We start from the raw sequence: 54,198 nt of genomic DNA, 5'->3' as shown, positions 1-54,198 counted from the left end.
GATGAAGCTCAGCCGGGCGGGAATCGGCGCGCCGCAACCGTCGCAGGCCAGGCTGACCGGCTGGCCGAGCGCCAGGCCGCCAAGCGCCGCCTCGGGCACGAAGAAGCGCGCCTTGATGTTGCCGGGCGGCAGCAGCGTCAGCACCGGGCCGCCGAGCGGCACGTACTCGCCTTCGCGGTACAGCACGTCGACCACGTCGGCCGCCGCCGGCACGCGCTGCGTCTTCTGCGCGACGCGCCATTCGGCCTGCGCGAGCTGCGCCTGCGCGGCCTTCGCCTCCTGCTCGGCGGCGGCGATCTCGGCGCTGCGCGCGCCGAGGTTCGCGACGCGCAGCTGCGCCGCCAGTTCGTTGACGTGCGCCTGGTCGCTCGCCACCTTGCTGCGCGCCTGGTCCAGCGCGGCCGGCGAATTGAACTGCTCGGCCACCAGCTTCGTGGTGCGCGCGAGCTCGGCATTCGACAACGCGAGTGCCGCCTGCGCCTGCGCGAGCTGGGCGCGCACCGCGGCGAGCTCGTCCGGGCGCTTGCCGGTGCGCAGGTTGGCGAGCTGCTGCTGCGCGGCACGCAGGCGGGACTCGGCCTCCTCGCGCGCGGCACGCTCGCTCTCCTGTTCCAGCACGAAGGCGGGCGCCGACGCCGCGGCACGGTCGCCGCGCTGCAGGTGCAGCCGCGCCAGCGTGCCGGCGACCGGTGCGGACAGCCGCACATAGTCGCCTTCCGCATAGCCGGCGTAGCCCTCGGGCGCGGGCTGGCTGCAGGCCGACAACAGCGCAGCGAGCAGGATCGGCAGGGCGGTTCGCTTCATGGGGCGTCTCCAGGCGAGGGCTGCCAGGCGCGCAGCGCGGCATCGATGCGCGTCTCGATCGCGGCATCGGACAGCAGGTGTTCGTCGATCAGCGCGCCGGCCTCGGGCGGGCCGCCGGCACCCTGCATCGCGGCGCCGATCAGGATCGGCGACGCGACACCCGCCGCGATGAAGGCCAGCACCTGCGGCGGCGGTGCGGCGCGGAACTCGCCGCGTTGCTGGGCCTGGGCGATCAGCGCGCCGACGATGCCGATGTGGCGCGGCAGGTTGGCCTGCAGGAACTCGCGCGCAGCCGCCTCGCCGGCCATCGCGTCGGCCAGGATGCGCACCAGCAGGTGCCGGTGCGCCCGGCCGAAATGCGCCAGCACGCGCAGCGCGCCGCGCAGGTTGTGCAGCGGCGTGGCGGTGGCATCGACCTCGAGCGTCAGCGCGGAGAACATCGCCTCGTAGGTGCGTTGCAGCACCGCGCGGATGAAGTTGTCCTTGCTCTTGAAGTGGTAGTGAAACATGCCCAGGTTGACGCCCGCATGCTCGGTGAGCCGGCGCACCGACAGCCCGGCGCAACCGGTCAGCGGCAGCAGTTCGAGGCCGGCATCGAGCAGGCGCTGGTCGACGTTCTGTGAGGGGCGTGGCATGGCATAACTATACGAACGTGTAGTTATCAACGTCAAGGCTGCTGCTTGAAAAACCCCGATGGCTAAATTGTCCATTTTGATAAAAAATGGACAATCAAAATTGGTGGAGCGTCATGCAGCAGTTCTCCTCGACACAGGCCAAGCAGAACTTCGGCGATCTGATGAAGGCCGCGGGAGAAGCGCCGGTGGCCATTGAACGACATGGCCGGGTCGAGGCCATCATCGCGGCGCCACGCTTCTTCTCGCCAGCCGGTGACCAGGACCTCACGGCCCGAAAGCAGGCCAGACTTCAACAAACATTGGTCGAGAAAGATCGCCTGATTCGCCACCAGCGCATTGCGCTCGACCTGGTGACGGCGACGCCCAAGGAACGTGCTGCGATGATCGCGCAGGCCCTGAAGGTGGTCGAACGCTGGCGGCAGGAGCGCCTGTGCAGCGGGGACTACATCGACCGCTGGTCCGCGATCCTTCACCAACCCGTGCGGCAGATGGCCCTGACGATGATCTCGGATGCCGAAGGTTGGGGCACGGCGCTGCGCCAGAACTCGCCCTGGGTGGGCTTGCACGCATGAACCTCAACGCGTTGTTCGCACTGCTCGACGAGGCCCGGCGGCTGTCGGGTCACCCCGACTTCGTCGTGATCGGCAGCCTGTCGATCCTCGGGCTCGAAGGGCATTTCGAGGTCCCGGCCGGCATGACGATGTCCAACGACCTCGATTGCTACACCAGGGACGACCCGCAACGGATCTTCGACTTGCTCGATGCGCTGGGCGAGAACTCCGCGTATCACCAGCAGTCCGGCTACTACCTGGATGCCGTCAGTCCGCAGCTGGCGAGCCTGCCGTCCGGTTGGGAGCAGCGCCTGATCAAGGTGGAGCGCGGTGGGCTGCGCGCCTGGTTTCTCGATCCGAACGATGCCGCCCTGTCCAAGTACGCACGTGGCGAACCGCGCGATCGGCGCTGGATCCGCGCGGGTATCGAAGCCGGCGTCGTATCTCTTCCGATGGTCAGGTCGCGCTTCGGCAGCACGAATTTCCTGGACGATGACGAGCGGAACCAGGCCCGGCAGCGGGTGGCCGCCGATCAGGCCTGGGTGGATGGCGTCGGCCAGGAGCCCGAAAGCCCTTGACCCGAAGACGTCAACCGGCCAACGACAGCGTGATCTCGTCGATCTTCGCCAGCACCTCCGGCGTCAGCTTCGGCGTCAACGCCAGCGCGCCCAGGTTGTCCTGCAGCTGCGACAGCTTCGACGCGCCGAGGATCACCGTGCTGACCCGCGGGTTGCGGTTGACCCAGGCCACCGCCAGCTGCGCGAGGTTGCCGCCCAGGTCGCGGGCGATCGGCTCCAGCTTCGCGACGGCGGCGTTCTTGTCCGCATCGGTCAGCCCCTTCAGCAGGAAGCCCATCCCCTCCAGCGCGCCGCGGCTGCCCTGCGGCACGCCGCTGCGGTACTTGCCGGTCAGCAGGCCGCTGGCCAGCGGGCTCCAGGTCGTCAGGCCCAGGCCGATGTCGTCATACAACCGCGCGTACTCCTGCTCGACGCGTTGGCGGTGGAACAGGTGGTACTGCGGCTGCTCCATCACCGGCTTGTGCAGGTGGTGGCGCTCGGCGATGTCATAGGCCGCGCGGATCTCGGCGGCGCTCCACTCGCTGGTGCCCCAGTACAGGGCCTTGCCGCGGGTGATCATGTCGCTCATCGCCCACACCGTCTCCTCGATCGGCGTGTGCGGGTCGGGGCGGTGGCAGTACACCAGGTCGATGTGCTCCAGCTGCATGCGCTTGAGCGAGCCGTCGATCGCCTGCGTCAGGTACTTGCGGTTCAGCGTGTCGCGCCGGTTGACGGTGTTGCCCTCGCGGTCCAGCCCCCAGAAGAACTTGGTCGACACGACGAAGTTCAGGCGCGGCCACTTCAGCTGCCGGAACGCCTCGCCCATCACCACCTCGCTCTGGCCGGCGGCGTACGCCTCGGCGTTGTCGAAGAAATTGACGCCGGCGTCGAAGGCCGCGGCGAGCATTTCCTTGGCCGAACCGGTGTCCACCTGGTTGTGGTAGGTGACCCAGGAGCCCAGCGACAGCTCGCTGACCTGCAGGCCGCTGCGGCCCAATCGACGGTATTTCATCGCTACACCTCGTTAAGAAGTGCGGCATCTTAGCCACAGCCCCGCGGTCGATTCGCACGCCGTCCACGAGCCCCCACGGCCGAGTGCGGGTACTCTCGTGGGCCCTCTTTGCGGGCGGTGCGCTTCGCGTTACCGTCGCGACCGTGACCAAGATGATCAGACCCTGCTCCCTCCTGCTGCCGCTGGCGCTGTGCGCGCTCGGCAGCCCGTCCGCGGCCCAGGCGGCCACCCGCAGCGCCGGCGGCTTCGCGTCGTTCAGCACCTGGCTGATGCTGCCCTTCCTCGTCGCGTTCGCGGTCGCCGGCCACATCTTCATCGGCCGCGGCGCGAAGGCGCTGGCCGCCTCATTCCAGCCGCTGGCCAGCGGCGAACTCGAACTCGCCGGCTACGAGCGCAACGTCTACGGCACCTCCGACCGCGCGATGCTCGAGGTGGTGGCGGTGCCGATCGTCGCGGGCCTCGTGATCTGGCTCGGCGCGGCGCTGTCGTTCGGCTGGCTGATCACGCTGGGCATCTTCGGCGTGCTCGGCGCGGTCGTGTTCGACATGGCGCGCTGGGAGCGCGTCAGCGTCAGCGCGAACTACGTCTGGTTCCAGCGCGGTTTCACCGGCAAGGTGCACCAGGTGGCGATCGAGAACATCCGCGACGTGAGCGTCGTCGAGGAAGACGGCACGCTGCCGACGCTGCGCCACCTGAACCGCAACAACCGGGTCTGCCGCCTGCTGATGCGCATGACCGACAAGCGGGCGGTGGCGCTGCCCAAGACCGATGCCGAGACGCAGCTCGACGCGGTGGAAAACGCCGCCAACCAGGTGCGCTGGCGCCTGCAGGCGCTGCAGGACAAGCAGAAGGGCGGCGCGACGACCCGGCCGGGCCCGCTGGCCGCAACGGCCCCGCCTGCTGCCTCCCGCCCGCCCCCCGACCCCGACGGCGGCCGCATCCCGACGGCCGGCGACAAGGAAATGCTGCGCGAGCTGCGCCGCCTGCGCAAGCAGCGCGCCGAGGCGGCGGCGGCCGCCGGCGACCCGCCGAAAGCGCGCGCGGACAGCGAGTTCTGACGCAGCGGCGCAGCGCCCTCCTCCCGATGCGCACCCACTCCTTCCGCCAGCGCCGCGCCGAACTGGCCCGTCGCCTCGCGGCGGCCGGCGGCGGCATCGCGATCGTGCCGACCGCGGCCATGCAGCTGCGCAACGGCGACAACGAGCACCCGTTCCGCCACGGCAGCCACTTCCACTACCTGAGCGGCTTCGACGAGCCGCACAGCTGCCTGGTGCTGCATGCCGACGGCCGCAGCGAGCTGTTCTGCCACGGCGCCAGTGCCGAGCGCTCGGTGTGGGAAGGGCCGATGCTCGGCCCCGAAGCCGCACCGCAGGCGCTCGGCGTCGACCAGGCCTGGCCGATCGAGCGGCTCGACGAGCTGCTGCCCGAGCTGATGGGCCGTGTGCGCAATGTCTGGACGCTGTTCACCGTGCCGAGCGCGATCGACCAGCGCCTGCCCGGCTGGCTGGCGCGCGCACGCACCCGCGCCGGCCTCGGCGCCGAGGGCCCGGTGCACCGCGACCTGGGCCCGCTGGTCGACGAGATGCGGCTGATCAAGGACAGCGACGAGATCGACACGATGCGCCGTGCCGCGGCGATCTCGGCCGGCGCCCATGCGCGCGCGATGCGCTGGTGCGGGCAGCGCTTTCGCGCCGACCCGGCGGCCGCCGTACGCGAGTACGAGATCGAGGCCGAGCTGCTGCATGAGTTCCGCCGCCATGGCGCGAGCGGGCCGGCCTACGGCACCATCGTCGCGGCCGGCGGCAATGCCTGCGTGCTGCACCACGCGGCCGGCCCCGCCGAGCTGCGCGCCGGCCAGCTGTGCCTGGTGGACGCGGGCTGCGAGCTCGACGGGTATGCGAGCGACATCAGCCGCACCTTTCCCGCCGATGGCCGCTTCACCGCGCCGCAGCGCGCGCTGTACGACGTGGTGCTGGCGGCGCAGCAGGTGGCGGTGGCCGCGACGCGGCCCGGCTGCCGCCAGCGCGACGCCCACGAAGCCGCGGTGCGCGTGCTGTCGCAGGGCCTGCTCGACCACGGGCTGCTGTCGCACGACCGGCACGGCGATGTCGATGCGGTGATGGCGAGCGGCGCCTACCGGCGCTTCTACATGCACGACACCGGCCACTGGCTGGGGCGCGACGTGCACGATGTCGGCGAGTACCTGTCGCTGCAGGAGCCGGCCGTCGACCAGCCGGATTTCCGCGGCGGGCGGGTCGTGCGCGCGCCGTCGCGCCGGCTCGAATGCGGCATGGTCGTCACGCTGGAGCCCGGCCTGTACGTGCAGCCGGCGCCCGACGTGCCCGAGGCCTACTGGAACATCGGCATCCGCATCGAGGATGATGCGGTCGTGACGCCGGGCGGATGCGAGCTGATCAGCCACGCGGCACCGGTGGAGCCGGATGCCATCGAAGCCTGGATGAATGCGCACTGAGGTCGCCGCTGCCATGAACGTCAAGCCATGAACGTTACTGAGGCCCTGCCCCCCGCCGAGCTGGCCAGCCTGTTCGAGCTCGCGCCGGTGTCGCTGTGGCTGGAGGACTACAGCGCGCTGCATGCGTTGTTCTCGCGCTGGCGCGCTGCCGGCGTGACCGACCTGCGCGCGCACCTGCGGGCCGACCCACGCCGCGTCGCCGAATGCTCGGCCTGCCTGCGCGTGCTGCAGGTGAACCGGCGCACGCTGGAGCTGTACGGCGCGCGCGACCTGGCACACCTGGTCGAGAACCTGGCGCGCGTGTTTCGCGACAACATGTTCGAGCAGCTCGTCGAGGAGCTGGCCGCGCTGTGGGACGGCCGCACCCGCTTCACGAGCCAGACGGTCCACTACGCGCTGGACGGCCGGCGCCTCGACATCGTGCTGAACGCCACCGTGCTGCCGGGCCACGAGGCCGGCTGGGATCGCGTGCTGCTCGCGATCGAGGACGTGACCGAGCGCAGCGCCGCGGCCGAGGCGCTGCGGCTGAGCGAGCTGTATGCGCGCGGGCTGTTCGAGCATTCGCCGGTGTCGCTGTGGGTGGAGGATTTCAGCAGCGTGAAGCGGCTGCTCGACGAGGCCCGCGCGCAGGGCATCAGCGACTTCCGGGTGTTCACCGACGTGCACCCGGAGTTCGTCAGCCGCTGCCTGCAGGAGATCCGCGTGATCGACGTGAACCAGCAGACGCTGCGCATGTTCGGCGCGCCCGACCGCGGCACGCTGCTGCGGCGGCTGGACGACGTGTTCCGCGACGACATGGCCTCGCATTTCGCCGACCAGCTGCACGACCTGTGGAACGGCAAGACCACGCACCAGCGCGAGGTCGTCAACTACAACCTGGCCGGCGACAAGCTGCATGTGTACCTGCAGTTCTCGGTGCTGCCCGGCCACGAGGCCGACTGGGACCTGGTGCTGATCTCGCTGACCGACATCACGGCACGCAAGCAGGCCGAGGCGTACCTCGAGTTCCTCGGCAAGCACGACCCGTTGACCAAGCTGCGCAACCGGGCCTTCTTCGTCGACGAGATCAACCGGCTGGAGCGCAAGGGGCCGTGGCCGGTGACGGTGGTGGTGGCCGACCTGAACGGGCTGAAGACGATCAACGACACGCAGGGCCACGCGGCCGGCGACGCGCTGCTGCGGCGCGCCGGCGAGGTGCTGACGAAGGCGATCGACAAGCCGATGTGCGCCGCGCGCATCGGCGGCGACGAATTCGCGCTGCTGCTGCCGGGGATGGATGCACGCGCCGCGCAGCTGCTGCTGGAACGGCTGGCCTCGCTGGCGGAGCTGAACAACCAGTTCCACGGCACGACGACGCTGAGCTTCGCGCTCGGCATCGCCACCTGCGAGGCCGGCGGGCGCATCGAAGCCGCGGTCAACGAGGCGGACCACGCGATGTATGCGTCGAAGAAGGCGTTCTATGAGAGCGCGGAGATGAATCGGCGCAAGGCGGGGTGAGCGGGTTGCGCTCAGTCGACACGCGAAGCCCAGTAGTGCGGGCGCTTCCTATGAGGGGCGATGGCCACGACAAGCAGCCTGTCTTGCCAAGCCCGGTAGACGATGCTGAACGGAAACCCTTTGACCAGGACGCTGCGGGTCTCCTTGAAGCTCGGTGCACCGCCCAACGGATGCGTCCTGACGCGGGAAACTGCCGCTTCGACAGCGGCCTGGAAGCGCAGGCCAGCTCCCGTGGCGCCCTTGGAGTAGTAGGTGACTTCCTTGAGCAGCTCGATCTCTGCGGCGGGAAGGAAGGAGACCTTGATCACCGCGCTATTCGGTGAGCCTTGGCGAACACATCTTCTGCGTCAATCGGCAGGACTTCACCCCGCTCGAACTCGGCCAACCTGCGTTGGATCTCGTTTTCCCACGCCGTGTCGAGCTCAGCGGCGGCTGGCTCGTTGAGCGATTCCATCAGTTGCTCGACGAGCCGTTCACGGTCTTCCGGCGGCAATGCCCGACCGAGGCTGAGGATGTGGGACACGGGATCGGACATGGTCGGCTCCTGATGGCTGGATCGGAGTCTAACGCTCGGGGTTGCGCCTCGTAACGAGGCTTGCGCATTCGACCCACACAATCCCGCATGTCCCAAATCCTGATCCTTGCCGGCGCAGCGATCTACGGCCTGCTCGGTCTGCTGCACCTGGCCTTCACGTTCTCCGGCACGAACTTCGATCCGCGCGATGCCAACGTCGCGCGCGCGATGCGGTCGAGTTCGCCGCGCCTGACCCGCGACACGACGATGTGGAAGGCCTGGATCGGCTTCAACGCGAGCCACAGCCTGGGCGCCATCCTGTTCTCGCTGGTCTACCTGATGCTCGCCGCGATGCACATGGACGTGCTGCGCCGCTCGCCCACCTTCGTGTGGCTGGCCGGCATCGCGAGCGCCGCCTACGTCGTGCTCGCGCTGCGCTACTGGTTCCGGATTCCGCTGGCGGCGACGGCGATCGCGACCAGCTGCTTCGTCGCCGGGGCCGTCACGATGTCGCTGGGGTACTGAGCCGGTCGGCGCGACGGGGGCACCATGCCCCGTGCTATAACCGCCGCCGCGGGGAACCAGCAGCGGCCGCGTCGAGCGCTGCATCGATTGATGACCGGGCCCACCCGGCATGCGACAGGCAGCACGCTCTCAGCGAATGAAAAAAGGTTTCTACACCATCATGTCGGCGCAGTTCTTCAGCTCGCTGGCTGACAACGCGTTGCTGGTGAGCGCCATCGAACTGTTGAAGACCTCTCACGCGCCCACCTGGCAGGTGCCGGCGCTGAGTCCGATCTTCGCGCTGTTCTATGTGATCCTCGCGCCCTTCCTCGGCGCGTTCGCCGACGCCGTGCCGAAGGGGCGGGTGATGTTCGCGTCGAACGCGATCAAGGTGATCGGCTGCCTGATGATGCTGTTCGGCAGCCATCCGCTGATCTCCTACGCGATCGTCGGCCTGGGCGCCGCCGCCTACTCGCCGGCCAAGTACGGCATCCTGACCGAGCTGCTGCCGAACTCGCAGCTGGTCAAGGCCAACGGCTGGATCGAGGGGCTGACCATCCTGTCGATCATCCTGGGCCTGCTGCTCGGCGGCCAGCTGGTCGGCCATGCGATCGCGGCGCACCTGCTCGCCTTCGACCTGCCGCTGGTCGACACCGGCATCAACACCCCCCCCGAAGCGGCGATCTCGATCATCGTCTTCCTGTACGTCGTCGCCGCGCTCTTCAACCTGCGCATCCCGCGCACCGAGGCGCCGCTGCAGCCGCTCTCGCACAGCGTCGTCGAGCTGGTGCGCGATTTCTCCAGCTGCAATGCCCGCCTGTGGAGCGACAAGCTGGGCCAGATCTCGCTGTCGACGACCACGCTGTTCTGGGGCGTCTCGGGCAACCTGCGCGTGATCGTGTTCGCCTGGGCCGCCGCGGCGCTCGGCTACACGACCACGCAGGCCTCGACGCTGGCCGGCGTGGTGGCGCTGGGCACCGCGGTCGGTGCGATCGCGGCATCGGTGCGGGTGCGGCTCGACCAGGCGACCAACGTGATCCCGCTCGGCATCATGATGGGCGTGCTGGTGATCGGCCTGAACTTCATCCACAACGTCTGGATGGCCGCTCCCTTCCTGGTGATCCTCGGCGCGATCGGCGGCTACCTGGTGGTGCCGATGAACGCGCTGCTGCAGCACCGCGGGCACAACCTGATGGGCGCCGGCCGCTCGATCGCGGTGCAGAACTTCAACGAGCAGGCCTGCATCCTCGGGCTCGGCGCGTTCTACACTGGCATGACGAAGTTCGGCATGTCGGCCTTCGCGTCGATCACGGTGTTCGGCCTGGTCGTCGCCGGCACCATGTGGCTGATCCGCCGCTGGCATGCGCGCAACCTGGTCGTCTACCGCGACGAGGTCGATCACCTGCTCGCCCTCGCCCGCAGCGACAAGCATTGAACCTGACGCCCGCAGCCGCCGGCCGCGACGCACGAACCGCCCCCGGCTTTCTCCCCGCGCTCGCCCTCGGCTTCAACGCGCTGGTGTGGGGCGTCTCGTGGTGGCCGTTCCGCGAGCTGCAGGCGCTCGGCCTGCACCCGCTGTGGGCCACCGTGCTGGTCTACGCGGTCGCGGTGCTGCTGATCGTCGCGACGCGCCGCCGCGCCCTCGGCACGCTGCTGCGCACGCCGAGCCTGTGGCTGCTGATGCTGGCGTCGGGCACCACCAATGCGGCCTTCAACTGGGCGATGGTGATCGGCGACGTGGTGCGCGTCGTGCTGCTGTTCTACCTGATGCCGCTGTGGACGGTGCTGCTGTCGCGGCTGGTGCTGAAGGAGGCCTTCACGCCGACCACCGCGCTGCGCATCGCGCTGGCCCTGGCCGGCGCCTTCATCGTGCTGAAACCGGCCGGCGCAGGCGTCGCGTTGCCGTTGCCGCAATCGCTGCCGGACTGGCTCGCCCTGCTCGGCGGCTTCTCGTTCGCGCTCAACAACGTGATGCTGCGCCACCAGGCGCACCGGCCGGAAGAGGCGCGCGCGCTCGCGATGTTCACCGGCGGCGTGCTGGTGGCCGGCACGCTGGCAACCACGCTCGCGTCGCAGGCGCTGATGCCCTGGTTGCCGGCGCCGCACACCGGCTGGCTGCTTGCCGTCGGCGCGCTGAGCCTCGCGTTCCTCGCCAGCAACCTCGCGCTGCAGTACGGCGCCTCGCGGCTGCCGGCCAACGTCACGTCGGTCGTGATGCTGTGCGAGGTGGTGTTCGCGACGCTGTCGGCCGTCGCGCTCGGCGCCGGCACGCTGACGCCGACCGTGCTGGCGGGCGGCGCGCTGATCCTCGCGGCCGCGCTGCTGTCGGCCTTCGAAAACTCGCGCTGATCACTGCAGCGTGCGCGTCCCCGGCAGGCTGAAGACTTCCACCGGCGACTGCGGCGCATGGCAGGCCGCGCCGGCGTCGCGCGTGCAGCCGGCCATCACGGCCCAGCGTTCGTGCAGGTGCCACAGCACGCAGCGGCAATCGCCCGACAGCTGCGGGTGCCCGGCCAGCAGCGCGAGGTTGTGCGCGATCTTCTCGCCCATCCCCGCCCGGTGCGCCGGGTCGCTGGCGGCCTGCAGGTACTGGCTGTAGCCGGTCATCAACGCGAGTGTTCCCGCCAGCATCGCCTCGACGCCGGGCATGTGGTGTTCTTCGACGAGCAGGTCCATGCGACGCTATCCTCGACAGTGGCAATGGACAGATGCTACTCCAAATGCGAATCATTCTCAAATGGAGTGTATCGAATCACCCTGCGGCAGGGGCGACGAAGTCGGGATCGAGCTGGCGCAGCGTCTGCAGGAATTCGGGGTCCATCAGCGGCTTGGCCAGGTAGGCATCGCTGCCGGCCAGCGAGGTGCGCACCCGTTCAGACGCGGCGGCCTGCCCGGTGATCAGCACGATGCGCGGCCCGCCGGCCGACTGGCGGGCGGTCTGCTTCATGAACTGGCACAGCTGCAGGCCGTCCATCGGGCTGTCCGGGCCGAGCGCGATGTCGATGAAGGCGAGCGCGAAGCTGTGCGTCGTCATGCGATCGAGCGCCTGCGTGCTGTTGCGTGCCAGGTGCACCCGGTAGCCCAGGCGCATCAGCCGCACCTGCAGGAACTTGAGCGCGATGCGGCTGTCGTCGACGACCAGCACGTCCTTCGCGACACGTCCGCCGGCAACCGCGGCGACATCGAACGCGGCGACGTCGGAGGCGACCCAGTCGGCCTGCGGCGGCTCGTCGAGCAACGCAAGGCGCTGTTCGAGCAGCAGGTCGAGTTCGCGCACGATGCGGGTCGGCTCGATCGGGCGAGGCAGGTGCGCCGCCGCGCCGGCGGGCGCCCGGGCACCGACGAAGACCGTGTCGGCCAGCCGCCCGGCTGCACTCACGGCGGCGACCGCGGCCGGCTGGTCGGCATCGGCGATCACGAAATCGGCCTCGGCCAGGTCGGCGGCAGGCTCGTAGGCCGGTGCGCGCTGCTCGGCCAGGCGCAGGAACGACTGCACGCCCTCGCGCTCGAAATCGCTGAATCCCTGCAACGCCACCGAATAACGCATGCGGATGCGCTCGGCCATCGTGTGCTCCCTGGTGTTGGTATGACGGGGATGTTGGGCGCGGCCGCCTGACGCGTCAAGGTGCGCGTCAGGCGCGCCCGGAATGGAATGCCGTGCTGCTGCGTACACTGCCCTGCCCCCCTCCACGACATCCCCAGCCCCAGCCAGGAGATCCCGCATGAATCGATCGATCCTCGTCCTCGCCACCGTGGCCGGCCTCGCCGCTGCGTTTCCCGCGGCCGCCCAGTTCGCCAAGCCCGAAGACGCGGTCAAGTACCGCAAGGGCGCCTTCACCGTGATGGCGGCGCACTTCGGCCGCGTCGCCGCGATGGCCAACGGGCGCATCCCGTTCGACGCCAAGGCCGCCGCCGAGAACGCCGAGATCGCGACGATGGTGTCCAAGCTGCCGTTCGCCGGCTTCATCGACGGCACCGACAAGGGCGAGACCCGGGCCAAGCCGGAGATCTGGACCGAGCAGGACAAGTTCAAGGCCGCCGCGACGAAGATGCAGGACGCGATGGAGAAGCTGAACGTCGCGGCCAAGTCCGGCAACGTCGACACGTTGAAGGCCGCGGCCGGAACCGTCGGCCAGGCCTGCAAGGGCTGCCACGACACCTACCGCAAGGAGTGAGCGGCGTGCGGCCGTGCGGCCGCCGGGTGCGGGAGGCCATCCGCTACCATTCGGGGTTGCCTTCACGAGCCTGCTTCGAATGACCGTGCCCCGAATGACTGCGCCCCGTTTGCGAGCCGCGCGCGTCCTCGCGCTCCTGCTTCCGTTGCATGCCGGACTGGCCGTGGCCGCCGACGAACAGCCGCCCGGCGGCTCGTTCACCACCCCGGCCTATGCCACCGCTGCCAGCGCCCCCGCGACCGGCAATGCGCTGCGCAATGTCCCGGCGGCCGGGCAGCAACCCGCAGCGCGCGACGGCGACGATGCGGCGGCCCGGCTGCGCAACCTGCCGCCGCCGAAGCCGAGCGAGTTCCAGAAGTTCGTCGAGGCCGCCACCGGTCGCCAGCTGCAGCCCTTCGGCAGCAACTTCTTCGCCGAGGCCTCGCGCGCGATCCAACCGGTCGACAACGTGCCGGTCGCGGCGGACTACACCGTCGGCCCCGGCGACGAGGTGCTGGTGAGGGCCTGGGGCTCGATCGACGTCGACTACCGCAGCACCGTCGACCGCAACGGCCAGCTGAACCTGCCGAAGGTCGGCAGCTTCACGGTCTCGGGCATCAAGGCGTCCGAGCTCGAGGCGCAGTTGCGTGCACAGATCGGCCGGCTCTACCGCAACTTCAACCTCAGCGTGTCGCTGGGCAAGCTGCGCGGCTTGAAGGTGTTCGTCGTCGGTCCGGCCCGCCTGCCGGGCGTCTACACGGTGCCGAGCCAGGCCACGATGCTGTCGGCCGTGGTGGCCGCCGGCGGCCCGGGCCCGAACGGTTCGATGCGCCGGGTGCAGCTGCGCCGCGACAACCAGCTGGTGTCCGAACTCGACATCTACGATTTCCTGGTGCAGGGCGACAAGTCCAAGGACCTGCAGCTGCTGGCCGGCGACGTTCTGGTGTTCCAGCCGGTCGGGCCGCGCGTCGCGCTGAGCGGTGCCCTCGACAACGCGGCCATCTACGAACTGAAGGGCACGCAGGAGCCCGTCAGCGAGCTGCTGCGCTACGCGGGCGGCTCACCGGTGCTGACCAACCCGAACCGCGTGCAGCTCGAGCGCATCGACGCGGCGCAGGGATCGGCCGCGCGCTATGTCGAGGACTTCAAGCTCGACACCACCGGCCTGCAGCGGCCGCTGCGCGACGGCGACATCGTGACGTTGCTGACGATCTCGCCGAAGTTCGCGAACGCGGTCACGCTGAAGGGCCACGTGGCACAGCCGCTGCGCTATGCGTTCACGCCGGGCATGCGCATCCGTGACCTGATCCCGGACAAGGAAGCGCTGATCTCGCCGGATTTCTACCGGCGCAAGAACCTGCTGGTGCAGGTCCTCCCCGATGACGATGACGTGCTGCTCGAAGAGGCCCAGCAGCGGTCGGCCCGCAGTGCGGTCACTGCCGTCGGTGCCCCTCGCTCCGGCGCGACGGGCAATGCCGCCGACACGAACGCTGGCACCGGCACGGACACGCTGCCGATCGTCACGGCCGCCAACGATCCCAATGCCGTGCGCGATCCGAATCGCTTCCCGCTCAGCGAAGGCGAGCGCGCGCGGCGTCGCATGGACCGCCTGGCGGCCGCCGAATCGAAGCGCACGCCGGCCACGCTGTTCGACGAGCTGAACTGGGACTACGCCGTCATCGAACGGCTCAGCGACAAGGACCTGAGCACGCAGGTGATCCCGTTCAACCTCGGCAAGGCCGTGCTGCAGGGCGATCCGGACAACAACGTCGAGCTGAAGGCCGGCGATGTCGTCACCATCTACAGCCAGAAGGACATCCGCGTGCCGGTGGCCAAGCAGACCCGGCTGGTCTCGGTGGAAGGCGAGGTCGGCGCACCCGGCGTGTACCAGCTGCTGCCCGGCGAAACCCTCGGCCAGCTGATCACGCGGGCCGGTGGCTTCACGCCGCAGGCCTACGTGTATGGCCTGGAGTTCAGCCGCGAGGAGACCCGCAAGCGCCAGCGCGAGAACCTGCAGGCCGCCATCGTCCGCCTGGAAGTGCTGTCGGCGCAGCAGGCCGCGCGCGAGGCGGCCAACCGGCGCGACGAGCAGGCCGGCGCGACGGCGATCAGCTCGGCCGCGACGCAGGCGCAGATGGCCCGCCTCAGCCGCGTGCAGCCGAACGGCCGCGTCGCGCTCGAACTCTCGCCCGACACGAACTCGGTGAGCCAGTTGCCGGACGTGCCGCTGGAGAACGCCGATCGCATCGTGGTGCCCAGCCGGCCCGGCTTCGTGACGGTGGCCGGCGCCGTCGTCAACAACAACGCCTTCCTGTGGAAGCCCAACCGCACGGTGGGCGACTACGTGAAGCTGGCCGGCCTGGACGAGGCCGCCGAGCCGTCCAACATGTTCGTGCTGCGCGCCGACGGCACCGTCAGCCATGCGAACGAACGCCGCGGCTGGTTCGGAAGCCTCGAGTCGCAGCCGCTGCAGCCGGGCGATGCGGTCGTGGTGCCGAACCAGCTCGACTACGAGAGCTGGGGCCGTGCCGCGATGCGCAACCTGAAGGACTTCTCGCAGATCTTCTACCAGTTCGGCCTCGGTGCGGCCGCCATCAAGACCTTGCGCGGGGACTGAGCGATGAGCGCCATCGACAACCCCGAAGTTCTTTCCCCCACCCTCGACGAGCCGGAGGACGACGGGCCTTCGATCGGCCTGATGGACCTGCTGGTGTGGCTCGGCGACGGCAAGCGCTGGGTGGCGGGCGCGACCGCGGTCGCTGCCGTGGGCGCCATCATCGCGTCGCTGCTGATGGCGAACATCTATACCGCCCGAGCCACGTTGCTGGCGCCGGGCTCGCAGCAGCAGAGCGGCTCGGCCGCCGCCCTGGCGGCCCTCGGCTCGCTGGGCGGCCTGGCCGGAGGCATCGCCGCGAAGACCCCCGACGAGCTCTACGTGAGCCTGCTCAAGAGCGACAGCGTCCAGCGCGCGCTGGCGAGCCGCTTCAACCTGATGCAGCGCTACGAAGCCAAGACCTACGACGGCCTGCGCAAGGCGATGGCCGTCCACATCCGGATCAGTTCGGACAAGAAGTCCGGCGTGCTGACGGTGGAAGTCGACGACGAGGAGGCGCAGTTCGCTGCCGACCTCGCCAACGCGCATGCAGCCGAAGTGACCAAGCTGCTCGGCCGCCTCGCGGTGTCCGAAGCGCAGCAGCGGCGCGTGTTCTTCGAGCAGCAGCTGAAGGACACGAAGGAGAACCTCGTCCAGGCCGAGCAATCGTTGCGCTCCGTGCAGGAGAAATCGGGGATGGTCGTGCTGGACAAGCAGGCCGAGGCCATCATCGCCGGCGTCGCCCAGCTGAAGGCGCAGATCGCCGAGCGCGAAGTGCGGTTGCGCGTGATGCGAACCGGCGCGACGTCCGAGAACCCGGACGTGCAGCGCCTGAACTCCGAACTGGCCGGCCTGCGGGCCGAACTGGCGCGCATGGAGTCGGCGCCGACGGGCCCCCCGAGCGGCAGCATCGACATCCCGGTCGGCAAGCTGCCGGGCGCGGCGGTCGACTACATCCGCGCCCGGCGCGAGGTGAAGTTCCAGGAGACATTGCTCGAGAGCATGCTCCGGCAGTTCGAGATCGCGAAGCTGGACGAGGCGAAGGAAGGCCCGGCACTGCAGCAGGTGGACGTGGCACAGGCGCCCGATCGGAAATCGAAGCCGGCCCGCGCGATCATCGTGCTGACGACGGTACTGCTGACCTTCCTCGGTTCTTCGCTGTTCGTCATCTGGCGCCGCTACGGCGCGCTGATGCGTGCGCACGATCCGTCGCGCGCTGCGGCCTGGCAGGCCATCCGCCAGGCGTGGCGCTGGCGCCGCGCCTGAGGGGGCTCTTCAGAGCGCCAGCTCGCCGCGGATGCAGCTGACGCTGTGCCCGCCGACCCACACCTGGCCGTCGACCTGCGCGATGTGCACCCGCCCGGCCCGGCCGAGCCGGGTACCTTGCGCAGCGACGTAGCGGGCCGGCGCCACGCCGGCCCCGATCAGCCACTGCGCGAGGCTCGCGTTCAGGCTGCCGGTGACCGGGTCTTCCGGGATGCCGATCGGCGCCGCGAAGCCGCGCACCTCGAACTGGCAGGGCCCGCCGGCCGCATGCGGCCCGATCACGCCGACCTTGGCCAGCGACTTCAGCGCCGCGTGGTCCGGCTCCAGCGCGAGCACCGTGTCGGCGGCGTCGAGCAGCAGGCCCAGCCAGCGCGGGCCGTTGTCGAGCCACTGCGCCTGCCGCACCTGCTCGCGGCGCAGGCCGAGCGCGGCCAGCACCGGCAGCAACCCGGCCTCGGCGATCGGCTCGCGGCGCAGCGGCGGCGCCGCAAAGGCCGCGCGCTCGCCGTCGAGCCGGATGTCGACCCGGCCGACGCCGCACTGCTGCACGACGGCACCGGGCGTCTTCGGCACGCCGCCGGCCTCGAGCCAGGCGTGGCAGCTGCCGAGCGTCGGGTGACCGGCGAACGGCAGCTCGCCGCCCGGCGTGAAGATGCGCACCCGGTAGTCGGCCAGCGGGTCGGTGGGCTGCAGCAGGAAGGTCGTCTCCGACAGGTTGGTCCAGCGCGCGAAGGCCTGCATCTGCGCATCGTCCAGCGCATCGGCGCCGTGCACGACGGCCAGCGGGTTGCCCTTCAGCGCGACATCGGTGAACACATCGACCTGAGCGAATGCGAAGCGCGTCATGCCGCCTCCTTCAGCGCCTCGGCCAGCGCGCGGATGCCGCGCTCGATCTGCTCGGGCGACACGGTGACGAACGACAGCCGCATCGTGTTCGCCTGCGCGTGCTCGGCGAAGAAGGCCGCGCCCGGCACGAAGGCCACGCCCTTGGCGACGGCCTTCGGCAGCAGCGCGATCGCATCGGTGCCGGCCGGCAGCTCGACCCAGAAGAACATGCCGCCGCTCGGCACCGTCCAGCGGCAGCCGGTGGGCATGTGGGCCTCGAGCGCGGCCCGCATCGCATCGCGCTGCGCCTTGTAGCGCGCGCGGATGGTCGGCACGTGCGTGTCGAGGAAGCCGTCGCGGATCACCTCGTGCACCACGCGCTGGTTGAAGCCCGGCGTGTGCAGGTCGGCCGCCTGCTTGGCCTGCAGCAGCTTCGGCACCAGCGGCGCGGGTGCCACCACGTAGCCCAGGCGCAGGCCCGGGGCCAGCACCTTCGAGAACGAGCCGAGGTAGACCGTGCCGTCGGGCCAGCGCGCAGCCAGCGGCGGCGGCGGCGCGGCGTCGAACCACAGGTCGCCGTACGGGTTGTCCTCGACCAGCGGCAGGTTCAGCGCCTGCGCCCGCGCGACGACCGCGGCCCGGCGCGCCTCGCTCATGCAGCGGCCGCTCGGGTTCTGGAAGTTCGGCAGCAGGTACAGGAAGCGCGCGCCTTCGGCGCTGTGCAGCGCCTCGGGCAGCGGGCCGTCGTCATCGCAGTCGACCGCCGTGAAGACCGGCTCGTAGGGCGCGAACGCCTGCAGCGCGCCGAGGTAGGTCGGCGATTCGACGGCGACGCGGCTGCCCGGGTCGACCAGCACCTTGCCGACCAGGTCGAGCCCCTGTTGCGAGCCGGTGGTGATCAGCACCTGCGCCGCGTCGACCTGCTGGCCGTGGCCGCGCAGCATCGCGGCGACCCACTCGCGCAGCGCCGGCAGGCCTTCGCTGGAGGCGTACTGCAGCGCTTCGCGCGGGGTGTCGCGCAGCACGCGGGTGGTGGCCTCGCGCATCGCCTCGACCGGGAAGCCGTCGGGCGACGGCAGCCCGCCGGCCAGCGAGATGATGCCGGGCTGTTCGGTCACCTTCAGGATCTCGCGGATGATCGACGGGTTCATGCGGTGGGCGCGCTGCGCGAGCTGCCAGGGGGTGCGCGAGGTCATGCGGAGTTCCTTGAGGACGTGGCGGGAGAGGTGACGGGAGGCGAGGCGGTGGAAGCCGGGTGTGTCGGCATCTTGCGCCCGATGAACACGGTGGCGATCACCGCGAGCGAGAACAGCACGGTCGTCGCGGACAGGTGCTCGCCGAGCACCGGCACCGCGAACAGCAGCGTCAGGAAGGGCTGCACCAGCTGCACCTGGCTGACCCGCAGCGTACCGCCGAGCGCGAGCCCGCGGTACCACGCGAAGAAGCCGAGCCACATCGAGAACAGCGTGACATAGCCGAAGCCGACCCAGGCACCGCCGTGCACCGGCTGCGCCGGCCAGGTCCAGGCCATCAGCGGCAGCGTGAACGGCATGCTGATCACGAGCACCCAGCAGATCACGTGCTCGGCCTGCAGTTGCCGCGACAGGTGGGCGCCGGCCACATAGCCGATCGACCCGCTGACCACCGCCAGCAGCAGCACGCCGTCGGCCCATTGCAGGCCACCGCCGGACTGGACCGCGAAAGCCAGCACCAGCGCGCAGCCGACCGCGGCACAGGCCCAGAACCCGATCGACGGGCGCTGCCGGAAGAACACCGCCGCCGCGATCGCGGTGCCCAGCGGCAGCACGCCGGTGATCACCGCGGCATGCATCGCATCGACCTCGCGCAACCCGAGGCCGAGGAACAGCGGGAAGCCGACCACCGTGCCGGCGGCGCTAACGGCGAGCGCCGACCACTGCGCGCCGCGCGGCCGCGGTGCCTGCGTGAGCATCAGATAGACCAGGCTCAGCACGCCGGCCAGCGCGGCGCGCCCGGCCACGACGAACAGCGGCGACAGCTGCGGGTCGGCCGCCGGCCCGACGGCCAGCCGCGTCATCGGCGTCGTCAGCGCGAAGATCGCGACCCCGAGGAAGCCCAGCCACAACCCTTTGCGTTCTTGGTCCATGCGGCAGTCTAGCGGCGGCAACCAGCACAGAGCCAGTACACTGGACCACCTCAGCTCGCACGCTGTATTGGTCGCTTCGCCAGCACATGAGCCCGCCAATGAATCCTCTAGCGCCCCTGCACCCCCTGTCCCGCCATGCCGATGCCACGCTGACCGAGCAGCTGTCGGGCCGCTTCGCCGAGCGCATCCGGCAGCGGCTGCTCGCACCGGGCTCGCGGCTGCCGTCGGTGCGGGAGTGCGCGCGCCGGCACGGGGTCAGCGCCTACACGGTGGTCGCGGCCTACGACCAGTTGCTGGCGCAGGGCTTGGTGGAGGCCCGCAAGCAGCGCGGCTTCTTCGTGCGCGAGCAGCAGCCGCGCGAGGCAGCCCGCGATGCCGCGCGCACGCCGGCATCGGCCGCCCCGCCCGTCAACGCCGCGGCCCCGATTGCCTTTCCGCGTGCCCCGCTCAGCGCGATCGCGCTGATGCGCAGCATGTTCCAGCCGCCGGGCACGCGGCCGATGCCGGGGCTGGGCACGCTGCCGTCGGAGTGGCTGGACCTGCCGATGCTCAGCACCGCGCTGCGCCGCGTCAGCAGCGGCGCGCTGCTCGGCCCGCTGGCCCTGCAGTACGGCGAGCCGGCGGGCGACTTGCGGCTGCGCCGGGCGCTGTCGCAGCGGCTGGTCGACTTCGGCGTGAAGGCGGCGCCGGAGCAGATCGTCACGACCTTCGGTGCCACCCATGCGCTGGACATCGTCACCCGCAGCCTGACCCGCGCCGGCGACAGCGTGCTGGTCGACGAACCCGGCTGGTCGGTCGAGTTCGCGCGGCTGGCGGCCCTCGGCCTGCGCGTGCTGCCGGTGCCGCGCGGCGAGGACGGGCCCGACCTCGCGGTGATGGAGCGCCTGATCGAGGCCCAGAAACCGCACGAGCGCCCGCGGCTGTACATCACCGTCTCGGTGCTGCACAACCCGACCGGTGCGACGCTCGCGCTCGGCCATGCGCACCGGCTGCTGAAGCTCGCGCAGGCGCACGACCTGCACATCGTCGAGGACGACACCTACGCCCATCTGGCACCGCCGCACCTGCCGCGGCTCGCGGCGCTGGACGCGCTGGAGCGCACGATCTACATCTCCGGCTTCTCGAAGATCCTGGTGCCGAACTGGCGGGTCGGCTATCTGGCAGCGCCGCCGGCGCTGGTCGACCGCTTCATCGACACCAAGCTGCTCGGCAGCCTCTCCACCACCAGCCTGACCGAGCAGGCGCTTGCCCACTGCCTGGAGCACGGCCTGCTGCGCCGCCATGCCGAGCGCGTGATGGCCCGGCTGGACGCGGCCCGGGCGCGCTCGGTGCAGCTGGCCGAGGCGGCGGGCTGCCGCTTCGCGGCCACGCCGCGCGGCCTGTTCGGCTGGGTCGACACCGGCGTCGACACCGAGCGGCTGTCGCAGGTGATGCTGGACGACGGCTGGCTGCTGGCACCGGGCTCGATCTTCCACGCCACGCGGCGCCCCGGCACGCTGATGCGCATCAACTTCGCGACCACGCAGGATGCGCAGTTCTGGCAGGCGCTGCAGCGCGCCCGCGACACCCCCGGCATGGCGACACCCCGGAATCCGGGCTTTGCATCGACAGCCCGGTGACCTACAGTCACACCTTCTTGCAACTCCCCAGTCCATGTTCGAGCCCACCATCCCCTTCGGCGAGCCCGAGCTGATGCGCGTCAGCGCCTTCGAGCGCTACCTGCATGAGCCGGGGGGTCCGCGTGCGCTCGGCGAAGTCGCCGACAGCAGCCTGCGCGGCGCGACGCTCAGCCCGTCGCTGCTGGCCGACCTGAGCCGTTTCGAGCGGGCCGGCCATGCGTCCGAGGTGCTGGACGTGCTGGCCGCCTGCGTGCGGCATTCGCAGCAGGTGGTGATCCACCTGCAGATGGGCCCGGCGGTGGTGCCGCTGACCGTGTTCGCGCGCGAGCGCCTGGTGCACTGCCCGATCAGCCTGGATGCGCTGCTGCGCGAGCGGCCCACCGAACTGCGGGTGCTGCACGTCGAGCCGGCGGTGCTGCGCACGCCGGGCGACTCGGAGCTGTCGCTGGTGGCCGATGAGCAGCACTACCACTCGCTCGGGCCGGTGCTGTGGGAACTGGCGCTGCGCGGCTCGCGCAACGCGCTGCTGCCGGAGATCGCCGGGCCGGTGGCCTACCGCGTCGCGCCGGGCTTCAACCTGGGCGGCCTGCGCGCCGGCGGCCTGGTGCGCACGGCGGTGCAGCGGCTGCAGGGCGACCGCTCGTCGCTGCGCGAGATGGCCGACTGGCCGGGCTTCGACACCTCGCGCGCCGCGCGTCTGCTGAACGCGCTGTACCTGCAGTCGGGGCTGATCATCAGCCGCACGCACCGCAGCGCGCTCGCCGAATCCTGGTTCGGCGCGCTCGGGCGCTCTGGATGACGACCCCTCGGTCGACGGGTACATCGACCGATCCCCCGAGGGGATGCGGGCCGGCTTGGGGCGGCCCGGCGCTCGGCCCGCGCCAGCGCACCACCCTCGCAGCGATCAGCGCGCGCCGAGCTCTTCCCAGCGCGTCAGCGCCGTCAGCAGCTCGTCGTCGAGGGCCGCGAAGCGCGCCTGCGCGGCCGCGAGCTTCGCCGCGTCGCCGGCGTAGATCTCGGTGCCGGCGAGCAGCGCCGAGAGCGTCTTCTGCTCGGTCTCCAGCGCCTCGATGCGCGCCGGCAGGCCGTCGAGTTCGCGCTGTTCCTTGTAGCTGAGCTTGGCCTTCTTCGCGACCGGCGCGGCTGCGGGCGGCGGCGGCGCAGCAGGCGTCGGTGCGGGCGCCGACCTGGCCGCCTTGTCGCGCATCGCCCGTGCGCGGTCGCGCTGCAGCTTCCAGTCCTCATAGCCGCCTTCGTACTCGCGCCAGAAGCCCGGGCTCTCGTCGCCTTCCCATGCGATCGTGCTGGTGACCACGTTGTCGAGGAAGCGCCGGTCGTGGCTCACCAGGAACACGGTGCCCGGGTAGCCCTGCAGCAGCTCCTCGAGCAGCTCGAGCGTGTCGATGTCGAGGTCGTTGGTGGGTTCGTCGAGCACCAGCACGTTGGCCGGCAGCGCGAACAGGCGGGCCAGCAGCACGCGGTTGCGCTCGCCGCCGCTCAGCGTGCGCACCGGCGAGTTGGCGCGCTCGGGAGAGAACAGGAAGTCGTTCAGGTAGCTCATCACGTGCTTGCGCTGGCCGTTGAACTCCACCCACTCGCTGCCCGGGCTGATGGTGTCGGCGAGCGTCGCGTCGAGCTTCAGCGTGCTGCGCATCTGGTCGAAGTAGGCGACCTCGAGCTTGCTGCCCTGGCGCACGTGGCCGGAGTCGGGCTTCAGTTCACCGAGGATCAGCTTCAGCAGCGTCGTCTTGCCGGCGCCGTTCGGCCCGATCAGGCCGACCTTGTCGCCGCGCAGGATGGTCGCGGTGAAGTCCTTCACGATCACCTTCTCGCCGAAGCGCAGGTTCACGTCGCGCAGCTCGGCGACGATCTTGCCGCTGGGCGCGCCGGAGTCCACTTCCAGGCGCACCTGGCCGAGCGAATCGCGGCGCTTCTGGCGCTGGTCGCGCAGCACTTCCAGCCGCTGGATGCGCGCCACGCTGCGCGTGCGGCGGGCTTCGACGCCCTTGCGGATCCACACCTCTTCCTGGGCCAGCAGCTTGTCGGCGCGCGCGTTGGCAAGCGCATCGGATGCGAGCTGCTCTTCCTTCATGCGCTCGTAGGCCGTGAAGTTGCCGGGGTAGCTGCGGATGATGCCGCGATCGAGTTCGACGATGCGGGTGGCCACGCCATCGAGGAAGGCGCGGTCGTGGGTGATCAGCATCACGCTGCCCTTGAAGCTGCGCAGCAGCTCTTCGAGCCAGGCGATCGAATCGAGGTCGAGGTGGTTGGTGGGCTCGTCGAGCAGCAGCACGTCGGGCACCGCGACCAGCGCTTGCGCCAGCGCGACGCGCTTCTTCATGCCGCCGGAGAGCTGGCTGATCTCGCGCGAGCCGTCGAGGTGGAGCTGCGCGAGCGTGGTGTCCACGCGCTGCTCCCAGTTCCAGGCGTCGAGCGCCTCGATGCGCGTCTGCAAGGCATCGAGGTCAACGCCGTCGGCGTGTTCTTCATAGGCCTGGCGCACGGCACGGGCTTCGGCCACGCCTTCGCTGACGGCCTCGAACACCGTGTGGCCCGGTTCGAACACGGGCTCCTGCGGCACGTAGCAGATGCGCACGCCTTGCGTCATCTGCAGCAGGCCGTCGTCGAGCTTCTCCAGCCCGGCGATGATCTTCAGCATCGAGGACTTGCCGGCGCCGTTGCGGCCGATCAACCCGAGGCGCTCACCGGTTTCGAGCGAGAACGCCGCGTTGTCGAGCAGGGCCACGTGGCCGAAGGCCAGGTGGGCATTGGAAAGCGAGAGGACGGCCATGGGGAAACCAACGGAGGAAACCGCGATTATCCCGTGCCCCGGATTTCAGGGGAGCTTGGCCTCCAGCGCGTCGATGAACATCTCTGCCACGTCGAAGCCGGCCTGCTGCGTGATTTCCTGGAAGCAGGTCGGGCTGGTCACGTTGATCTCGGTCAGGCTGTCGCCGATGATGTCGAGCCCGACGAGCAGCAGCCCGCGCGCGGCGAGCACCGGGCCGAGCGCCTCGGCGATCTCGCGGTCGCGGGCCGACAGCGGCTGTGCGACGCCCTTGCCGCCGGCGGCGAGGTTGCCGCGGATCTCGCTGCCTTGCGGGATGCGCGCCAGCGAGAACGGCACCGGCACGCCGCCGATCACCAGCACGCGCTTGTCGCCCTTCACGATCTCGGGCAGGTAGCGCTGCACCATCACCGTCTGCGTGCCGCCCTTGTTGAGCGTCTCGGTGATGCTGCCGAGGTTCAGCCCGTCGGGGCCGACGCGGAAGATGCCCATGCCGCCCATGCCGTCGAGCGGTTTCAGGATGATGTCGTGGTGGACCGCGTGGAAGCGCTTGATCTCGGCCTCGTCGCGCGTGACGAGTGTCGGGCCGATGAAGTCGGGGAACTCGAGGATCGCGAGCTTTTCCGGGTGGTCGCGCAGTGCGGCCGGCTTGTTGAAGACGCGGGCGCCTTCGCGCTCGGCCTGTTGCAGCAGGTGGGTGGCGTAGAAGTATTCGCTGTCGAAGGGCGGGTCCTTGCGCATCAGCACGGCGGTGAGGTCGGCGAGCGCGAGCGTCTGTGCGGGCTGTTCGGCGAACCAGGCGTGCGGGTCGGAGGTGACGGTGAAGGGCCTCACCTTGGCCTGCACGCGGCCGCCGCGTTCCCAGACCAGGTCGCGCGGTTCGCAGGCGGCGAGTGCGTGGCCGCGGCGGGCGGCTTCGCGCATCATGGCGAAGGTGGAGTCCTTGTAGGTCTTGAAGCCTTCCAGCGGGTCGGCAACGAACAGCAGCGTCATGGCGGGGCGCTCTCTTTCGGTCAGGCGGCGATGCGGGGCCGCCACTGTTGCACAAAAAGCGCGAGCGCGCCGGCGACCATGCCCCAGAAGGCCGAGCCGATGCCCCAGAGGCTGAGCCCGCTCAGCGTGACGAGGAAGGTGATCAGTGCGGCCTCGCGGTGCGCGTCTTCCTTCAGTGCGGAGGCGAGCCCGTTGCCGATGGTGCCGAGCAGGGCGAGCCCGGCGATCGCGACGACCAACTCGCGCGGGAAGGCCGTGAGCACGCCGGTGACGGCCGCGCCGAACAGCCCGATCACGCAGTAGATCAGCCCGCAGGCGACGGCGGCCATGTAGCGGCGGTTCTTGTCTTCATGCGCTTCGCGGCCCATGCAGATGGCGGCGGTGATGGCGGACAGGTTCAGTGCGAAGGCACCGAACGGCGCGAGCAGCAGCGTGGCGAGGCCGGAGATCGTGATGAGCTTGGAGATCGGCATGTCGTAGCCGGCGGCGCGGATCGCGGCGACGCCGGGCAGGTTCTGCGAGGCCATGGTGACGATGAAGAGTGGCAACGCGAGGCTGATGACGGCGGGCAGCGTGAAGACCGGCATCGTGAACACGGGGATCGTCAGCGCGAACGAGACGGCCCCGAGGTGCAGTTGCCCCTGCGCCACGGCGAACGCGGTACCCACCGCCAGCACGCCGGGCACCGCATAGCGCGGCCAGAAGCGCCGCCCGACGAGGTAGGTGGCCAGCATCAGCAGCACGAGTGCGAACGAGGATTTGAGCGCGATGAAGGCATCGAGCCCGAAGCGGGCGAGCACGCCGGCGAGCAGCGCGCTGGCGATCGGCATCGGGATGCGCCCCATCAGCCGTTCGAACCAGCCGGTGACGCCAAAGAGCGTGATGAGGGCGGCGCTGACGAGGAAGGCGCCGACGGCCTCGGGCAGGTGAAAGCCGCCGGTGGCAGCAGCGGTGGCAAGCACCGCCGCGCCGGGTGTTGACCACGCGATCATCACCGGCTGGCGCAGCCACAACGAAGGCACCACCGAGCACAGTCCCATGCCCAGACCGAGGGCCCACATCCACGAGCTGATCTCGGCAGGCCCGGCGCCGAGGGCTTGCGCGGCGGAAAAGACGATGGCGACGGAGCTGGTGAAGCCGACGAGGACGGCAACGAATCCGGCCACGAAGGCCGAGAGGGACATGTCGGAGGGATGGAGGCGCATGGCTCGGGAGCCTACCGCGTACAGCGGTTCACTGCGTGGCATTGCCGGGTCTCGCCCCGGCGGGCGAGTCACTTTCATTTGCTGGCTCAAATGAAAGTAACCAAAGCAAAGAGCCCTCAACCCGAAAACCATACGGTTCGTTCAGTCTCGCTGCGGACAACACTGACGCTTCGGCTGGTGCCCCACSTTCATTGGGATTGTTGGCCGTTCTTCTCCACCCRGCTCGCTRCGCWTCGCCAAGAYRCATGGCGAKCGCGGGCGCGAGACGATGCGAYGCGAAGCGAGTGAAGCGGGAGAACAACAATCCCAATGAACGGGGATGTGCAGCCGAAGYGTCAGTGTTGTCCGCAGCGAGACTGAACGAACCGCATGGTTTTCAAAGCGCCTTTGCTTTGGTTACTTTCATTTGGCAAGACAAATGAAAGTGACTCGCCCGCCGGGGCGAAACCTGCCGGCAAGCACAGCGCAGCGTCCGGAGCGAAACCCGGCAAAGGCATCAAGCAGTGAGCGACAACCCATTAGCCCGAATATCAAACTGCAACTTCTGATAAACCCGTCGAATCCCGCAAGCCACCGTGTGCACGCTCGCATGCCACTGCTGCGCGATCTCGTCGATCAGGTAGCCCTGCGCCAGCCACTGCAGGATCTGCCGCTCCATGCCGGTCAGCACCAGCGGGTTCAGCGCCTCGGTCATCGTGTCGGCCAGCGCATGCCGCGGCGATGTCTCGAAGTGAGACAGCACCTGGCGCGCAATGGTCGGCGTCATCGGCGACTCACCCCTGGCCACCTCCTGCAGTCCGCTGATCAGCGCCTCGGGGGAGTTGGCATGCACCCAATACCCGTCGGCCCCGGCGCGCAAGGCCTGCAGCAGCACCATGTCGTCGTGCGACATCAGCGTCACCAGCACCTGCGGGCGCGTCGCACGGCCGCCCTGGCGCAGGTCGCCCAGCAGGCCGTCGACCGGGCCGTCCTGCACGCGCAGGTCGGTCACCAGGATGTCGGGGTCGGCGCGCGCGATCAGCGGCCGCGCCTCGTCGATCGTGTGGACCGTGCCGACCACCCGGAAACCCGGAGTGGCCGCGATCAAGGCCGCCAGATGAGGGCTGGCCTCATGGTCACGCTGCAGAAGGACGAGGGACGGCATGGAAAAACGCACAAGCAAGCAGATCGGCCATTCTTCGCCGCACCCCCATCCGGTGCATCCCCATGACCAAGGGCTGCCAGCCCCCTCAACCCGGGGGGGTCATCGCGAAACTGTACGCCTGCGCCATCGGCCAGTACAGCCGGAAGACGTTGTGCGCCGGCTCGCTGCCGTCCAGCAGCGAACCCGGCTTCAGGAACGGCAGCAGATTCGCGAGCAGTTTCACCTCATGGTCGGCAGACCGGCGCACGATGTGCGACGCCGTGATGCCGCCCGGATGCGTCAGCCCCGCCGCCTGAACCAGCTCCTTCAGCGCGCGCAAGGTGTTCTGGTGGTAGTGGAAGACGCGCTCGGCCTTGGTCGGCACCACCAGCGCGCGCTGGCGCTGCGCGTCCTGCGTGCTGACCCCCGTCGGGCACGCACCGGTGTGGCAGGCCTGCGCCTGGATGCAACCGAGCGCGAACATGAAGCCGCGCGCCGCATTGCACCAGTCCGCCCCCAGGGCCATCATCCGCGCGATGTCGAACGCGCTGACCACCTTGCCGGCACAGCCGAGCTTCACCTGGTCGCGCAGGTTCAGCCCGACCAGCGTGTTGTGCACCAGCAGCAGGCCCTCCTGCAGCGGCGCACCGACGTGGTCGGTGAACTCCAGCGGCGCCGCGCCGGTGCCGCCCTCGGCACCATCGACGACGATGAAATCCGGCGTGATGCCGGTGACGAGCATCGCCTTCGCGATCGCGAACCACTCCCACGGGTGGCCGATGCACAGCTTGAAGCCGGTCGGCTTGCCGCCGGACAGCGTGCGCAGCCGCTCGATGAACCGCATCATCTCGACCGGCGTGTCGAACGCGCTGTGGCGTGCCGGCGAGATGCAGTCGACCCAGGCTGCCACACCCCGGGCCTCGGCGATCTCGGGCGTGACCTTCGGCCCCGGCAGCACGCCGCCATGCCCGGGCTTGGCACCCTGGCTCAGCTTCAACTCGATCATCCGCACCTGCGGCTGGGTCGCGTTCTCGGCGAAGCGCCGCTCGTCGAAGCTGCCATCTTCATGGCGGCAACCGAAGTAGCCGGAGCCGACCTCCCAGATCAGGTCGCCGCCGTTCTCGCGGTGATGGCGGCTGATGCTGCCCTCGCCGGTGTCATGCGCGAAGCCGCCGCGTTTCGCGCCGGCATTGAGCGCAAGGATCGCGTTCGCCGACAGCGCACCGAAACTCATCGCCGAGATGTTGAAGACGCTCGCCGAGTACGGCTGTGCGCGGTTCGCGCCGATCATCACGCGGAAGTCGTGCGTCGGCAGCTCGGTCGGCGCAATCGAGTGGTTGATCCATTCGTAGCCGAGCGCACCGACGTCCATCTGCGTGCCGAACGGCCGCTTGTCGGGATCGTTCTTCGCCCGCTGGTAGACCAGCGAGCGCTGCTGGCGCGAGAACGGCGCCGCCTCGTTGTCGCCCTCGATGAAGTACTGGCGCATCTCGGGCCGGATGAACTCCAGCAGGAAGCGCAGGTGCCCGATCACCGGGTAGTTGCGCAGCACCGAATGCCGCGCCTGCAGCACATCGTGCACGCCGACGCCCACCAGCAGCGCGAACAGCAGCAGCCAGGGCCACCCGACGTGGAACGCGACCGCGGTGAACGCACTGAGCAGCAGCCCGATACCGCTCAGCAGCCAGGCGCTGTAGCGGATCGGGAAATACTGGTTGAGCCTGAGTATCCACTCTTGCATCGCAGCCTCCTCACATGGCCGCGATGGTAGACGGTGGACAGGGGGCAGGCGGCGCGCTGGGCGCCGCCGGGAGCCGTCACTTCTTCGGCTTGCCTGATTCTTCGCTGCGCTCGATCTCGCCGTTCTTCATCGCGCGCTTCGTCTCGGCCTTCACGTCGGCGCGATCGGCCGGCGGCGGCGATCCGGCGGCCGGCGGCGGCAGCTTGTTCAGGTCGCCCTCGCTGGTCTTCATCTCGCCCATGGCCTTCGCGGCCTTGGTGTCCGCCTTGACCTGCGCGCGCGTCGTCTCCGACGTGACCGGCTTGCGCTTGTTGTCGTGCTGCTCGCCGACCGGCACCTTCTTGCCGGCGGCCGCGGCGTCGCGGGTTTCGGCCTTCACCTGCTCGCGCGTCTTCGGCGCGGACGGGTCGTCGGTCGTCGTCTGGGCCAGCACGGTCTGCGAGCCGAAGGCGCCGGCCAGCAGCGCGGACAACAAAAGCATCTTGTGGTTCATGGTGATCCCTTTCCAGTGGGTGGAGAGATCCCATCAGACCCGCTCACGCCCGCGCGGCCCATCAGCCGGGACCGGGCGCTGCGGTAGGAAATGCCCGACCGGGCGTCAGCGTCCTACGGTCGATCCGCCCAGTCGCTTCGCGATCGGATGCCCGCGCAGCCGGTGCGCCTGCGGCATGTCGCTGCCGAGCAGCGGGCGCAGGTACTGGCGGAACGCGTCGGTGACGGCATTGCCGCCCTCGGTGATGAAGACATCTTCCATCACCCGCGTCTTGCCCGCCACCGCCGCCAGCGGCAGCAGCTCGTAGCGCACGGCGTAGTCGCCGCAGCGCTGGATCGCGACCGAACCGTCGCGGTCGCCGCGCAGTGCGAACTGCAGCGCCGTCTCGCCGACCTCGCGGGCTTCGCGCTGGTCGACATCCGACACGCAGCCGAGGAACGAGCGCTGCAGGTAGCCGAAGGTGTCGCCGCGCACGCGCTTGATCTTCAGCTGGTCCTTGATGAGGTCGCACAGCAGATCGGCCAGGGCGCCGGTGCCCGACAGCTGCACGTTGCCGTGGGCGTCGCGCTCGACACCCCCCGGCGCGAGCTGCACCGCGATCGGCTCGCCCGACGCATCGTGGATGCCCTCGGAGACGGCGATCACGCAACGGCCCAGGCGCTGATGGGTCTCACGCACGTCGGCCAGGAAGCGCTCGCGCTCGAACACCCGCTCGGGCAGGTAGACGAGGTGCGGGCCGTCGTCGGGGTAGCGGGCGCCGAGCGCCGCGGCCGCCGTCAGGAAGCCGGCATGCCGGCCCATCACGACGCCGAGGTAGACGCCCGGCAGCGCCGCGTTGTCGAGGTTGGCCCCCGCGAAGGCCTGCGCGACGAAGCGCGCCGCCGACGCATAGCCCGGCGTGTGGTCGTTGCCCACCAGGTCGTTGTCGATGGTCTTCGGCACGTGGATGCAGCGCAGCGCATGGCCGGCCTGGCGGGCTTCCTCGCTGACGATGCGCACGGTATCCGACGAGTCGTTGCCGCCGATGTACAGGAAATGGCTGATGCCATGCGCCTGCAGCACTTTCAGGATGGCGCGGCAGTAGGCCAGGTCGGGCTTGTCACGGGTGCTGCCGAGGGCCGAGGCCGGCGTGGCGGCGACCGCCTCGAGGTGCTGCGGCGTCTCGCGCGCCAGGTCGACGAAGTCCTCGTCGACGATGCCGCGCACGCCGTGGCGGGCGCCGTAGACCGCCGTCACCTCCGGAAAGCGCTGCGCCGCGAGCACCGCGCCGACCAGCGACTGGTTGATCACGGCGGTCGGGCCGCCGCCCTGGGCGATCAGGATCCTGGCTTCGGGCATCGTCGGCATGGCGGCTCCGGTGTCGTGGCGGGAGGCGCCAAGGGTAGCCGTTCTATTTCGTCGAGAACAGCTTGGCGGCGCGGCCTTTCAATTCCAGCAACTCGCTAGGCGTCACCGAATAGGCGCCCGACATGATGTCCACCTCGATGCGGAACTCCACGTCACGCTTGCCGTTGGTCAGCAGCCCGGAGGTGAACTCGTAGCTCTCGTCCTCGATCGGCATGCCCTCGGCCTTCACGTCGTAATCCTCGTACTGCACGTTGCGGATCTCGCCGCTGGCCAGGTCGAGCATGCCGGTGGAACGGATGACGGACTCGGTGAGCTCGTCGAAGATGACAATCGGAAGTTTCAGATCCACGGCGGGCTCCAGGGAGAATCGGTGCGTCATCGTCTTCGATGCGCGGGCCGACATTCTAGGGACCTGCCCGCGGTCCATCCCCGATCCACGTTTCAACCTCCCGACGGAACCCTCAATTGAACATCCACCTGAGCCTCACCCCCCTGATTTCGCTGATCGCCGGCATCCTGGTGCTGGTCATGCCGAAGCTGCTGAACTTCATCGTCGCGATCTACCTGATCGCGATCGGGCTGATCGGCCTGTTCGGGATGTCGTCGCTGCGGCTGCACTGAGCGCCCGCGGACGCTCAGCCGTCCAGGTCCTCGTCGGCCGTGATCTTCAGCCCGACCCGGCGCACGCCCTGCACCTCGGTGCGGGCGGTCAGCCGCAGCGGCTCGCCGACCGGCACGGTCTTGCGCAGCCGCACGTCCAGCGAATCGCTGCCGGCATGGGTCGCCACCCGGCGCGCCCATTCCTGGGCCCCGTTGACCAGCACGCGCAGCCCGTGGGCCGCGTCGTCGCCGCCGAGCGGGTTGGCCACCTCGAAGCTGCAGAAGATCTCGAAACGGCGCTCGCGCGTCGCGTGCGGCGGGATGTCCAGGTGGGCGGCGTCGCTGTCGCCGGCATCCTCGACCCAGTGTTCGGCAACATCTGACACGGAAGGCTTCATCGGGTGTCTCGCATGCGCAAAGGTGGGGATGCTAGCGAGCATGCAAAGTCGGGCCAAATGCCTGAGAATTCGCCGATCCACCGGAGAGCGCCATGGGCACCCGTTTCGCACGCACCGCTTTCGCGCTGATCAGCATCGCCGCCATCGCCGGCGCGGTGTTCCGGGTCTCCACCGCCCCCGACCGCATCCGCGAACGCCACCAGACCGCGCGTGCGGTCTGCCTGCAGAAGGGCGGCGAGTGGGTCGTCGTCGACAACAACGAGATCTGCCGGACGGCCGAGATCGCGAAGCAGATGTGACGCGGCAAGCTCCGCTCGCCCTGAGCTTGTCGAAGGGTCGGGCTGAGCCGGTCGAAGCCCTTCAGTGACTGATCATCCAGGGCCGCTTGCCGGCGAATGACCGCGGCGCAGTCGCCGCCTCCCCCGTCCGCTTCGGCCCGGCGCAGCACCCGCAGCCCGCCGGATGCCGGTAGCGCGCCGATTCCTTCGGCTCATGCCGGGCCCGCTCGTTGGTCGCCAGCGCAAAGCGCCGCTCGGCCGGCATGTCCGCCAGCCGCGGCGCCGCCAGCCAGGCCCGGGTCGACGGCATCGCGCAGCGCGGGCACGCCGCCGGCACATCCCGCTCGGCCATGCGCCGCAGCGCATCGAAGGGCCCGCACTGCGGGCAGTGGTAGTCGTAGGTCGGCATGGTCGGCGCCCCGGGCTCAGAGGTCCGGCGACAGCGGCATCTCCGGCCCGCCCTGGATGTATTTCACCGGCCCGCTCGCGTTCGGCCGGATGTCGAAATCGAAGATCTGCGTCGGCAGCCACAGCGTCGCGCACGAGTTCGGGATGTCGACCACGCCGCTGATGTGCCCCTGCACCGGCGCCGTGCCGAGGATCGAGTAGGCCTGCGCCTTCGAGTAGCCGAACTTCGTCAGGTACTCGATCGCGTTCAGGCAGGCCTGCCGGTACGCGACGTTGACGTCCAGGTAGTGCTGCTTGCCGGCCTCGTCGACCGAGATGCCCTCGAAGATCAGGTAGTCGTTGTAGTGCGGCGTGATCGGGCTGGGCCGGAAGATCGGGTTCCTGATGCCGTACATCGCCATGCCGCCCTTGATCACCTCGACCTTCATGTGCACCCAGCCGGCCATCTCGATCGCGCCGCAGAAGGTGATCTCGCCGTCGCCCTGGCTGAAGTGCAGGTCGCCCACCGACAGGCCGGCGCCCTTCACGTACACCGGGAAGTAGATCTTCGAGCCGCGCGACAGGTCCTTGATGTCGCAGTTGCCGCCGTGCTCGCGCGGCGGCACGGTACGAGCCCCCTCGGCCGCCGCCTTGGCCTTCGCGTCACCGCCCAGCTTGCCCATGTGGGCGGTGGCCGCGAACGGCGGATTGGCCAGCGGCGGCACGCGGTCGGGCTCGGTCGCGATCAGGCCGACCTCGCGCTCGTTCCACTTCTCGAGCAGCGACGGGTCCGGCAGGCAGCCGATCAGCCCCGGGTGGATCAGCCCGGCGTAGTTGACACCCGGCACGTGACGCGATTTCGTGAACATGCCCTGGATGTCCCAGATCGACTTCTGCGCGAACGGGAAGTGGTCGGTCAGGAAGCCGCCGCCGTTGTTCTTCGAGAAGAAGCCGTTGAAACCCCACAGGCTGTCGGCCTTGGCGCCGATGTCCAGCAGGTCGACCACCAGCAGGTCGCCCGGTTCGGCGCCGTGCACGCCGACCGGGCCCGACAGGAAGTGCACGATCGACAGATCGATGTCGCGCACATCGTCGGCGCTGTCGTTGTTCTGGATGAAGCCGCCCGTCCAGTCGTAGGTCTCGAGCACGAAGTCGTCGCCCGGCTTGATCCAGCAGGCCATCGGGATGTCCGGATGCCAGCGGTTGTGGACCTGCTCGTTCTCGTACGGCGATTGCTTCAGGTCGACCTTGATCAGGGTGTCGGGCATGGCGTGCTCCTGTGAATGTGTGTGTTCGGGGAAATGACTCAGACGGAGAGGAACTGCTTGATGCGCTGCACGTCGGTGCTTGCGCGCGGGCTCTCGTGCACCAGCCGCCCGCCCTCGATGACGAACAGCCGGTCGGCCACGTCCATCGCGAAGCTCAGCACCTGTTCGGAGACCACGATCGTGATCTCGCGCCGCTTGCGGATCTCGTTCAGCGCGCGGGCGATGTCCTTGATGATCGAAGGCTGGATGCCCTCGGTCGGCTCGTCGAGCAGCAGCACCTTCGGGTTGGTGACCAGCGCGCGGGCGATCGCGAGCTGCTGCTGCTGGCCGCCCGACAGGTTGCCGCCCTTGCGAGAGCGCATGTCGAACAGCACCGGGAACAGCGCGTAGATCTCGTCGGGGATGCGCCGGCTCGCGGCGTTCTCCAGGCCGGTGCGGATGTTCTCCTCGACCGTCAGCATCGGGAAGATCATGCGGCCCTGCGGCACGTAGGCCAGGCCCTTGCGCACGCGCTGGAAGCTCTCGTCCTTCGTGACCTCGCGGCCGTCGACCTCGATGCTGCCGGACCTGGCCGGCAGGATCCCCATCAGGCTCTTGAACAGCGTGGTCTTGCCCATGCCGTTGCGGCCCATGATCGCGACGGCCTCGTTCTTCCCCGCGTCGAAATCGATGCCGTGCAGGGCCTCGCTCTGGCCATAGGCGACGTGCAGGTTCTTCACATGGAGCATCGCAATGTCCTCAATGGCCGAGGTAGACGTCGATCACCTTCGGGTCGGCCTGCACCTGCTCCATCGAGCCCTCGGCGAGGATCCTGCCCTGGTGCATCACCGTCACCTTGTGGGCGATCTGCTTGACGAAATCCATGTCGTGCTCGATGACGATCATCGAGCGCCCCTTGCAGATGCGCTTCAGCAGCTCGGCCGTCAGCTCGCGCTCGCGCACGCTCATGCCGGCGATCGGCTCGTCGAGCATCAGCAGCTCCGGGTCCTGCATCAGCAGCATGCCGATCTCGAGCCACTGCTTCTGGCCGTGCGAGAGCAGCCCGGCCTCCAGCTCGAGCTGGTCGGCCAGGCCGATCTCGGCGGCCACCGACTGCACCGCGTCGCGCACCTCGGCATCGCGCTGGAACGCCAGCGCCCCGAACACACCGCGGCCGCGCGGGAACGAGACCTCCAGGTTCTGGAACACGCTGAGGTTCTCGTAGATCGACGGCGTCTGGAACTTGCGGCCGATGCCGGCGCGCACGATCTGGTATTCGGGCAGCCGGCTCATCTCGGTGTTCTTGAACTTGATGCTGCCGCCGCTTGCGCGCGTCTTGCCGCAGATCAGGTCGAGCAGCGTGGTCTTGCCGGCGCCGTTCGGGCCGATGATCACGCGCAGCTCGTTCTTGTCGACGTACAGCGTCAACGCGTCGATCGCCTTGAAGCCGTCGAACGAGACGGTGAGGTCCTCGACCGCCAGCACGAAGTCGGTGTTGCTCATGACGCCCTCCATGCGGTCTCGGCACGCGGCTCGGCCGTGCTGCGGCGCCTGCGCCGCAGCCACCACGGCTTCAGCTTGTTGGCATACAACCCGGCCAGCCCGTCGGGGAACGCGAGCACCACGCCGAGGAACATCGCCGCCATCAGGAACAGCCACAGGTCGGGGAAGCTCTCGGAGAAGTAGGTCTTGCCGAAGTTGACGAGCAGCGCACCCCACACCGCGCCGACCAGCGACATGCGCCCGCCGACCGCCGCGAAGATCACCATCTCGATGCTGGGCACGATGCCCACCAGCGACGGCGACATGAAGCCCACCTGCAGCGTGAACAGCGCACCGCCGATGGCCGACAGCAGCGCCGCCAGGCAGAACGCGAACACGCGGAACATCGCGACGTCGTAGCCCGAGAAGCGCACGCGGTCTTCCTTGTCGCGCATCGCGAGCAGCAGCGTGCCGAGCTTGCTCTTCTGGATCCAGCTGCACCCGACGATCGCGCCGATCAGCAGCGCCACCGTCAGGAAGTACAGGATGTACTTCGCGCTGTTGGTGCGGGTGTCCCAGCCGAGCAGCGTCTTCAGGTCGGTCATGCCGTTGACGCCGCCGGTGTAGCCCTGCTGGCCGATGATCAGCACCGTGAGGATCAGCGCCACCGCCTGCGTGATGATCGCGAAGTACACGCCGCCGACGCGCCGCTTGAACATCGCGAAGCCGATCACGAAGGCCAGCAGCGTCGGCACCGCGAGGATCGCGAGCAGCGCGAACGGGAAGTGCCGGAACGGCTCCCACCACAGCGGCAGCGCGGTGATCTGGTTCCAGTCCATGAAGTCGGGGATGCCCGGCGTCGACTGGATCTTCGTCGTCACGGGGTCGCTCGCCTCGAGCTTCAGGAACATCGCCATGCCGTAGCCGCCGAGGCCGAAGAACACGCCCTGCCCGAGGCTCAGCACGCCGCCGTAGCCCCACAGCATCACCAGGCCCAGCGCGACGAAGGCATAGCTCAGGTACTTGCCGACCAGGTTGAGGCGGAACAGGTCGAAGGCCAGCGGGAACACCACCGCCAGCACCACGGCCAGCAGCAGCACGCTGCCCATGCCGCTGCGGTCCAGCCACTGCACGATGCGATTCATCGGAGCTCCTTGAAGAGAGATCAACGCCGCACCTTGGCCGCGAACAGCCCCTGCGGTCGCACCATCAGGATCAGCACGATCAGCGACAGCGTCAGCACCTTGGCCATCGAGCCGGTGATGAAGAACTCGGTGATCGACTGCGTCTGCGCGATGCCGAAGGCCGACACCACGGTGCCGAGCAGGCTGGCCGCGCCGCCGAAGGTGACGACCAGGAAGGCGTCGACGATGTAGAGCGAGCCGCTGGTCGGGCCGGTGGAGCCGATGGTGGTGAAGGCGGCCCCCGCGACGCCGGCGATGCCGCAGCCGATCGCGAAGGTGAGCCGGTCGGTCTGGCGCGTGTTGATGCCGGTCGCGTTGGCCATCATGCGGTTGGCCACGGTGGCGCGCACCCGCAGGCCCCAGCGCGAGCGGTACAGCGCGAGCAGCACGCCGCCGGTGACGACCGCCGTCAGCGCCATCACGAACAGGCCGTTGATCGGGATGTCGAGACCGGCGGACGGCGCCCACGAACCCATCAGCCAGTCGGGCAGTGTCGGGCTCACCTCCTTCGCGCCGAAGGTCGAGCGGAAGATCTGCTGCATGCCCAGCGACAGGCCCCAGGTGGCGAGCAGCGTGTCGAGCGGGCGGCGGTACAGGTGGCGGATGAACAGCCACTCGACCGCCCAGCCGGCGGCGAACGCGAAGCCGAAGGCCGCGACGATCGCCACCGGGAAGTACGCGGCCATCAGCTTCGGTGCGTAGCTTTCGGCCAGGTGCGAGAACAGCCAGATCGTGTAGGCGCCGATCGTCATGAACTCGCCATGCGCCATGTTGATGACGCCCATCTGGCCGAAGATGATGGCCAGGCCCAGGCCCATCAGCAGCAGCACCGAGAACAGGCTCAGGCCGGCGAAGCCTTGCATCAGCGAGATGTTCAGGATTTCGGAGAGGGTCATGGCGGCGCCCGTCGTGCTTACTGGTATCCCTTGGGAAACGGATTCGGCTCGATCAAGTCAGGCGACTCCGCCACCACCTTGAACTGCCCGTCCGCCTGCGCCATGCCGATGCGCGTCTTGCTCCACAGGTGGTGGTTCTCGTGCACCTTCACGTAGCCCTCGGGCGCGGTCTTCAGCTCGATGCCGGCCGAGGCCGCGGCGATCTTGTCGACGTCGAAGCTGCCGGCCTTCTCGACCGCCGCCTTCCACAGCCACGGCCCCAGGTAGCCGGCCTGCGTCACGTCGCCGATCACCGCGGTCGGGCCGTACTTGGCGCGGAACGCCGACACGAAGGCCTTGTTGTTCGCGTTGTCCAGCGACTGGAAGTACTTCATCGACGCGTAGAAGCCGGCCATGTTCTCGCCGCCGATGCCCAGCACCTCGTCTTCCGTCACCGAGATCGTCAGCAGGAACTGCTTGTCGGCGGTGACGCCGGCCGCCTTCAGCTGCTTGTAGAACGCGACGTTCGAGCCGCCCACCACCGCGACGAAGATGCAGTCGGGCTTGGCGACCTTGATCTTGTTGATCAGCGAGTTGAAGTTGGTGTGGCCGAGCGGGTAGTACTCCTCGCCGACCACCTTGCTGCCGGCGAGGTGCCCCTCGATGTGCTTGCGGCCGATCTTCATCGAGGTGCGCGGCCAGATGTAGTCGGAGCCGACCAGGAAGTAGGTCTTGGCCTTCTTCTCCTTGGCCGCCCAGTCGAGGCCCCACAGGATCTGCTGCGTCGCCTCCTGGCCGGTGTAGATCACGTTCTTGCTCTGCTCCAGGCCTTCGTAGAAGGTCGGGTAATAGAGCATGCCGTTCTCCTTCTCGAAGATCGGCAGCACCGCCTTGCGCGAGGCCGAGGTCCAGCAGCCGAACACGCAGGCCACGCGGTCGTTGACCAGCAGCTTCTTCGACTTCTCGGCGAAGGTCGGCCAGTCGGACGCGCCGTCTTCCTTGATCACCTTGATCTTGCGGCCGAGCACGCCGCCCATCGCGTTGATCTGGTCGATTGCGAGCTGCTCGGCCTGGATCGAGCCGGTCTCCGAGATCGCCATCGTGCCGGTGCCCGAGTGCAGCTGGCCCACCGTCACCTCGGTGTCGGTGACCGCCAGCTTCGTCGTGTTGACCTTGGCGGTGGGGGCGGCCTGCGCGAGCGCGAACCCCGACAGGCCCGCGAGGGGCAACGCGGCGGCGCCTTGCAGCAGCCGGCGGCGCTGCATCGAATCGGTGTGGAGGTCGTCGTTGCGGTCGGTCATCGTGTTCTCCGAACAGGTTGAGGGCATCGTCATGACGCACGGCACCAAGCCTGTGCGGTGCCGCGTTGTTCACGCTGGGGCCGACTGTCCGGGATGGCGTGCGCAAACCGAATACGTCAATCAACGTAGCCGGCCGCGGGAGCGCTTCTTGCATGAGAGCCGACACTGCCGTCGTTGTCGGAGAAACCGGTGTCCGTGGCCACGCAAAAGATCTTTCGCATCCGCCGGGACTACAACACCTGGGTCGGCAACGAGACGCTCGAGGACTACGCGCTGCGCTACACGCCGCGCAGCTTCCGCAAGTGGAGCGAGTTCCGCGTCGCCAACACCGCGTTCGGCGCCACCTCGTTCCTCGCGCTCGAGGCGATCGGCGGCTCGATCGCGATCGGCTACGGCTTCTCGAACGCGCTGTGGGCGATCCTCGTGGTCGGGCTGATCACCTTCCTGACCGGGCTGCCGATCAGCTATTACGCGGCGAAGTACGGCGTCGACATGGACCTGCTGACGCGCGGCGCCGGCTTCGGCTACCTCGGCTCCACGCTGACCTCGCTGGTCTACGCGAGCTTCACCTTCATCTTCCTCGCGCTCGAGGCGGCCATCCTCGCGCTCGCGCTGCAGATGTACTTCGGCTGGCCGCTGTCGCTGTGCTACCTGCTGTCGTCGCTCGGCATCGTGCCGCTGGTGATGCACGGCATCACGCTGATCTCGCGGCTGCAGCTGTGGACGCAGCCGCTGTGGCTGATCCTCCTGATCTGCCCCTACGCCTTCGTGCTGGCGAAGAACCCGCAGGCGTTCGCCGACTTCACCGGGCTGGTCGGCCGGGCCTCGGGCAGCAACGGCTTCAGCTGGCTGATGTTCGGCACCGCCGCCACCGTCGCGTTCTCGCTGGTGGTGCAGATCGGCGAGCAGGTCGACTACCTGCGCTTCCTGCCCGAGAAGACGCGTGCCAACCGGCGCCGCTGGTGGGCCGCGGTGCTGGTGGCCGGCCCCGGCTGGATCGTGCCGGGCATGGTGAAGATGCTGGGCGGCGCCTTCCTCGCCTTCCTCGCGCTGCAGCACCAGATCCCGACCGAGAAGGCGGTCGAGCCCACGCAGATGTACCTGGCCGGCTTCGCCTACGTGTTCGCGGACCCGGCCTGGATCCTCGGCGCGACCACGCTGTTCGTGCTGGTCTCGCAGCTGAAGATCAACCTGACCAACGCCTACGCCGGCTCGCTCGCGTGGTCGAACTTCTTCGCTCGCCTCACGCACAGCCACCCGGGCCGCGTGGTGTGGCTGGTGTTCAACGTGCTGATCGCGGTGCTGCTGATGACGCTGGGCGTGTTCGAGGCGCTGGAGCGCGTGCTCGGGCTGTACAGCAATGTCGCGATCGCGTGGGTGGGCGCGCTCGTCGCCGACCTCGTGATCAACAAGCCGCTCGGCTGGAGCCCGCGCCACATCGAGTTCAAGCGCGCGCACCTGTACGACATCAACCCGGTCGGGCTCGGCGCAATGCTGAGCGCGGCGGTGCTCGCGATCGTCGCGTACGCCGGCGCGCTCGGTGCCGCGGCGCAGGCCTTTGCGCCGTTCATCGCGCTGGTCACCGCGATGGTGGTGTCGCCGCTGCTCGCGTGGGCGACGCGCGGGCGCTGGTACCTGGCGCGGCACGACACCACGCGCTGGGCACCGGGCCAGAGCGTGAGCTGCACGGTGTGCGACAACGCCTTCGAGTCCGAAGACATGGCGCACTGCCCGGCTTACGGCGCGCCGATCTGCTCGCTGTGCTGCACGCTGGAATCGCGCTGCCACGACCGCTGCAAGACCGATTCGCGCGCCGCCGAACAGGTCAGCGCGGTGCTGGCCGCGGTGCTGCCGCAGCGGCTCGCATCGCGCGTGAACTTCCGCGTCGCGCACTACCTGGTGGTGGCCGCCTCGCTGATCGGGCTGCTGGCGGTGATCCTCGGCGTGGTCTACGACCAGGAGGGCGTGCTGCACGCCGCCGGCCAGGGCGCGCTGAAGGCGCCGCTGCTGAAGGTGTTCGCGCTGCTGTCGCTGGCGGCCGCCGTCGGCGCCTGGTGGGTGGTGCTGGGCAGCGAGAGCCGGCACATGGCGCAGGACGAGTCGAACCGGCAGAAACAGCTGCTGACGCGCGAGATCGACGCGCACCGCCGCACCGACGCCGCGCTGCAGGCCGCGAAGGACCTGGCCGAGGCCGCGAACCAGGCGAAGACGCGCTACGTGGCCGGCATGACGCACGAGCTGCGCACGCCGCTGAACAGCATCCTCGGCTATGCGCAGATCCTGCTGAAGGACGAGCAGGTGCAGGGCGTGCGGCGCGCGTCGGTCGACACCATCCACCGCAGCGGCGAGCACCTGCACGGGCTGGTCGACGGGCTGCTCGACCTGGCGCGCATCGAGGCTGGCCGGCTGCGGCTGGACATGGCGCCGCTGCCGATGCACGAGTTCCTCGACGACCTGGTGCGCATGGTCGGGCCGCAGGCGGAAGCGAAAGGGCTCGTCTTCACGCTGCAGACCAGCGGCCGCGTGCCCGGCCATGTGAACGCCGATGCGAAGCGGCTGCGCCAAATCCTGATCAACCTGCTGAGCAACGCGGTGCGCTTCACCGACCGCGGCAGCGTGACGCTGAAGCTGGACTACCGGCTGGAGCTGGCGCGCTTCGAGGTGATCGACACCGGCATCGGCATCGCGGCGCAGGACCAGGAACGCATCTTCCTGCCGTTCGAGCGCGGCAGCGCCGGACGGCGCACCGGCGAGCCCGGCACCGGCCTCGGGCTGACGATCACCCACCTGCTGACCCAGCTGATGGGCGGCGAGCTGACGGTGAAGAGCGCGCCGGGCCGCGGCAGCACCTTCACCGCGCGGCTGTACCTGCGCGAGATCAGCGCGCCGGTGCTGCCGCGGCGCACGCACCGGCCGGTCACCGGCTACCTCGGCCCGCGGCGCAGCCTGCTGGTGGTGGACGACCAGCCGACGCAGCGCCAGATGCTGGCGGGGCTGCTGATGCCGCTCGGCTTTCGCATCCGCGAGGCGGCGAGCGGACGCGAGTGCCTCGAGAGCGTGCTGGACGACTGCCCCGATGCGGTGCTGCTCGACGTCTCGATGGACGACATGGACGGCTGGCAGACCGCGCGCCAGATCCGCGCGGCCGGGCTGCTGCACCTGCCGATCCTGATGGTGTCGGCGAACGCGTTCGAGAACCAGGCCGACAAGCTGGCGGCCGCCGGCTGCCAGGGCTTCGTCGACAAGCCGGTGATCGAATCGGAGCTGCTGGACATGCTGCAGCGGCACCTGCAGATCGAATGGCTGGCCGAGCTGGCGCTGCCGAACTGGGCCACGGCCGGTGTCACCGGTGCGGCCGGGCCGGTGGGTGCGACGGCATTGCCCGCCGAGCTGATCGGCGACCTGATCCGGCTCGTGCGGCTCGGTCACCTGCAGGGCGTGCAGGCAGCGCTGGATGCGGCGATCGCCCAGCACCCGGGGGCCCACGCCGAGCTGCGCGCGATGCGGCTGCTGGCGGAGCGCTTCGAGCTCGATGCGCTGCTCGACCGGCTGACGCAGGCGCTGCGCGACGTGACGACGGAGGCGCTGTGAGTGCGTCCCCCGTCGTGCTGGTGGTCGACGACGCGCCGCAGTCGCTCGGCGCGCTGTGCGCGTCGCTCGAGGCCGAGGGCTACACGGTGCTGGTCGCGCGCGACGGTGAGTCAGCCCTCGCACGGCTGGACCTCGCGACGCCCGATGCGATCCTGCTCGACGCGCTGATGCCGGGGCTGTCGGGCTTCGAGACCTGCCGGCGCATCAAGCAGGACCCGGCGCTGTCGCACATCCCGGTGATCTTCATGACCGGCCTGTCGGAGACGCCGCACATCGTCGAAGGCTTCGAGAGCGGCGGCGTCGACTACGTCGTGAAGCCGGTGCGTGCGCAGGAGGTGCTGGTGCGCCTGGCCACGCACGTGCGCAATGCGCGCGCAGTGCGGCTCGCGCGCGAGGCGGTGGATGTCGGCGGGCACGGCGTGCTGGTGCTCGACGCGCAGGGGCGCGTCGCGTGGCGTTCGCCGCAGGCGGCGGCGTGGCTGCGCGAGTTCCACCCGCAGGGGCTGCCGGCGGCCTGGGCAGACGATGGCGTGGCGGAGCACCGCAGCATCGGCACCGATGGCCGGGTGCTGTCGGTGCGCCACGCCGGCGCAGTCGGGCTGGGCGAGCGGATGCTGCTGATGCGCCTGCAGGCCGCGAGCGACGTGCCGCCGACGCGGCTGAGCACCGCGTCGCTGACGCCGCGCGAGACCGAGGTGCTGTCGTGGATCGCGAAGGGCAAGACCAACCGCGACGTCGGCGAGATCCTCGGCATGAGCCCGCGCACCGTGAACAAGCACCTCGAGCATGTGTTCGAGAAGCTCGGCGTGGAGACGCGCGCCGCGGCGGCGGCGCTGGCGAGCCGCGAACTCGGCTGAAGACCTGGCCGCGTCCTCAGACCACCGGCGACACGAACGCGATCAGCCGCCCGATGCGCCGGATCACGTCCGCCGTCACGATGAACTGCGGCTTGTCGCGCTTCACGTAGGGCGCGATGTCCGGCGGGTTGTCGGCCGGGTACGGCGAGGTGTCGTAGATGTCGCCCACATGCTTGCTGCGGTAGGCGGTGCCGGTGTACGGCGCCGTCGGCCCGTCGCCGCGGTACGGGTTCACCACCTCGGGCACCGGCGCGGTCCAGTAGTTCTTCGTGCCCAGGTCGGCCACCAGCGTGTCGACCTCGGTCTGCGGCACCACCGGCGTCGTCATCTTCGCGCCGCTGAACAGGTCGGGGAAATCGACCTCGCGGATGCCGAAGAACTTCGGCAGCGCCGTCGGCTGCGTCGCCTTCAGCGGCGAGCGTGCCACCAGCTCGGCCACCGCCGCGTCGCTCATGCCGCTGAGATCGTCGTAGCGCTTCTGCAGCCCGGCGATGTCGATCGAGCGGCCCGCCGAGTAATGGCTCAGCGTGTTCGTCAGGTCCTTGTCGGCGAAGTAGGCGCCGTTGTGGATGTTCGAGCCGTAGCGGTGCACGTACAGCGACTCGTTGCTGTCCAGTTCGATGAAAGTCGCGTGCGTGCGGCCGCTCAGCAGCGCGTTGCGCTGGATCGCGTCGGCCGGCAGCGGCACCGTCTTCAACCACGCGATCGCCTCGGGGATGCGCGCGAGGAACTTGCGGTCGCCGGTCAGCGTGAAGTAGTGGAACAGCTGCTGGATGTTGGTCTGCGTGGTGTGCGTGGCCAGCGAGCGCGGCTCGTAGGTGCGCGCCCCGGCGGCGGCGCCGGCCGGGCGGCCGTTCGTCTCGCGCGACAGGTGCTGCAGGCTCCAGCCGGCCTGCGGCGCGGGCTGCTGCATCGCGCGCATGCACTCCATCGCGCGCGTGATGTTGTCCAGCAGGTCGGTGCGGCCGAGCGCCAGCACGCACATCGTCAGGAACTTGATGTTCTCGCCCATCACGTCGTCGTTGAAGGTGACGTGCAGCGTGTAATCGCCATCCTCCATGCCGGCATGCGCGCCGGCCGGGATCTGCTCGGGGTTCGGCTGCGGCATGCTGGCCTTCGATCCAGCGTAGTGCGGGAAGCGCTGCGGCCAGCCGCCATTGGCGATGCCGAGCTCGGCGCCGAACTGGGCCTGTCTTATGAAATCGATTGCACGATTCAGCGGCGTCTCGAAACGGGGATCCTTCTTCTCGAGCCACATGCGCAGCATCAACTGCGACGCCACCGCGGTGCCGGCGTCGTCGAAGGTGGCGTTGCCGTAGTAGTTCTGGAACTCCTCGAGGCGCCAGCCGTTCTTGCCGATGGTCTCGTACCAGTGCTTGAGCGACTCCTCGCCGGCGAAGTCGTGGATGTAGTTCCAGCCGCCCGAGGCGTGCTGGGCCGCGACGACCGCGAGCGCGGTGCGCTCGGCCGCCTGGTAGAAGCGCTCGTCGCCGGTGGCGTGGTACGCGTCGAGGAACACGTTGCCGACCGACGGCGTGCCGGGCGGCTGGATCCAGCACATCGTGCGCTTGGCCTCCATCTCGCCGAAGGTCTGCGTCAGGTCCGGCGAGTACGACCAGACATAGCCGCCGCGGTAGGACACCTCTTCGTCCATGTAGGCCACGGCGCGCTTCAGCGCGTCGACGGCGATGCCCTGGGCGGTGGGCGGGGCCGGCGGCGCGGGCGGGTTGTCGTCTCCGCCACCGCAAGCGGCCAGCGCGACGGGGCTCAGCGTGGCCCCGAGAAAGGTACGTCGTTGCATGTTGTCTGCCTCCTGATGTCATGGGATGACAATCGATTTCATCGAATGTCATCAGTCATCGTACGACTGAGAAATCAACGATTTACTGGGGCTATCCCTGTCAGACTGCACAAAAACGGATGCAAAACACTGACTTCATCCCCAAGAGATACGATGACATGGCCACGGCCTCGCGCCCGGGGCCGACAGGGCCCGGCGCCCTATACTTGCCGCCAGCGCTGATTTGTTCCGGCTTGCGGGCGCTTTAAAAAACCAGCTAAAGAATGGACGCACCCACCGGTGTCCCCCATCTTGGCGGCGCCGGTTTTTCTTTTTGGGTGCGTGTCCACATGAGTTCGCTGGGTGATGTCAAACCGCAGGTGATGCAGTTCACCGAGCCCTTGCCGCTGCGCAGCGGCGCCAGGCTGAGCGACTACACGCTCGTCTACGAGACCTACGGCACGCTGAACGCCGAGCGCAGCAACGCGGTGCTGGTGTGCCATGCGCTGAACGCCTCGCACCACGTCGCCGGCACCCATGCGGGCGAGCCGCGCAGCGAGGGCTGGTGGGACAACCTGATCGGCCCGGGCAAGCCGCTCGACACCGACCGCTTCTTCGTGATCGGCATCAACAACCCCGGCTCGTGCTTCGGCTCGACCGGCCCGATGCATGTCGACCCCGCGACCGGCCGCGTCTACGGCGCCGATTTCCCGGTCGTCACGGTGGAAGACTGGGTCGATGCGCAGGCCCGGCTGCTCGACCGCCTGGGCATCGCCCAGCTGGCCGCGGTGCTCGGCGGCAGCCTCGGCGGCATGCAGGCACTGAGCTGGTCGCTGCGCCACCCGGACCGGCTGCGCCATTGCATCGCGGTGGCGACGGCGCCGAACCTGTCGGCGCAGAACATCGCGTTCAACGAGGTCGCGCGGCGCGCGATCGTCACCGACCCCGAGTTCCACGGCGGCCACTACTACGGCTACCGCGTGGTGCCCAAGCGCGGGCTGCGCGTGGCGCGGATGATCGGCCACATCACCTACCTGAGCGACGACGCGATGGAGGCCAAGTTCGGCCGCGGCCTGAAGGGCGGCGCGCCCGGCTACAGCACGCAGGACATCGAGTTCGAGATCGAGAGCTACCTGCGCCACCAGGGCGACAAGTTCAGCGAGTACTTCGACGCCAACACCTACCTGCTGATCACCCGCGCGCTCGACTACTTCGACCCGGCGCGCGAGCACGGCGGCGACCTGGCCGCGGCCTTCGCCGGCGCGCGCTGCAAGTTCCAGCTGGTGAGCTTCACGACCGACTGGCGCTTCTCGCCGGAGCGCTCGCGCGAGATCGTGCGCGCGCTGCTCGACAACCGCCTGGACGTGAGCTATGCCGAGATCGACGCACCGCACGGGCACGACGCGTTCTTGCTCGACGATGCGCGGTACCACGGCGTGCTGCGGGCGCGCTTCGACAACATCGCCAAGGAATTCGCTGGCGTGGGAGCCGTGGCATGAGTGATCGCAAGGACATCGAACTCATCGCCGAGATGGTGCCGAAGGGCTCGCGCGTGCTCGACCTCGGCTGCGGCAACGGCGAACTGCTCGCCCACCTGCGCGACCACCGCCAGTGCAGCGGCTACGGCATCGAGATCTCGGACGCCAACGTGCTGTCGTGCACGCAGCGCGGCGTCAACGTGATCCAGCTGAACCTCGAGGAAGGCCTCTCGATGTTCGAGGACCGCAGCTTCGACGTCGTGCTGCAACTCGACACGCTGCAGCACCTGCGCAACACCGAGCGCATGCTGCTCGAGACGGCGCGCGTCGGCCGCGTGGGCATCGTCAGCTTCCCGAACTTCGCGCACTGGGCGAACCGGCTGCGCATCGCGAGCGGGCGCATGCCGGTCACGAAGGCGCTGCCCTACGAGTGGTACGACACGCCGAACATCCGCGTCGGCACGTACGCGGATTTCGAGGTGCTGGCGCGCAAGAGCGGGCTGCAGATCCTCGATTCGTTCGGCATCCAGAACGGCACGGTGCGCCGCCGCCGGCCGAACCTGACCGCGAGCGTCGCGGTGTTCAAGTTCGAGAAGACCTGACGCGCCGCTGGCCGCAGCGCCCTGTTCCTATTCCTTGTCGCGCCCCAGCAGCGCGGCCTTCAGCAGGTGGTCGGCCGGCGCATCGCCGACCCAGATCTTCAGCACCATCGCGAAGAACTCCGCGTCGCCCACCGGCTCGCCCTGCGGCTGGCCCATGATGTAGAAGGTGGTGCCCTTGCCCGGCACGAACTCCATCGCGAAGGTCTCGCCCGCGGCCATCTTCGAGCGGCCGGAGAAGATCTCGATCAGCCGGGTCGCCGACAAGGTGTGCTTCTGCACCATCTCCTTCGGCGAGTTCTCCGACATGCCCTTGATGAACAGCCGGCCCAGGTCGGTGCCCGGCAGGTCGCGCAGCGCGGTGAACTGCAGCCGCTTCGGGCCCGGCAGCGCCAGCAGCTCCTCGGGCGTGCCGACCTTCCTGCTGGTGTACAGCCCGAGGTCGTAGACCTTGAAGATGGCCTTGAAGCGCGTGCCCGCGCCGTTCAGCAGCAGCGGCGTGCCCTGCACCTGCAGCATCGGCTCGAACTTGGTCGTCGTCGAAGCGGCCTGGGCGGCCCCGGCGATCAAGGCCAGCCCGAGCGTCAGGGCGGCAGCGGTGGTACAGAACGCGGGGGTGCGAATCGGGGTCATGCGTCTCCTCGGAACCATCTGTTTGTTGGATGGCGCCGATTATTCGGGCTTATGCCGGCCGCAACAAGCCGGCGAACCCGGGCTGGTCGATGGATCGCACGATCGTTCGTGAACCCTGGCGCGGTGATCTTTGGGGACGGCGGGCGTTTTCGATCAGCACCGAATCGCCGAACTCGTGCGTGCGATAGCCGTGCGCCGCCAGCGCCGCGTCCGCGCGGCGCAGCACCGACGCATCGACGAAGGCCTGCAACAGTGCATGGTGGCTGCTGCCCGGCTCGTGCGTGCCGCTGACGATCGCGTCGACCACCTGCAGCCGGCTGGCCGGCCCGATCCTTTGGTTCGCCAGGCCTTCGCCGGCGCGCAACGGCCCGGCCTGCGCGGCATGCTCCAGCGCCCGCGTGACGGTGGTGCCGAGCGCGACGACACGCCCGCCGCTGCGCCGGGTGTCGGCGATGGCCTGCACGGTCGCGGCCGGCAGGTGGTACGGCTCGTCGAACGGCAGCCGCGCATCGAGCGCCGCATCGCCGGTCGACGACAGGCCGGCCGCGTGCGTCAGCGTCGCGAAGCCGCTCGCGCAGCGCGTGCAGCATCTGCCAGTCGAGCAGGAAGCCGGCCGACGGCGGCTCGAACGCGACCGGCAGCGCCGCGACGCGCGTCCACACGTCCCACAGTGCGAGCGGCTGCGGCACATGGGCGTACTGGATCGGCCGGCCGTGGCGCGCGATGCCGGCCCAGATGCCGTCGGCGTCGCCGTCGAAACGCAGCTCGATGAGCCGCGCGTGGTCGAGCAGCCGCGCGACCGTCGCCGCCAGCGGGCCGAGCTGCAGCCGGTCGCCGGGGTGCAAGGCCGGCGGCGCGGGGCGGTCTTCGGTGCGCGCGCGGAAGTCGCCGGCACCGAAGACGACCGCGGTGAAGGTGTGCACCGCATCCACCCGCAGCGAAGCCCGCCCGGCCAGCCGCACCTCGATCGGCGCGCCGGTGGGCAGGTGCGTGCCGTGCAGGCTGGCCGGCAGCGTCGCCGCATCGTTGGCCACCAGCAGGTCGCCGGGGCGCAGCCAGCGGGCGAGGTGTGACCGTTCGGCGTGGTGCAGCTCGCCGTGGCGGTCGATCACCAGCAGGCGTGCGTCGCGCGGGCGCTGGGCCGGAAGGTGGGCGGCTTTCATGCGAACTCCGCGTGCGCGACGGTGTTGGCGATCAGCGCGACGATCGGCCGCGCGGCATCGGCCGGCCGCTGCAGCGTCGCCGGGTCGGCATCGGGCACGGCGAGCGCATGCAGCGGCGTGTCCATGTCGCCGGGGTCGACCGAGAACACGCGCACGCCGTGCTCGCGCAGCTCGGCATCCCAGATGCGGCTCAGGTGGTGCAGCGCCGCCTTGCTGGCCCCGTAGGCGCCCCAGCCGGGATAGGGCGTGACAGCGGCGTCACTGCTGATGTTGATCACCAGCGAGGGCGCTCCGGTGCGCGCCGACGCGGCCAGCGCGCCGAGCAGCGCCTTGCCGAGGCGGAACGGGCCGAGCACGTTGGCGGCGAGCGCGGCCTCCAGGTCCTCGCACTCGGTGTCGGCGAGCAGCGCGAGCGGCACCGGGCCGAGGCTCGACGCGTTGTTGACCAGCACGTCCAGCCCGCCGAGCGCGGCGCCGACCTGCAGCGCGATCGGGTGGATGTCGTCGCGGCGCGCGATGTCGCCGACGATGCCGCGCGTGCCGGGCAGGTCCTGCGCGAGCCGGCGCACGCGGGCCGCATCGCGGGCGATGAAGGCGACGCGTGCGCCGCGCGCCGACAGCGCCTGCACCAGCGCGAGGCCGAGGCCCGAGGTGCCGCCGGTGATCGCCACGCGCAGGCCGGCCAGCGGATCGTCTCGAAGGGTTTTCATGGGGAGGCTCCGTGAAGTGATGGCCTCACGATAGGGAGCGTCATGCGCATCGCCCAGCGCGCGGACTGCTGCATTGGCGAAGCGTCCGTTCCGTCGACAATGCGGGCCTGATGAGCGAACCCACCGCCAGCCACCTGGCCCGCAACCTGCTGAGCCTGCGCCACACCCGCGGGCTGACGCAGGACGCCCTCGCGAAATCGGCCGCGCTGCCGCGTTCGACGATCGCGACGCTGGAGTCCGGCGACGGCAACCCGTCGCTGTCGGTGCTGGTGAAGGTGGCCGGCGCGCTCGGCGTGCCGATCGACGAGCTGCTTGCGTCGCCGCGTGCGATGGTCCGGCACTGGCCGGCCGACGAGATCGCGCTGCGCAGCCGCCCGGCCGGCAAGGGGCGCGGCGTCACGCTGCGCGTGCTGATTCCCGAATCGGTGCCCGACGAGATGATGGAGGTGATGGACTTCGAGCCCGGCGCGGTGATGGGCGGCACGCCGCACCTGCCGGGCACGCGCGAGTTCTTCACCTGCCTGGACGGCCGCGTGAACCTGATGGTGGCCGGCGAGCGCTACACGCTGGCCGAGGGCGAGGTGCTGGCCTTCCCCGGCAACCTGCCGCACTCGTACCAGAACGCCGATGCGCTGCAGCCGGCGCGCGGCATTTCACTGGTCGTCCTCGCGAAGGCCGGTGTGTAGGAACGCTGCCCCTCTGCGCGGTGGGGATTGCAGCGCGCCCCTATGCTTGCGCCCGCAATTCCGCACCCGAGGAGAAATTCGAATGACATTCACGCCCTGGATTCGCAACGGCCTGGCCGCGCTGGTCGGCTCATGGGTGCTCGCCACCGCCGCTCAGGCCGGCGCGCCGCAGCTCAAGACGCAAGCGCCCGGCTACTACCGGATGATGCTCGGCGACTTCGAGGTGACCGCACTGTTCGACGGCACGCTCGACCTGCAGCCCAAGCAGCTGCTGACCAACACGACGCAGAAGGACGTCGGCAAGCTGCTCGACAAGTCGTTCCAGAAGGACACCGTGCAGACCTCGGTCAACGGCTACCTGATCAACACCGGCAGCAAGCTGGTGCTGGTCGACACCGGTGCCGCCGGCCTGTTCGGCCCGACGGCCGGCAACCTGCTGGCCAACCTGAAAGCCTCCGGCTACCAGCCCGAGCAGGTCGACGAGATCTACATCACCCACATGCACCCCGACCACGTCGGCGGCCTGCTGGCCGATGGCAAGCCGGCGTTCCCGAACGCCATCGTGCGTGCCGACCAGCATGACGCCGACTTCTGGCTGAGCCAGGCCACGATGGAGAAGGCCCCGAAGGAGGTGCAAGGCTTCTTCCAGGGCGCGATGGCCTCGCTGAACCCGTACGTCGCCGCCGGCAAGTTCAAGCCGTTCGACGGCGAGGCCGAACTGGTGCCGGGCGTGCGCTCGTTCGCCGCGCGCGGCCACACGCCGGGCCACTCGATCTACGCGGTCGAGTCCAAGGGCCAGAAGCTGGTGCTGTGGGGCGACCTGATGCACGTGGCCGCGGTGCAGTTCCCGCAGCCGCAGGTCACGATCTCGTTCGACAGCGATTCGAAGTCGGCCGCGATCCAGCGCAAGAAGGCCTATGCCGACGCAGCCAAGGGCGGCTTCCTGGTGGCCGGTGCCCACCTGCCGTTCCCGGGCATCGGGCACATCCGCGCCGAAGGCCGCGGCTACGTGTGGGTGCCGGTGGACTATCAGCAGATCCGTTGAACGCCCGTTGATCAGTCGGGTGCCACGTGCACCCGCACCCCCAGCGCCTGGACCTCGGGCCAGGCGCGGTCGCTGACCAGCGTGTGCACCTCGCGCCACCGGCCGACCACGAACGGCGACACGTTGTTCTGCTTCGAGTGATCGGCCAGCACCATCGTGCGGGCCGCGGCGCCGATCATCGCGCGCTTGGTCGCCGCGTCGGCCTCGTCGGTGACGGTGATGCCCATCGCGAGGTCGACCRAGCAGGCCCCCGGCACCGCCCAGTCGGCGCGGCACTGCTGCAGCATCTCGCGCGCCGCCGGCCCCCACAGCGCCCGCGCCTGCGCGTGCCAGGTGCCGCCGGTCAGCACCAGCTGCACGCCGGGGTCGCGGTCGAACAGCGCCGCCACGTCGAGCGAGTTCGTGATCACCGTGACCGGCCGCACCGTCAGCGCGCGCGCCAGGCCCAGCGAGGTCGAACCGGCATCGATGATCACCGTCTGGCCCGGCTCGATCAGCGCGGCACCGGCCCGGCCGATCGCCTGCTTCGCATCCGCCATCACATCCGCGCGCCCCGCGAAATCGAGCCGCGCCGTGTCCAGCGACACCGCGCCGCCATGCGTCTTGTGCAGCGCGCCCTGCGCCTGCAGGTCGAGCAGGTCGCGGCGGATCGTGTGCTCGGACACGCCCATCATCCGAGCAAGGTCGAGCACCTCCACGCGCCCCTTCTCGCGCAGCAGCTTCAGCGTGCGGGCGCGGCGTTCTTCGCCGAACCACGGAGGGGCAGGTGTCTTGCGGACCATCGTGGCGCGAATTCTAGCTTGCCCGGCCCCGCCGACTGCTCTAATATGCTCGAACTTGATCGAATTCGCTCAAGCATGCCCACGCCTTCGGAGCCGCCATGTCTTCCTCTCCCACCGCCTCGCGCGCCGAACACATCGCGATGGCCGCCGTGTTCTTCGCCAACGGCGCCGGCTTCGCGAGCTGGGTTTCGCGCATCCCCGCGGTGCGCGATGCGCTGAGCCTGAGCGAGGGCCAGCTCGGCATGGCACTGCTGGCGATGGGGGCCGGCGCGCTGGTGTCGTTCCAGCTGGCCGGGCGCGGCATCGGCCAGCTCGGCGCGCGCGGGCTGACGCTCGCGACCGGCTTCATCTACTGCTTCCTGCTGCCGCACCCGGTGCTGGTCGGCTCGCTGCTGCCGCTCGCCCTCACGCTGTTCCTGCTCGGCGCGGCCAACGGCGCGATGGACGTCGCGATGAACGCGCTGGCGGTCGAGGTCGAGGCGCGCCGCGGCAAGCCGATCATGTCGGGCCTGCACGGGCTGTGGAGCGCCGGCGGCCTGTGCGGCGCAGCGCTCGGCGGCACGATGGCGCACCACGACATCGCGCCGGGGCTGCACATCGGCGTGGTCGCGGCCGTGCTGGCGGGGGTGCTGCTGGTGGCGATGCGCTGGCTGCAGTCCACGCCGCCGAAGCCGGCCGAGGCGGCGCCGCATTTCGCGCTGCCCGAGCCGGGCATGGGCGGCCTCGGCGCGATCGTCTTCTGCGCCTTCCTGATCGAAGGCGGCATGGCCGACTGGAGCGCGGTCTACGTGAAGGACGGCCTCGGCCTGAGCGCCGCGCTCGGCGCCTTCGGCTATGCCGCGTTCGCCTGCGCGATGATGGGCCTGCGGCTGGCCGGCGACCGGCTGATGGCGGTGTGGCGCGCCTCCACGCTGCTGCGCGCCGGCAATGCCGCGGCCGCGCTGCTGTTCGCCACCGCGCTGATCACGCAGAGCGCCGGCCTGACGCTCGCGGCCTTCGTCGCGGTCGGGCTCGGCGTCGCGACGGTCGCGCCGCTGGTCTTCGGCACCGCCGCACGCCGCGCGCGCCGCGGCCCGGGCCAAGGCATCGCGGCGATGGCCACGCTCGGCTACGGCGGCTTCCTGCTCGGGCCGCCGCTGATCGGCTGGCTCGCGCAACTGACGAGCCTGCGCTTCGCGCTGCTGGTACTGGCCGGCCTGGCCGCTACGATCGCGCTGCTCGCCCAGCACCTCGACGAGCCCCGGCCGGCGCCGGGGACGAACCCGGCACGGGCGTGATGGCCGGCGGCGCGGGCGGCACCGGCGCCATGCCCGCCAGATAGCCTTCGAGCACCTGCCGTCCGACCCGCACCAGGTCGAACGAGTCCGGCTCCAGCAGCCAGGTGCGGATCAAGCCGTCGATCACCGCATGCAGGCCGATCGCCACCGTGCGGGCCGGCGCGCGCAGCACGATCTGGCCGCGCTGGACCGCCCGCTTCAGCGCGCTCTCCACGTGCGCCAGCATGTCGGCATGCACCTGGCGGTGCCGCTCCCACACCTTGTCGAGCTCGTCGACGTACTCGACCTTGTTGGTCGCGATGTCGAACACGCGCCGCACCTGCGGGTCATGCACCGTCTTGCGCAGGGCATCGACAAAGCTTTCCAGAATGTGATCCACTGGCGCGTCCACATGCGGGTCGGCGCTCGCGTGGACCATCTGCTCCATCGGCAGCGTCACGCGCAGCAGCATCGCGTTGAAGAGGTCGCCCTTGTCCTTGAAGTGCCAGTAGATGGCACCGCGGGTCAGCCCGGCCGCCAGCGCGATGTCGTTGAGCGACGTGCGCGACACGCCACGCTCCTGGAACACCAGCTCGGCGGTGTCCAGGATGTGGCTGCGGGTGGCCAGGGCCTCTTCTTTCGTTCGTCGCGCCATCGCGTGGCGACTCCTCGGTGAGCGGTGCCGGTAAGCACTCGGTAAGTGCGCCGCCGGTACCGTGCAGGTCAATGGGTAAATGGACGGTTTACATTCAGTCGTGTATGTATACTAACCCGCATCGTCGACCCGTCCGGCCGGGTTTTCCACCCGGCCTTGCGCTTTGTCGGCTTTCCCCCAGCTCATCAGGCGCCCGCGGCGGGCGCAGCATCCGGAAGGGATTTGCATGTCTGCGTTGAAGAACGTCGCGGCGGAAAGTGCTGCTGTTGTTTCCCCGGTTCGTGGCGCGCTGAAAGCGCTCCCGCTGGCGGTCGTCGTCGCGCTGCTCGTGGCCTGCGGCGCCAAGGACGGCGCGGCCGGTGGCGGCGCTGCCGCGGCGGGCGGGGCCGGCG

General features: G+C 69.6%; 54 protein-coding genes, 1 pseudogene and 1 riboswitch (1 of these 56 only partly in view). Of the genes and pseudogenes, 22 read left to right on the top strand and 33 right to left on the bottom strand.

The genetic code is table 11. The features are described 5' to 3' along the window. Window positions 1-804, bottom strand: partial view of an HlyD family secretion protein gene (locus tag AC1D1T_RS03030; protein WP_477825182.1) — the 5' portion only. Its footprint begins 153 nt before the window's first position; only the first 804 of its 957 coding nucleotides appear in the window; the start codon lies at window positions 802-804; the stop codon falls past the left edge of the window. After that, a complete protein-coding gene (locus AC1D1T_RS03025) occupies window positions 801-1,439 on the bottom strand; it encodes a TetR/AcrR family transcriptional regulator (protein WP_477825181.1) in 639 nt (212 codons plus the stop codon). Before AC1D1T_RS03025 ends, AC1D1T_RS03030 begins: the two co-directional genes overlap by 4 nt. A gap of 113 nt (window positions 1,440-1,552) precedes the next feature. On the opposite strand from AC1D1T_RS03025, the gene AC1D1T_RS03020 reads away from it, so the two are divergent. After that, window positions 1,553-2,011: a type II toxin-antitoxin system Phd/YefM family antitoxin gene (locus AC1D1T_RS03020; RefSeq protein ID WP_477825180.1), complete on the top strand. Its 459-nt coding sequence runs from the start codon at window positions 1,553-1,555 to the stop codon at window positions 2,009-2,011. Then, a complete protein-coding gene (locus tag AC1D1T_RS03015; RefSeq protein WP_477825179.1) occupies window positions 2,008-2,568 on the top strand; it encodes a DUF6036 family nucleotidyltransferase in 561 nt (186 codons plus the stop codon). Before AC1D1T_RS03020 ends, AC1D1T_RS03015 begins: the two co-directional genes overlap by 4 nt. A gap of 10 nt (window positions 2,569-2,578) precedes the next feature. On the opposite strand, the gene AC1D1T_RS03010 is transcribed toward AC1D1T_RS03015, so the two are convergent. Then, the gene (locus tag AC1D1T_RS03010) at window positions 2,579-3,559 is read right to left on the bottom strand and encodes a potassium channel beta subunit family protein (RefSeq protein ID WP_477825178.1); all 981 of its coding nucleotides are present in this window, start codon (window positions 3,557-3,559) and stop codon (window positions 2,579-2,581) included. 152 nt (window positions 3,560-3,711) lie between these two features. On the opposite strand from AC1D1T_RS03010, the gene AC1D1T_RS03005 reads away from it, so the two are divergent. Genes AC1D1T_RS03005 through AC1D1T_RS02995 form a run of 3 tightly spaced genes read left to right on the top strand, consistent with a single transcriptional unit; the run spans window position 3,712 to window position 7,529 of the window. Next, window positions 3,712-4,617, top strand: a complete 906-nt coding sequence (locus AC1D1T_RS03005) for a hypothetical protein (RefSeq protein WP_477991356.1) — start codon at window positions 3,712-3,714, stop codon at window positions 4,615-4,617. Between the two features lie 26 nt (window positions 4,618-4,643). Further along, complete coding sequence (locus tag AC1D1T_RS03000) at window positions 4,644-6,032, top strand: aminopeptidase P N-terminal domain-containing protein (protein WP_477991354.1); 1,389 nt, start codon at window positions 4,644-4,646, stop codon at window positions 6,030-6,032. A gap of 27 nt (window positions 6,033-6,059) precedes the next feature. Next, on the top strand, window positions 6,060-7,529 hold the full coding sequence (locus AC1D1T_RS02995; protein ID WP_477825155.1) for a sensor domain-containing diguanylate cyclase: 1,470 nt from the start codon (window positions 6,060-6,062) through the stop codon (window positions 7,527-7,529). An 11-nt stretch (window positions 7,530-7,540) separates the two neighbouring features. On the opposite strand, the gene AC1D1T_RS02990 is transcribed toward AC1D1T_RS02995, so the two are convergent. Then, a complete protein-coding gene (locus AC1D1T_RS02990; RefSeq protein ID WP_047501491.1) occupies window positions 7,541-7,837 on the bottom strand; it encodes a type II toxin-antitoxin system RelE/ParE family toxin in 297 nt (98 codons plus the stop codon). Further along, complete coding sequence (locus tag AC1D1T_RS02985; protein WP_047501489.1) at window positions 7,834-8,064, bottom strand: addiction module protein; 231 nt, start codon at window positions 8,062-8,064, stop codon at window positions 7,834-7,836. Before AC1D1T_RS02985 ends, AC1D1T_RS02990 begins: the two co-directional genes overlap by 4 nt. 87 nt (window positions 8,065-8,151) lie before the next feature. Between AC1D1T_RS02985 and AC1D1T_RS02980 the strand changes: the two genes are divergently transcribed. The 3 genes from AC1D1T_RS02980 (at window position 8,152) to AC1D1T_RS02970 (ending at window position 10,896) form a co-directional block, all read left to right on the top strand. After that, window positions 8,152-8,568, top strand: a complete 417-nt coding sequence (locus tag AC1D1T_RS02980; RefSeq protein WP_047501487.1) for an LIC_13387 family protein — start codon at window positions 8,152-8,154, stop codon at window positions 8,566-8,568. 136 nt (window positions 8,569-8,704) lie between these two features. Then, window positions 8,705-9,982 (top strand): lysophospholipid transporter LplT, encoded by a 1,278-nt coding sequence (gene lplT / locus AC1D1T_RS02975; protein ID WP_047501485.1) that lies wholly within the window; start codon window positions 8,705-8,707, stop codon window positions 9,980-9,982. Next, on the top strand, window positions 9,979-10,896 hold the full coding sequence (locus tag AC1D1T_RS02970) for a DMT family transporter (RefSeq protein WP_477825154.1): 918 nt from the start codon (window positions 9,979-9,981) through the stop codon (window positions 10,894-10,896). The genes lplT and AC1D1T_RS02970 overlap by 4 nt, the downstream gene beginning before the upstream one ends. On the opposite strand, the gene AC1D1T_RS02965 is transcribed toward AC1D1T_RS02970, so the two are convergent. Then, complete coding sequence (locus AC1D1T_RS02965) at window positions 10,897-11,223, bottom strand: hypothetical protein (protein WP_052211330.1); 327 nt, start codon at window positions 11,221-11,223, stop codon at window positions 10,897-10,899. 76 nt (window positions 11,224-11,299) lie between these two features. Next, a complete protein-coding gene (locus tag AC1D1T_RS02960; RefSeq protein WP_047501484.1) occupies window positions 11,300-12,112 on the bottom strand; it encodes a response regulator in 813 nt (270 codons plus the stop codon). Between the two features lie 157 nt (window positions 12,113-12,269). On the opposite strand from AC1D1T_RS02960, the gene AC1D1T_RS02955 reads away from it, so the two are divergent. The 3 genes from AC1D1T_RS02955 (at window position 12,270) to AC1D1T_RS02945 (ending at window position 16,560) form a co-directional block, all read left to right on the top strand. Further along, complete coding sequence (locus tag AC1D1T_RS02955; RefSeq protein ID WP_465111405.1) at window positions 12,270-12,722, top strand: c-type cytochrome; 453 nt, start codon at window positions 12,270-12,272, stop codon at window positions 12,720-12,722. Window positions 12,723-12,885: 163 nt separating this feature from the next. Further along, entirely contained in the window at window positions 12,886-15,318 is a 2,433-nt protein-coding gene (locus tag AC1D1T_RS02950) for a polysaccharide biosynthesis/export family protein (RefSeq protein ID WP_477991352.1), read from the top strand. 3 nt (window positions 15,319-15,321) lie between these two features. Further along, window positions 15,322-16,560, top strand: coding sequence for a Wzz/FepE/Etk N-terminal domain-containing protein (locus tag AC1D1T_RS02945; RefSeq protein ID WP_477842563.1), 1,239 nt, complete (start codon window positions 15,322-15,324; stop codon window positions 16,558-16,560). A 9-nt stretch (window positions 16,561-16,569) separates the two neighbouring features. On the opposite strand, the gene AC1D1T_RS02940 is transcribed toward AC1D1T_RS02945, so the two are convergent. The 3 genes from AC1D1T_RS02940 to AC1D1T_RS02930 are packed head-to-tail and all read right to left on the bottom strand — an operon-like array spanning window position 16,570 to window position 19,510. Beyond that, a complete protein-coding gene (locus tag AC1D1T_RS02940; RefSeq protein WP_465111402.1) occupies window positions 16,570-17,406 on the bottom strand; it encodes a PhzF family phenazine biosynthesis protein in 837 nt (278 codons plus the stop codon). Then, window positions 17,403-18,581, bottom strand: coding sequence for an aminotransferase-like domain-containing protein (locus AC1D1T_RS02935; protein WP_465111401.1), 1,179 nt, complete (start codon window positions 18,579-18,581; stop codon window positions 17,403-17,405). Before AC1D1T_RS02935 ends, AC1D1T_RS02940 begins: the two co-directional genes overlap by 4 nt. Next, window positions 18,578-19,510, bottom strand: a complete 933-nt coding sequence (locus AC1D1T_RS02930) for a DMT family transporter (protein ID WP_477825151.1) — start codon at window positions 19,508-19,510, stop codon at window positions 18,578-18,580. Before AC1D1T_RS02930 ends, AC1D1T_RS02935 begins: the two co-directional genes overlap by 4 nt. Before the next feature lie 98 nt (window positions 19,511-19,608). On the opposite strand from AC1D1T_RS02930, the gene AC1D1T_RS02925 reads away from it, so the two are divergent. Next, complete coding sequence (locus tag AC1D1T_RS02925; RefSeq protein ID WP_477842561.1) at window positions 19,609-21,129, top strand: aminotransferase-like domain-containing protein; 1,521 nt, start codon at window positions 19,609-19,611, stop codon at window positions 21,127-21,129. A 34-nt stretch (window positions 21,130-21,163) separates the two neighbouring features. Beyond that, entirely contained in the window at window positions 21,164-21,928 is a 765-nt protein-coding gene (locus AC1D1T_RS02920; RefSeq protein ID WP_465111398.1) for a hypothetical protein, read from the top strand. A gap of 105 nt (window positions 21,929-22,033) precedes the next feature. On the opposite strand, the gene AC1D1T_RS02915 is transcribed toward AC1D1T_RS02920, so the two are convergent. The 8 genes from AC1D1T_RS02915 to AC1D1T_RS02880 all read right to left on the bottom strand — a co-directional run bounded on the left by AC1D1T_RS02915 (window position 22,034) and on the right by AC1D1T_RS02880 (window position 31,168). After that, window positions 22,034-23,920, bottom strand: coding sequence for an ATP-binding cassette domain-containing protein (locus AC1D1T_RS02915; RefSeq protein ID WP_477825364.1), 1,887 nt, complete (start codon window positions 23,918-23,920; stop codon window positions 22,034-22,036). A gap of 45 nt (window positions 23,921-23,965) precedes the next feature. Continuing rightward, window positions 23,966-24,910 (bottom strand): glutathione synthase, encoded by a 945-nt coding sequence (gshB, locus tag AC1D1T_RS02910; RefSeq protein ID WP_047501469.1) that lies wholly within the window; start codon window positions 24,908-24,910, stop codon window positions 23,966-23,968. A 20-nt stretch (window positions 24,911-24,930) separates the two neighbouring features. Continuing rightward, a complete protein-coding gene (locus AC1D1T_RS02905) occupies window positions 24,931-26,157 on the bottom strand; it encodes a benzoate/H(+) symporter BenE family transporter (protein ID WP_477825367.1) in 1,227 nt (408 codons plus the stop codon). A 454-nt stretch (window positions 26,158-26,611) separates the two neighbouring features. Beyond that, window positions 26,612-27,202 (bottom strand): LuxR C-terminal-related transcriptional regulator, encoded by a 591-nt coding sequence (locus tag AC1D1T_RS02900; RefSeq protein WP_477825363.1) that lies wholly within the window; start codon window positions 27,200-27,202, stop codon window positions 26,612-26,614. Window positions 27,203-27,344: 142 nt separating this feature from the next. Then, window positions 27,345-28,979 carry an FMN-binding glutamate synthase family protein gene (locus AC1D1T_RS02895; RefSeq protein WP_477825362.1) on the bottom strand — a complete coding sequence of 545 codons (1,635 nt, stop codon included), beginning with the start codon at window positions 28,977-28,979 and terminating at the stop codon, window positions 27,345-27,347. Window positions 28,980-29,055: 76 nt separating this feature from the next. Continuing rightward, on the bottom strand, window positions 29,056-29,472 hold the full coding sequence (locus AC1D1T_RS02890) for a DUF4148 domain-containing protein (protein ID WP_465111393.1): 417 nt from the start codon (window positions 29,470-29,472) through the stop codon (window positions 29,056-29,058). Between the two features lie 105 nt (window positions 29,473-29,577). Beyond that, complete coding sequence (locus AC1D1T_RS02885; protein WP_477825366.1) at window positions 29,578-30,810, bottom strand: 6-phosphofructokinase; 1,233 nt, start codon at window positions 30,808-30,810, stop codon at window positions 29,578-29,580. Between the two features lie 52 nt (window positions 30,811-30,862). After that, entirely contained in the window at window positions 30,863-31,168 is a 306-nt protein-coding gene (locus tag AC1D1T_RS02880; protein ID WP_047501946.1) for a hypothetical protein, read from the bottom strand. Window positions 31,169-31,284: 116 nt separating this feature from the next. On the opposite strand from AC1D1T_RS02880, the gene AC1D1T_RS02875 reads away from it, so the two are divergent. After that, entirely contained in the window at window positions 31,285-31,440 is a 156-nt protein-coding gene (locus tag AC1D1T_RS02875; protein ID WP_082004143.1) for a DUF3096 domain-containing protein, read from the top strand. A 14-nt stretch (window positions 31,441-31,454) separates the two neighbouring features. Here AC1D1T_RS02875 and AC1D1T_RS02870 read toward each other — a convergent pair whose 3' ends face one another. Further along, window positions 31,455-31,805, bottom strand: coding sequence for a hypothetical protein (locus AC1D1T_RS02870; protein ID WP_477825361.1), 351 nt, complete (start codon window positions 31,803-31,805; stop codon window positions 31,455-31,457). Between the two features lie 104 nt (window positions 31,806-31,909). Between AC1D1T_RS02870 and AC1D1T_RS02865 the strand changes: the two genes are divergently transcribed. Then, a complete protein-coding gene (locus AC1D1T_RS02865; protein WP_465111391.1) occupies window positions 31,910-32,116 on the top strand; it encodes a hypothetical protein in 207 nt (68 codons plus the stop codon). 61 nt (window positions 32,117-32,177) lie between these two features. Here AC1D1T_RS02865 and AC1D1T_RS02860 read toward each other — a convergent pair whose 3' ends face one another. From AC1D1T_RS02860 to urtA, 7 genes are read right to left on the bottom strand one after another with little or no spacing between them, the layout of a single operon-like run. Beyond that, window positions 32,178-32,504 (bottom strand): FmdB family zinc ribbon protein, encoded by a 327-nt coding sequence (locus AC1D1T_RS02860; RefSeq protein ID WP_047501457.1) that lies wholly within the window; start codon window positions 32,502-32,504, stop codon window positions 32,178-32,180. 16 nt (window positions 32,505-32,520) lie between these two features. Further along, window positions 32,521-33,750 carry a formamidase gene (fmdA, locus tag AC1D1T_RS02855; RefSeq protein ID WP_477991350.1) on the bottom strand — a complete coding sequence of 410 codons (1,230 nt, stop codon included), beginning with the start codon at window positions 33,748-33,750 and terminating at the stop codon, window positions 32,521-32,523. A gap of 38 nt (window positions 33,751-33,788) precedes the next feature. Then, complete coding sequence (gene urtE / locus AC1D1T_RS02850) at window positions 33,789-34,478, bottom strand: urea ABC transporter ATP-binding subunit UrtE (protein ID WP_465111389.1); 690 nt, start codon at window positions 34,476-34,478, stop codon at window positions 33,789-33,791. Between the two features lie 10 nt (window positions 34,479-34,488). After that, entirely contained in the window at window positions 34,489-35,232 is a 744-nt protein-coding gene (gene urtD, locus AC1D1T_RS02845; protein ID WP_047501451.1) for an urea ABC transporter ATP-binding protein UrtD, read from the bottom strand. Then, window positions 35,229-36,356 (bottom strand): urea ABC transporter permease subunit UrtC, encoded by a 1,128-nt coding sequence (gene urtC / locus AC1D1T_RS02840; protein ID WP_477825023.1) that lies wholly within the window; start codon window positions 36,354-36,356, stop codon window positions 35,229-35,231. The genes urtD and urtC overlap by 4 nt, the downstream gene beginning before the upstream one ends. 20 nt (window positions 36,357-36,376) lie before the next feature. Then, a complete protein-coding gene (gene urtB, locus AC1D1T_RS02835; protein WP_047501449.1) occupies window positions 36,377-37,291 on the bottom strand; it encodes an urea ABC transporter permease subunit UrtB in 915 nt (304 codons plus the stop codon). 17 nt (window positions 37,292-37,308) lie between these two features. Next, the gene (urtA, locus tag AC1D1T_RS02830) at window positions 37,309-38,571 is read right to left on the bottom strand and encodes an urea ABC transporter substrate-binding protein (protein ID WP_477825022.1); all 1,263 of its coding nucleotides are present in this window, start codon (window positions 38,569-38,571) and stop codon (window positions 37,309-37,311) included. 189 nt (window positions 38,572-38,760) lie between these two features. On the opposite strand from urtA, the gene AC1D1T_RS02825 reads away from it, so the two are divergent. After that, on the top strand, window positions 38,761-42,162 hold the full coding sequence (locus AC1D1T_RS02825; RefSeq protein WP_477825021.1) for a hybrid sensor histidine kinase/response regulator: 3,402 nt from the start codon (window positions 38,761-38,763) through the stop codon (window positions 42,160-42,162). Next, window positions 42,159-43,019 (top strand): response regulator, encoded by an 861-nt coding sequence (locus AC1D1T_RS02820; RefSeq protein ID WP_047501443.1) that lies wholly within the window; start codon window positions 42,159-42,161, stop codon window positions 43,017-43,019. Before AC1D1T_RS02825 ends, AC1D1T_RS02820 begins: the two co-directional genes overlap by 4 nt. 16 nt (window positions 43,020-43,035) lie before the next feature. Here the strand turns inward: AC1D1T_RS02820 and AC1D1T_RS02815 are convergent, their stop codons facing one another. Further along, window positions 43,036-44,820, bottom strand: a complete 1,785-nt coding sequence (locus tag AC1D1T_RS02815) for a pectate lyase (RefSeq protein WP_465111385.1) — start codon at window positions 44,818-44,820, stop codon at window positions 43,036-43,038. Between the two features lie 205 nt (window positions 44,821-45,025). Beyond that, a riboswitch (SAM riboswitch) is annotated at window positions 45,026-45,097 on the top strand. Window positions 45,098-45,149: 52 nt separating this feature from the next. Between AC1D1T_RS02815 and metX the strand changes: the two genes are divergently transcribed. Continuing rightward, complete coding sequence (metX, locus tag AC1D1T_RS02810; RefSeq protein WP_477825019.1) at window positions 45,150-46,298, top strand: homoserine O-succinyltransferase MetX; 1,149 nt, start codon at window positions 45,150-45,152, stop codon at window positions 46,296-46,298. After that, window positions 46,295-46,879 (top strand): methionine biosynthesis protein MetW, encoded by a 585-nt coding sequence (metW, locus tag AC1D1T_RS02805; RefSeq protein ID WP_047501437.1) that lies wholly within the window; start codon window positions 46,295-46,297, stop codon window positions 46,877-46,879. Before metX ends, metW begins: the two co-directional genes overlap by 4 nt. 27 nt (window positions 46,880-46,906) lie before the next feature. Here the strand turns inward: metW and AC1D1T_RS02800 are convergent, their stop codons facing one another. From AC1D1T_RS02800 to AC1D1T_RS02785, 4 genes and pseudogenes are all read right to left on the bottom strand, one after another. Continuing rightward, window positions 46,907-47,509, bottom strand: a complete 603-nt coding sequence (locus AC1D1T_RS02800; protein WP_477825018.1) for a chalcone isomerase family protein — start codon at window positions 47,507-47,509, stop codon at window positions 46,907-46,909. A gap of 49 nt (window positions 47,510-47,558) precedes the next feature. Continuing rightward, on the bottom strand, window positions 47,559-47,972 hold the full coding sequence (locus AC1D1T_RS02795; RefSeq protein WP_477825017.1) for an S-adenosylmethionine:tRNA ribosyltransferase-isomerase: 414 nt from the start codon (window positions 47,970-47,972) through the stop codon (window positions 47,559-47,561). Between the two features lie 163 nt (window positions 47,973-48,135). Further along, window positions 48,136-48,672: pseudogene (locus AC1D1T_RS02790) on the bottom strand (S-adenosylmethionine:tRNA ribosyltransferase-isomerase); the annotation flags it as partial. Beyond that, window positions 48,669-49,382, bottom strand: coding sequence for an SDR family NAD(P)-dependent oxidoreductase (locus AC1D1T_RS02785; protein WP_477825016.1), 714 nt, complete (start codon window positions 49,380-49,382; stop codon window positions 48,669-48,671). The pseudogene AC1D1T_RS02790 and the gene AC1D1T_RS02785, both read right to left, overlap by 4 nt. Window positions 49,383-49,492: 110 nt before the next feature. Between AC1D1T_RS02785 and AC1D1T_RS02780 the strand changes: the two genes are divergently transcribed. Further along, complete coding sequence (locus AC1D1T_RS02780; RefSeq protein ID WP_052211322.1) at window positions 49,493-50,068, top strand: helix-turn-helix domain-containing protein; 576 nt, start codon at window positions 49,493-49,495, stop codon at window positions 50,066-50,068. Window positions 50,069-50,150: 82 nt separating this feature from the next. After that, entirely contained in the window at window positions 50,151-51,113 is a 963-nt protein-coding gene (locus tag AC1D1T_RS02775) for an MBL fold metallo-hydrolase (RefSeq protein WP_477825015.1), read from the top strand. Window positions 51,114-51,124: 11 nt separating this feature from the next. Here the strand turns inward: AC1D1T_RS02775 and AC1D1T_RS02770 are convergent, their stop codons facing one another. Then, window positions 51,125-51,895 (bottom strand): DeoR/GlpR family DNA-binding transcription regulator, encoded by a 771-nt coding sequence (locus AC1D1T_RS02770; protein ID WP_477991347.1) that lies wholly within the window; start codon window positions 51,893-51,895, stop codon window positions 51,125-51,127. Between the two features lie 98 nt (window positions 51,896-51,993). On the opposite strand from AC1D1T_RS02770, the gene AC1D1T_RS02765 reads away from it, so the two are divergent. Continuing rightward, the gene (locus AC1D1T_RS02765) at window positions 51,994-53,172 is read left to right on the top strand and encodes an MFS transporter (RefSeq protein ID WP_477825013.1); all 1,179 of its coding nucleotides are present in this window, start codon (window positions 51,994-51,996) and stop codon (window positions 53,170-53,172) included. Here the strand turns inward: AC1D1T_RS02765 and AC1D1T_RS02760 are convergent. Continuing rightward, complete coding sequence (locus AC1D1T_RS02760) at window positions 53,099-53,806, bottom strand: TetR family transcriptional regulator (RefSeq protein ID WP_465111376.1); 708 nt, start codon at window positions 53,804-53,806, stop codon at window positions 53,099-53,101. The two genes, AC1D1T_RS02765 and AC1D1T_RS02760, sit on opposite strands and share 74 nt — an antisense overlap. Between the last annotated feature and the right edge of the window lie 392 nt (window positions 53,807-54,198).

It is taken from the genome of Rhizobacter sp. P2_H3 (assembly GCF_056403355.1).
The sequence above is the reverse complement of the archived record's forward strand: the minus strand, read 5'-3'. Positions and strand labels throughout refer to the sequence as shown.

Excerpts from the sequence above, each read along its gene's own strand:
- AC1D1T_RS03025 (WP_477825181.1), bottom strand. The coding sequence starts at position 1,439 with ATGCCACGCCCCTCACAGAACGTCGACCAGCGCCTGCTCGATGCCGGC.
- AC1D1T_RS03020 (WP_477825180.1), top strand. The coding sequence starts at position 1,553 with ATGCAGCAGTTCTCCTCGACACAGGCCAAGCAGAACTTCGGCGATCTG.
- AC1D1T_RS03015 (WP_477825179.1), top strand. The coding sequence starts at position 2,008 with ATGAACCTCAACGCGTTGTTCGCACTGCTCGACGAGGCCCGGCGGCTG.
- AC1D1T_RS03010 (WP_477825178.1), bottom strand. The coding sequence starts at position 3,559 with ATGAAATACCGTCGATTGGGCCGCAGCGGCCTGCAGGTCAGCGAGCTG.
- AC1D1T_RS03005 (WP_477991356.1), top strand. The coding sequence starts at position 3,712 with ATGATCAGACCCTGCTCCCTCCTGCTGCCGCTGGCGCTGTGCGCGCTC.
- AC1D1T_RS03000 (WP_477991354.1), top strand. The coding sequence starts at position 4,644 with ATGCGCACCCACTCCTTCCGCCAGCGCCGCGCCGAACTGGCCCGTCGC.
- AC1D1T_RS02995 (WP_477825155.1), top strand. The coding sequence starts at position 6,060 with ATGAACGTTACTGAGGCCCTGCCCCCCGCCGAGCTGGCCAGCCTGTTC.
- AC1D1T_RS02985 (WP_047501489.1), bottom strand. The coding sequence starts at position 8,064 with ATGTCCGATCCCGTGTCCCACATCCTCAGCCTCGGTCGGGCATTGCCG.
- AC1D1T_RS02980 (WP_047501487.1), top strand. The coding sequence starts at position 8,152 with ATGTCCCAAATCCTGATCCTTGCCGGCGCAGCGATCTACGGCCTGCTC.
- lplT (WP_047501485.1), top strand. The coding sequence starts at position 8,705 with ATGAAAAAAGGTTTCTACACCATCATGTCGGCGCAGTTCTTCAGCTCG.
- AC1D1T_RS02965 (WP_052211330.1), bottom strand. The coding sequence starts at position 11,223 with ATGGACCTGCTCGTCGAAGAACACCACATGCCCGGCGTCGAGGCGATG.
- AC1D1T_RS02960 (WP_047501484.1), bottom strand. The coding sequence starts at position 12,112 with ATGGCCGAGCGCATCCGCATGCGTTATTCGGTGGCGTTGCAGGGATTC.
- AC1D1T_RS02955 (WP_465111405.1), top strand. The coding sequence starts at position 12,270 with ATGAATCGATCGATCCTCGTCCTCGCCACCGTGGCCGGCCTCGCCGCT.
- AC1D1T_RS02945 (WP_477842563.1), top strand. The coding sequence starts at position 15,322 with ATGAGCGCCATCGACAACCCCGAAGTTCTTTCCCCCACCCTCGACGAG.
- AC1D1T_RS02940 (WP_465111402.1), bottom strand. The coding sequence starts at position 17,406 with ATGACGCGCTTCGCATTCGCTCAGGTCGATGTGTTCACCGATGTCGCG.
- AC1D1T_RS02935 (WP_465111401.1), bottom strand. The coding sequence starts at position 18,581 with ATGACCTCGCGCACCCCCTGGCAGCTCGCGCAGCGCGCCCACCGCATG.
- AC1D1T_RS02930 (WP_477825151.1), bottom strand. The coding sequence starts at position 19,510 with ATGGACCAAGAACGCAAAGGGTTGTGGCTGGGCTTCCTCGGGGTCGCG.
- AC1D1T_RS02925 (WP_477842561.1), top strand. The coding sequence starts at position 19,609 with ATGAATCCTCTAGCGCCCCTGCACCCCCTGTCCCGCCATGCCGATGCC.
- AC1D1T_RS02920 (WP_465111398.1), top strand. The coding sequence starts at position 21,164 with ATGTTCGAGCCCACCATCCCCTTCGGCGAGCCCGAGCTGATGCGCGTC.
- AC1D1T_RS02915 (WP_477825364.1), bottom strand. The coding sequence starts at position 23,920 with ATGGCCGTCCTCTCGCTTTCCAATGCCCACCTGGCCTTCGGCCACGTG.
- gshB (WP_047501469.1), bottom strand. The coding sequence starts at position 24,910 with ATGACGCTGCTGTTCGTTGCCGACCCGCTGGAAGGCTTCAAGACCTAC.
- AC1D1T_RS02905 (WP_477825367.1), bottom strand. The coding sequence starts at position 26,157 with ATGCCACGCAGTGAACCGCTGTACGCGGTAGGCTCCCGAGCCATGCGC.
- AC1D1T_RS02895 (WP_477825362.1), bottom strand. The coding sequence starts at position 28,979 with ATGCAAGAGTGGATACTCAGGCTCAACCAGTATTTCCCGATCCGCTAC.
- AC1D1T_RS02890 (WP_465111393.1), bottom strand. The coding sequence starts at position 29,472 with ATGAACCACAAGATGCTTTTGTTGTCCGCGCTGCTGGCCGGCGCCTTC.
- AC1D1T_RS02885 (WP_477825366.1), bottom strand. The coding sequence starts at position 30,810 with ATGCCCGAAGCCAGGATCCTGATCGCCCAGGGCGGCGGCCCGACCGCC.
- AC1D1T_RS02865 (WP_465111391.1), top strand. The coding sequence starts at position 31,910 with ATGGGCACCCGTTTCGCACGCACCGCTTTCGCGCTGATCAGCATCGCC.
- AC1D1T_RS02860 (WP_047501457.1), bottom strand. The coding sequence starts at position 32,504 with ATGCCGACCTACGACTACCACTGCCCGCAGTGCGGGCCCTTCGATGCG.
- fmdA (WP_477991350.1), bottom strand. The coding sequence starts at position 33,750 with ATGCCCGACACCCTGATCAAGGTCGACCTGAAGCAATCGCCGTACGAG.
- urtE (WP_465111389.1), bottom strand. The coding sequence starts at position 34,478 with ATGCTCCATGTGAAGAACCTGCACGTCGCCTATGGCCAGAGCGAGGCC.
- urtD (WP_047501451.1), bottom strand. The coding sequence starts at position 35,232 with ATGAGCAACACCGACTTCGTGCTGGCGGTCGAGGACCTCACCGTCTCG.
- urtC (WP_477825023.1), bottom strand. The coding sequence starts at position 36,356 with ATGAATCGCATCGTGCAGTGGCTGGACCGCAGCGGCATGGGCAGCGTG.
- urtB (WP_047501449.1), bottom strand. The coding sequence starts at position 37,291 with ATGACCCTCTCCGAAATCCTGAACATCTCGCTGATGCAAGGCTTCGCC.
- urtA (WP_477825022.1), bottom strand. The coding sequence starts at position 38,571 with ATGACCGACCGCAACGACGACCTCCACACCGATTCGATGCAGCGCCGC.
- AC1D1T_RS02815 (WP_465111385.1), bottom strand. The coding sequence starts at position 44,820 with ATGCAACGACGTACCTTTCTCGGGGCCACGCTGAGCCCCGTCGCGCTG.
- metX (WP_477825019.1), top strand. The coding sequence starts at position 45,150 with ATGAGTTCGCTGGGTGATGTCAAACCGCAGGTGATGCAGTTCACCGAG.
- metW (WP_047501437.1), top strand. The coding sequence starts at position 46,295 with ATGAGTGATCGCAAGGACATCGAACTCATCGCCGAGATGGTGCCGAAG.
- AC1D1T_RS02800 (WP_477825018.1), bottom strand. The coding sequence starts at position 47,509 with ATGACCCCGATTCGCACCCCCGCGTTCTGTACCACCGCTGCCGCCCTG.
- AC1D1T_RS02785 (WP_477825016.1), bottom strand. The coding sequence starts at position 49,382 with ATGAAAACCCTTCGAGACGATCCGCTGGCCGGCCTGCGCGTGGCGATC.
- AC1D1T_RS02780 (WP_052211322.1), top strand. The coding sequence starts at position 49,493 with ATGAGCGAACCCACCGCCAGCCACCTGGCCCGCAACCTGCTGAGCCTG.
- AC1D1T_RS02775 (WP_477825015.1), top strand. The coding sequence starts at position 50,151 with ATGACATTCACGCCCTGGATTCGCAACGGCCTGGCCGCGCTGGTCGGC.
- AC1D1T_RS02765 (WP_477825013.1), top strand. The coding sequence starts at position 51,994 with ATGTCTTCCTCTCCCACCGCCTCGCGCGCCGAACACATCGCGATGGCC.
- AC1D1T_RS02760 (WP_465111376.1), bottom strand. The coding sequence starts at position 53,806 with ATGGCGCGACGAACGAAAGAAGAGGCCCTGGCCACCCGCAGCCACATC.